Raw genomic sequence first — 57671 nt, 5'->3', positions numbered from 1 at the left:
GAGGATAAAATAAGGCAAATATTAATGGAGGTAGAAAAGTTGCAATTCCAGATATTGGATTGCGTATTTTTTTTGAAAGCTTTTTTGAAAAAACATCTTTGTAGTAATCATAGAGTCCTATGCTCACCCCCAAAAAAGAAGTACCTAAAGCAGCGGCAGCAAAAAAACTAAATAAGGTTTCTATTACGTTGGATTGTGACATCTCCCTGATGCTCATAATTAATCCCTGTAGGCCTAAGTCTTTTGTAAGAATTTGCATAAAATTGGTTTGATCCAAGCTACCTAAAACTACAGTCTGCCATATAAGATATACAATAAAGGGAAGTCCACTACCTAGGATAAATGCCTTACGCAACATTCTCTTATCTTTATTTAGGTAATTTACAATACTTGGAATACTTCCATGGAAACCAAATGAGGTAAATATAGCTGGAAGTGCTGTAATTATTAACCCTTTTGATAAAGGCAAGGCAAGTAGGTTTACTCCTTGAATCAAGGGTATCATTAAAAACACTAAAAACAGTAAAAAGATGATTTTAAAAACAAATAACCCTCTTGTTATTAAATCTACACTTCTTGTTCCAAGTATAACAATTATACTAAAGAGGATAGAGAAAATTAAGATAGCTATTCTACTGTCCAAGTTTGTATTTAAAAGTAAATCTATGTTGGCTTTTAAAATACTTCCACCACCGCTCATATAAGCAGCCGTTAAACCATAGATTAAGAACATTAAACTTAATCCGGCTATCCGATTGATAAGAAAGCCTGCATATTTTTTTGTAAGAGTATCAAATCCATCTTTTTGGTCATTATATTGATAAATCTCTACCATTAGCAACGCAGTATAACACATGGTAAACCAAATAAAAAACAATAATATACAAGTTACTAAAAAACCTACTCCAGCAGAGGTTATGGGCATGGCTAGCATCCCGCCACCAATGGAAGATCCCGCAATAATTAAAATACTTCCTAAGAGTCTACTATTCATTTTATTTACTTTTAAGCTTATGCAAAGGTATGAAAGCCTAGTCAATGTGATCCTATAGAATTCATTTTAACGTTTGTTTTGTTAAAGGGTGTGAAATCTTTTTTATATTTGCTGCATGTTGACCAGAGAGCGTATAGCGAAAATATTATTAACCACTGCATTGATGTTTACATTTGTGTTTCAGGGTGTCCATACCTTGGAGCATATGTTTTCTGTGCATGATTTTGAAGATCAGCATAGCTCTCATTACCATTTCACCCAAAGTAGAGAATCTGCCTCTACATTACAATTTATCGAAGACCATGGATCTTTAGAGCATTGTTATGTGTGTGACCATATGATTGCTCCATCTATATTGTGTGATATTACACAAATCGATTCGATAGAGTTTTTCAATGTTTTTAAAAAACAGGCCTATGTGGCTTTGGGTTTTAAAAAGTTTTCCCAAATTTATTTTAGTCTCCGAGCACCTCCTGCAATAGGTTAAAAATTTAAATCTAAGCCCAAATTTTAGTTGGGAAGTTTTTAATCTATTTTATATATTCATGAGAATTACTATGTTAGTAACTTCTCTAATGCTTTTTGGCGTATGTTTTGGTCAGAGCCCATCTATTTCGGGTGTGATTAAAGATTTAAACAACCAAGCATTAGAAGGAGCTACCATTACTATGGGTCACCAAACTACTTGGAGTGATCAAAATGGAAATTATCAATTAAAAAACTTAAATAAGCAAGCCGATTCTTTATATGTAAGTTATTTCGGCTATAAAAACCAGGTTATTTTTACGGATTTAACCAAGAGTTTAGTGTATGATTTTATTCTAGATTTAGAGGATTATGCTTTAGATCAAATCGTAATTTCAAAATCACCGACGGGGCATGGAGTAACTAACTCACAGGTTATTTCTGCAAATAAAATACAGCAAAACTACCAAGGTTCATTAGCCAAGAGTCTGTCTAATCAGGCTGGGGTTAATAGTATGGATATTGGTGCTGGGGGTTCAAAGCCTGTTATTAGAGGTTTAGGATTTAATCGTCTAGTTGTAGCACAAAATGGGACCAAGCAAGAGGGGCAACAATGGGGGGCTGATCATGCCTTAGAAATTGATGCATTTTCTAGTGAGAAGATTACTATTATCAAAGGTGTAGGAACCATCGAGTATGGGAGTGATGCAATCGCTGGGGTAATTAAAGTGGATAATGAGCAAATTCCACAAGAGAATTCGTTCTCTGGTGATTTGCGTGTATTAACACAAAGTGTAAACGATTCTTATGGAGCTGCCTTGGGATTAAAGGCAAGGAAAGATAAATTCTTTTATAAATTCAATAGCTCTTATATAGATTATGCCGATTACCGAGTTCCTACCAATTCAATTAATTACTTAAACACTAAGATTCCTATCTACAATAATAGAATGAAGAATACCGCTGGAAGGAATTGGACAGTTTCTGCACAAGTAGGTTATCTTAGTGATAAATGGACTAATATATTAACGGTTAGTAATTTTTATGATAAAAGTGGTTTTTTCCCTGGATCTCATGGTATGCCTGATATCACCGCGGTTGTTCCGGATAATAGTCCTAGAAACATAGATTTACCAAATCAAAGTGTAAATCACTTCAAAGCTGTAAATAACACTACTTATCAAATTAACAATTACAGTAAGATTAAGTTTTCTAACTCATTTCAAAACAACTTTAGACAAGAAAAAAGTAAATTTCATAGTCACTATCCTACTTCTATTACCCAGCTTAAAGACCCTAATTTAGAGTTAGAATTTAATTTAAGCACCTGGGATAGTTCTTTACTATGGGAGAATCTTTCGAAAGAGAATCATTTAAGTAAAGTTGGAGTGTCTTATAACTACCAAAACAATGCTATTGGAGGTTATGGTTTTTTATTACCAAAATACCATCGAAGTGGCTGGGGAGTTTTTATGAGTCATGAACATCAAGTAAATCAAAATTTTGTTGTAGAGCTTGGACTTCGAGTTGATATGGCTAATTTAGATATGGATGGTTATTTTGACCAAGATTTATATGGTTATTTATTAAAACAAGGGCACTCTGAATCTTTTGCCCTTGAGTATGCTAATAGAGCTAGTTCTTTAAATCGAAATTTTAAAAGTTTTAATTGGCTAGTTGGAGCTAAATATAATCTAAGTCAGACTATTAATTTTGGAGCAACCATTGGTAGTAATTTTCGCTTTCCAACTGCTATAGAATTAGGGTCAAATGGTATTCATCATGGTGCGTTCCGTTTTGAAAGAGGAACCCCGACGCTAGATCCCGAGAAAGGCATCTCCTTTGATTTTAGGGCTGAATTAAACACATCTAAATTTGTAGCTGTTTTTAGCCCTTATTTATATTATTTCTCAAACTATATTTTTTTAAAACCTACAGGTAAGTTCTCTGTTTTACCAGATAGTGGTCAAATTTACCAGTATGACCAAACAAGAGCCATTTTAAATGGTTTTGAACTTAGTTTAGATTGGAATATAATTAAGCAATTATCTTTTATGACTGTTTTAGAATATACCTATACCCAACAAGTTCATAAGGATAAGAGCGCGAATTATCCTCTTCCATTTTCTGCACCTTTGAATTTGTACTTGGAGTTAGAGTATGGTTTGAAAGATACTAAGTATTTTAAGAACTCTGCTATTCAGGTCAATACTAAATGGTTTGCTAAACAAAATAGAATAGCACAAGGCGAAGATGTTACGGCTGCCTCGTTAAGTTTTGGGGCCAGTTTAACTAGTGATATCTTTATCAGTAAGACCTTAGTGAAAGCCACTTTGCAGGCTACTAATATTTTTAATCGTAAAAATCTCAATCACATGAGTTTTTACAGAGCCTTAGAGATACCAGATCCTGGTAGAAATATTCAATTAAATATTCAAATACCTTTTTAAAATTAAAATTATCATGAAAAAATACATATTTATATTATTAGTTAGCATTTTTGGATTTACTTCTTGTTTAGATGCTTCGGACCATATTGATACCCAAATTCCAACTATTGAGATTTATTCGCCAACCGAATCAACCCAAGTAAAGGCAGGTGAACCTATTTTTGTTGAAATGGTATTGGAAGACAATCAAGCGCTTAGTAGTTATAATATTGATATCCATAGTGCTTCAGATGGCCATGATCATAGTGGTTCAGATGACCATAATCACGCATCAGTTAGTAATTCTATTACTAAGATATCTAATAGTTACACCTTAGAAACCCTTAGTGATCACGATCATGACCATGATCACGATCATGAAGATGCTTTTTCATTTAACCGCACATGGGATGATATATTTGGGAAAACTTCAGTACTTGTAAAGCATGCAGAAATAATTACTCCTTTACATTGTGAACCAGGAGAGTATCATTTTGTTGTAAAGGTACTAGATCAAGCAGGTAATCAAGCAATAGGAGTAACTAGTTTTATAATCGTAGAGCATGATTAATATGCTGGATTAGTAGATTTTTTTACTAAAAAAAGCAGTTAAAATAAAATTATGCTCTGTTTATTGCATACAAGTTGGCAATGTGCCTAAATATTTAGTTATATTTGTTTTTAAACTATTAATTACCCTAATACACATGAAAAAAACATTAATGTCACTTTTGGTAGCAACAATTGTAATGTCGTGTAATCAAAAAAGTGAAGATCAGCAAGGAGTTAAGTTGACTTACCCTGATACAAAAAAAGTAGATGTGGCTGATAATTATTTCGGAACAGAAATAAAAGATCCATATCGTTGGCTAGAGGACGATCGTTCTACGGAAACCGAAGCATGGGTTAAGGCTGAGAATGAAGTTACTTTTGATTATTTATCGCAAATTCCATTCCGCGATCAACTTAAACAGCAAATGGAAGAAGCGTGGAATTATGAGAAAATAGGTGCGCCTTTTAAAGAAGGAGACTATACTTATTTCTTTAAAAATGATGGACTTCAAAATCAATCTATTTTATATAGAAAGGATGGAGATGGTAAAGAGGAGGTTTTCTTAGATCCTAATAAGTTTTCAAAAGACGGTACTACTTCATTGGGAGGTTTAGATTTTTCAGAAGATGGAAGTAAATTGGCCTATGCTATTTCAGAGGGAGGAAGTGACTGGAGAAAAGTTATTGTGATTGATACCAATACAAAGCAAAGAATAGGGGATACTCTTGTTGATATTAAATTCAGTGGTGTTTCTTGGTTAAAAAATGATGGTTTTTACTATTCTAGTTATGACAAACCAGAAGGAAGTGAGTTATCTGCTAAAACAGATCAACATAAGCTTTATTACCACAAATTAGATACTGCTCAAAATCAAGATCAATTAATTTTTGGTAATGATAAAAAAAGACGTTATGTGGGTGGATCAGTAACTGGTGATAACAAGTACCTTGTTATTACTGCTGCTAATTCTACTTACGGAAATGAATTGTATATTAAAGATTTACAAAAAGCAAATAGTCCTATTGTTACTTTAGTGGATAACTTCGATAGTCAAAATGGTGTTTTAGACAGTAAAGATGGTAAACTATTTATTGTAACAGATTATAAAGCACCTAACTCAAGAGTAGTTACTGTAGATGCAAATAATCCAGCACAGGCTAACTGGAAGGATTTAATCGCACAAACAAATAACGTACTTAATGTATCAAAAGGAGGGGGTAGTATTTTTGCTTCGTATTTAGTAGATGCAGTTTCTTTGGTTAAGCAGTATGATTATAATGGAAAATTAGTTAGAGAAATTAAATTACCAGGATTAGGTACCGCAGGTGGCTTTTCAGGTAAAAAAGATCAAGAAACTCTTTACTACTCATTTACAAATTATATTACGCCTGGGACAATTTATGAATTTGATGTAAAGACAGGGGATTCTAATATTTATGAACAACCTAAAGTGAAGTTTGATCCTTCTTTATACGAATCGAAACAAGTATTCTATACCTCGAAGGATGGTACAAAGGTTCCAATGATTATCACCCATAAAAAAGGTATTGAATTAAATGGAAGTAATCCTACTTTATTATATGCTTATGGAGGTTTTAATATTAGTTTAACTCCATCATTTAATATTGCAAATGCAATTTGGTTAGAGAACGGTGGAGTATATGCTGTTCCTAATTTACGTGGAGGAGGAGAATATGGTAAAGAATGGCATATTGCAGGAACGCAATTACAGAAACAAAATGTTTTCGACGACTTTATAGCAGCTGCTGAGTATTTAATTAAAGAGAATTATACCTCATCTAAATATTTAGCAATTAAAGGTGGCTCAAACGGAGGATTATTAGTTGGGGCAACCATGACACAAAGACCAGATTTAATGCAAGTAGCATTACCTGCGGTAGGTGTTTTAGACATGCTTAGATATCATACTTTTACTGCTGGAGCTGGTTGGGCATATGACTATGGAACCGCAGAAGATAGCAAAGAGATGTTTGAATATTTATTGGGTTATTCACCATTACATAATGTAAAACAAGAAGCATATCCAGCAACTTTAGTTACCACTGGAGATCATGATGATCGTGTTGTGCCAGCTCATAGTTTTAAATTTGCTGCTGCACTTCAGGCTCATAATACAGGGAAAAACCCAGTATTAATTCGAATCGAGACAAATGCAGGGCATGGAGCTGGGAAGTCTGTTGCGCAAACAATTCAAGAAAATGTTGACCTACAAGCCTTTACATTGTATAATATGGGTATTACTGAATTAAAAAAGTAATTTAAGGCTGTAATCTCAAAACAATAGGTATCTATCTATTAAAAATATTTAATTACCTAATGTTATTAATAGCAATGAGCTCGGATTTCTCCGAGCTCATTTTTTTTGACTGTTATTTTTTTGATAATCATGCTATTTAATAAGTAGAGGAATTGTTGTTGTATTTAGAATATATTAAAAATATACCCCATAAAATCAAGAGCTTATGGGGTATTTACATGATATTGAAAATGGTTTTTATTTGAGTCTACTGGTAGCTATAATCTTTTACTCCTGCGTTTACCTCAAAGTTCAAGAAATTTTGTTGTGGTGGAACAGGACATGAATATTTCGGATTATATACACAGTAGGGATTATAGGCTGTATTGAAATTGATAATAATTTGATCTGTTTCAGGAATGGTTAGATTTAAGTACCTTCCACCACCATAGCTAGTTACCCCAGAGGTCAAATCTGTAAAAGGTAGAAACAAGTTATCTTTATATTCTGGCTCCTGTATTAGCGTTAAATCTTGGAATACATCTAATGTGTAAGTAACATTGTTATTTACAAATGTGATTTCTCCATATTTTTTGTAAAAAGGTCTCCTGTTTGTTGTTGTTAACATTTCAAACGGCTTTTCATCGGGTGTAAGTTTTAGTTTTCCAGAGAATATGTATTTTTCACTTATTGGAAAAAACTCTAATGAAGAAAATGTCTTTAATGCATCCTTAGGTAAAGGAGATGTTTTAGAATTAGAGAATTCCTTATTAAGATTCTTTTGAAAGTCTTGAGCAATATCCAATTGACTTTTACTTGAATCACAACTAATAGTCAATAAACAGATAGAGATAAAAAAGAGTAGTTTTTTCATGTCGTTAATATTGAATCGTAGGTAAAGTAACAAAAAAGGTTTGCCTTTTACAAGACAAACCATTTTTTAAAATATTTAATTGTTTTTAGACTAGGTGTGCATTTAGCATCCAGGCTTGTTTCTCATGTTGTTCAAGTAATGCAATTAGAAAATCAGCAGTACCTAAATCTTTTGATTCATCAATCTGTTCAATGTTATCTCGTAGATATTTAATAATTGTTTCGTGATCTTTTGCCAATGCTGTAATCCAAGTTTGGCTTTTTGAATCACTAAAATCAATTATCTCTTGTAACTGTGTCAACTCCAAATATTGTTTTAAAGAGGAAGGAGCATAAAAACCTAGTTGACGAATTCGCTCTGAAATAGCATCTATGTTCTCCTCAATTTCTGTGTATTGTGATTCAAAAAACTCATGCATTGAGCTAAAGTCTGGTCCAACCACATTATAGTGTGCAGAGCGTGTTTTGGTAAATAGTACAAACTCATCTGCTGCTAATTTAGATAAGACATCTACTGTTTTTTTTCGTGATTCTTGTGATAATCCAATATTGTTTTTCATAGTCATAAAGTTTTTGAATAATGTAAAAATAGTTTGAATAAGTCTGCAAAGCTTATTTACTGCATTGTTTTATCTTATAGGTAGATATACAAAAACGATAAGTAAACTTAGTACTTTATAAGAGGTTATAATTTACGAAAATAAGGCAAGTTTACCAAGTTATTCTTGTCTTAAAATAAAACAAGGAGTCTATATTAGACTCCTTGATATTTTTTAGTTATTTAAATTATTGTTAGCTTCTTTGGCTTCCGTTTTTAATTCATCTGCTACTTTATCAACTTTTTTCTTAGTTTCTTGCGCTTTCTTTTCAACGTCTTGTTGTACGTCTTTAGCTTTTTGTTTTAACTCCTCTGTTGTTTCGTCAGTCTTTTTTTTGGCTTGTTCGGCTTTGTCTTGTGCTTCTTTTTTTACATCCTCAGAAACTCGAGCCGTTTGGTCTTTTACCTCTTTAAAGGCTTCATCCCACGCTTTTTGAGCTTTATCTAAAGCCTTTTGTGCTGCCTCCTGTGCTTCCTTAGTTCCAGATTTAGCTGCCTCTACAGCTTTTTTTGCATCTTCTAAGTTTACTTTTGCTTGTTCTTGAACTTTTTGATCAGCTTTTAATTTGGCCTCATCCTTTTGTTCAATCTTTTCTTCTTTCGCAGGGTTGTCTTTACAGGAAATGGTAAAAGTTAATAAACCACAAACTGCAAGGGATAAAATTAGTTTTTTCATAGTGCATTTTTTTTAGTTACTTTACTCAAATTTAGTAAAAAATTATCATAAATTATTCTTTTTTACAAAAAAATAATGAAATATTACCAAAAAAGAGGTCTTGCCTAGAACCCCTATAGGACTTTTATAAGCAAACTTATTTATATAGAAGCTTTATGAAATAATAAAGGTGCACAGAAATTATCTGTACACCTTTATTGATATAATTTGAAACTTGAATTGTTAGACTGGATTTGTTGTCCATAAAGAAGCAGATTTTAACAAAGCTCTTCTAGGTAGTTTTAAAGCAGCAACAATAAGCTCAGCAAAATCCTCAGGTTGTACAATATGGTCTGGATTCCCATCTGTTAGGCCTAATTCAATAGACATATCCGAGGCTATTGTGCTAGGAGTTAGGGTACATACACGTATATTGTTTTTACGAACCTCTTTCATCAACGACTCCGATAAACCAATTAAGGCAAATTTCGATGCTGAGTATGCTGAGGTAGATGCATTTCCATTAAGTCCAGCTGTAGAGGCTACATTGAAAATATCCCCTTGATTTTGCTCAATTAAATAAGGTAAAACTGCTTTGGTTACATGGTATACTCCCATTACATTAGTCATTAGGATTTCCTGCCAACGTTCAGAGGACATTTCAGTGAATTTACCAAATTCAGCAATTCCGGCATTATTAATTAAGATATCTATGCTGCCTAGTTCTTGTACGATTTGCGCTACATTGCTATTTACTTGTTGTTTATCTTTAATATCGAAACTTGCATAGATTGCTTTTACACCAAAGCTTTGTAATTCATTTACTGTTTGCTCTAGATTTGCAATATTTCTTCCAGTTATTGCCACGTTAATTCCTTCTTTGGCAAAAGCCATAGCCATTGCTTTACCTAATCCTCTACCACCTCCGGTAATTAGTGCATTTTTTCCTTTCAAATTTGTCATAGATCTGTTTTTAATAAATTAGATAAGCAACAAAACTAATATATTTTAAAGCCAAACTATATTATATTATCGTTAATATTGATTTGCTCCAAAATGCTATCCCAAAGTGCAATTCGTTTTTGTAGTGCAAGTTTTGAGCACTGAATAATCTCTTGCCATTTTTGAGGGTCATTTCCTGCGAGCTCCTTAACCATTGTCATTGCCATAGGACCATGTTCGTCTCCATCTAATTCGATATGTCTATCAAAGTAATAAATAAACTGATCTAAGTTTTGGTTAGGAAAGTTATTTTGTAACTCCTTTAAAATACTTGTAAACATATCCGGAATTAGATCCTCTCTACCAAAGGTAAAGGCTGCGGCTATATTATGTAATTTACCTTGATTAATAGTGTCAAAAGTAAAGTTTAGAAACTCTTTTACTGCTGGCCCAATCTTAGCTTGTTGAATATTTTGGCTTATGGGTGTTCCTTTTTTTAGGTTTTCTATAAACTCCGTAATTTCACTTGTATCTGCTTGTGCATCTTGCATTGCCTCTAAGTACATTTCAAAGTGACTTAGTCTTCTTTGATCTAAACTTAAATCAGATTCTTCAGCTAAAACAATTTCGTTTATTAAGTATCTTGTATTTGGAAAATCACTTGCAAACCAAGGAACTTGTGTACATGTTAGTTTTATTTGTAATGCTTTTAGTAAAGACATAAAATCCCACACAGCATATACATGTGTTTGCATAAAAATACTTAAGTGTGTAGGGGTTTTTATCCTTTGGTATAAAGGATGATTCAATAAAGCCTGTCTTTCTTTTTCAATGGCAAGGTTAACTTGTTGGATATTTTGCATGATGATTAAGATAATTTATAGTGCAAAAATACTAAAAGCAATTAGGTAAAAATGCTTCCTGTACTTTTATTATTTAAAGGCAGAATGTCCCGTTATATCCATTCCAGTAATTAATAAATGAATATCGTGTGTTCCTTCATAGGTAATAACTGACTCTAAGTTCATCATGTGGCGCATAATACTATAATTGCCTGTAATTCCCATAGCTCCTAAAATTTGTCTGGACTCTCTTGCAATATTTAAGGCCATTTCTACATTATTTCTTTTTGCCATCGATATTTGTGCAGAAGTGGCTCTGTTCTCATTTTTTAATACACCTAAGCGCCATGTGAGAACTTGTGCTTTTGTTATCTCGGTAATCATTATTGCGAGCTTTCTTTGTTGCAGTTGGGTAGCAGCAATGGGTTTATCAAACTGGATTCGCTGTTTAGCATATCTTAAAGCTGTATCATAACAATCCATAGCAGCTCCGATAGCTCCCCAAGCAATCCCATATCTGGCAGAATCTAAACACTGTAGTGGTGCACCTAAACCATTTTTTCCAGGCAATAGATTTTCCTTAGGGACTTTTACATTGTCAAAAATAAGTTCTCCCGTAGCCGAGGCTCTTAAAGACCATTTATCATGAGTTTCTGGTGTGGTAAAACCTTGAAAACCTTTTTCAACGATTAATCCATGGATTCGTCCTGTTTGATCTTTAGCCCAAACAATGGCAATATCAGCAAACGGTGCATTAGATATCCACATTTTTGAACCATTTAATAAATAGTGGTCTCCTTTATCTACAAAATTGGTATGCAAGGCTGATGGATTTGATCCATGGTCAGGCTCGGTTAAGCCAAAAGCCCCTATTAACTCACCTTTTGCCAAACCTGGTAGGTATTTTTGCTTTTGTTGTGGAGTACCAAATGCTAGAATTGGATACATTACTAAAGAGGTTTGAACCGAGCAAGTAGATCTTATACCTGAATCACCTCTTTCTATTTCTTGCATAATTAAACCATATGATATTTGATCTAAACCACCACCTTGATATTGTGTTGGTATAAAAGAGCCAAAACCTCCAATTTCGGCTAATCCTGGAATTAATTGTTTTGGAAATTCTGCCTGTTGGGCATATTTATCAATAATAGGGGAAAGCTCTTTTTTAACCCACATACGAGCGGAGTCGCGAATTAATTTATGTTCGGTGGAGAGTAAGTCATCTAAATTGTAGTAATCAGGACTTTGAAATTGATCAGCACTCATAATAAATAATTTTTACAATGGTTTTAACAAAAGTAGACATTATTTTAATATCCGCAAATTGGTAAATAAAGCTCTTGTAATATGCTAGTTATAAAAAAATCGTGTCAAATTTTGTAAAAAAGATGACACGATTTAATTTGTAATTATAATGTTATTTTAGCTGGTTGCTTGATTTATTATGCTGGTAATATTTTCGGCGCGTCCCATAGAGTAGTAATGAAGAATTGGCACTCCTTTTTGGATTAATTCTTTACTTTGTTGCACGCACCACTGAATTCCAATTTGTTTAACTTGATCATTGTTTTTTGCCTTTAATACCTCAGCAACTAACTCATCAGGTAAATCTACCTTAAATCTTTGCGGGAGTAAATTTAATTGAGTTTTAGTAGCTAATGGTTTAAGTCCTGGTAGAATTGGTACTGTAATACCAATTTCACGACATCTGTTTACAAAGTCAAAGAATTTGGTGTTATCAAAGAACATTTGGGTGATAATGTACTGCGCTCCATTGTCAATTTTTTGTTTTAAATAAGTTAGGTCGGTTTCAAAGTTAGGGGCTTCCATATGTTTTTCAGGATAGCCAGCCACTCCAATACAAAAGTTAGTTTTACTAGTGTTTTCTAAATCAGAATCCAGGTAAATTCCGTTATTCAGGTCTTGTATTTGAGTTACTAAATCACTTGCGTATTTATTGCCATTTTTTTCTGCTTTAAAATAGGTTTCATTTTTTACTGCATCCCCTCTTAAGGCTACAACGTTATCAATACCTAAAAAATCTAAATCTATTAGGAAATTTTCTGTTTCTTCTTTTGTAAAGCCTCCACATAGAATATGTGGAATAGCATCTACTTTGAATTTGCTTTGAATTGCAGAACAAATGCCAACTGTTCCGGGTCTTTTTCTAACAACCCTTTTTTCCCATAAGCCATTAGCAGCCTCTTTATATTCATACTCTTCACGATGGTAGGTAACATCTATAAATGGTGGTTGAAATTCCATTAAGGGCTCTATCGTATCAAAAATGCTTTGAATGTTTTGCCCTTTTAATGGGGGTAATATCTCAAATGAAAATTGTGTTTTCCCTTTTGCTTTTTCTATATGTTCTGTAACTTTCATCTTATTAGTCTGTTGTTATTTTTGTACTATTAAGAGCTAAATTTGGAGACAACCAGCGTTGCGCTTGATCTATGGTAATGTTTCTTCTTTTAGCGTAATCTTTTAATTGATCGTGATCTATTTTACCTAAACCGAAATATCTACTATTAGCATTTGCAAAATAGTATCCTGATACTGCTGCCGTTGGATACATAGCGTAACTTTCTGTTAAACGAAGACCAATTTCTTGTTCCACATTTAAGACATCCCAAATGGTGCCTTTCTCTAGGTGATCCGGACAAGCAGGATATCCTGGGGCAGGACGTATACCTATATATTTTTCTTTTATTAATTCTTCATTACTTAGACTTTCCTCTTTTTGATAACCCCAAATTTGGGTACGAACTTGCCAATGTAAGTATTCTGCAAATGCTTCAACTAAACGATCAGCTAATGCTTTAACCATAATGGCATTGTAATCATCTAACTGATCTTCATATATTTTGGCTTTTTCCTGGACTCCAAAACCAGTTGTTACGGCAAATAGGCCAATATAATCTTGAATATTTGTATGTTTTGGCGCTATAAAATCTGCCAATGCAATATTAGGTGCTTTCACATTTTTTAGAGATTGTTGACGTAGGGTTAAAAGCGTGTTTATAACTTTTCCTGAAGAGTCATATATCTCTATATCATCAGAATTAACTGTATTGGCTGGGAAAATTCCTAATATGCCTTTTGCTGTAAACCATTTTTGAGCTATAATTTTATCTAACATAATTAAAGCATCGTCATAAACTTGTGTCGCAGTTTGTCCAACAACTGGATCTTGCAAGATTTCTGGGAATTTTCCATATAATTGCCAAGATCTAAAAAATGGAGCCCAATCAATATAAGGTAACAACTCATACAACTCACAGCTAACAGTTTTGGTTCCTATAAAATTAGGTTTAACAATATCTTGGTTATCCCAGTCAATTTTAAATTTATTAGCTCGGGCTTGTTCCAAGGTTATGTAACTTTTTTCGCGGGCTCTGCCTAAATACTCACTTCGTAATTTGTCGTATTCTTGCTTGATTTCTTGTTTATATTGGTGTTGGATTTCTTCCTGTAACAATTTATTAGCAATAGTAACAGACCTAGATGCGTCATGTACGTGAACCACCGTATTAGCATATTCTGGAGCTATTTTAACGGCCGTATGTACGCGAGAGGTTGTTGCTCCTCCAATCATTACTGGTATCTTGCAATTTATCTTATTTAATTCCTTGGCCAGGTGTACCATTTCATCTAAAGAAGGTGTAATTAAACCACTTAATCCAATTATATCAACCTTTTCTTTTAAAGCAGTTTCTATAATTTTTTCTGGAGGGACCATCACCCCTAAGTCAATGATTTCAAAATTATTACACGCCAAAACTACTGCTACAATATTTTTTCCAATATCATGTACATCTCCACGCACGGTAGCCATTAAAATTTTACCCGCATTTTCAGTGGCTTGTTCATTATTTTGTTTTTTGCTTTCTTCGATAAAAGGCAATAGATATGCAACCGCTTTTTTCATTACTCGAGCTGATTTTACTACCTGGGGCAAGAACATTTTACCAGAACCAAATAAATCTCCCACTACATTCATCCCATTCATCAAATATCCCTCAATTACTTGAATTGGTTTATCAACGCTTAATCGAGCCTGTTCTACATCTTCATAGATGTGTGATTCTACTCCTTTAACTAAAGCATGGGTCAATTTGTCTTGAATGGATCCACTTCTCCATTGCTCGGTTATTTGTTGATTATTTGTATCTTCAGAGTCTTCTTTAATGTTTTGTGCATACTCTAGTAGTCTTTCTGTGGCATCAGGCCTTTTATTTAAAAGCACGTCCTCCACGTAGGTTAATAATTCACGATCCACTTGATCATAGACCTCTAGTAACTCAGGGTTTACAATTCCCATATTCATTCCATGGGCTATTGCATGGTATAAAAAGGCAGAGTGCATAGCCTCTCTTACTTTATTATTACCTCTAAATGAAAAAGAAACATTACTTACCCCTCCGCTAACATTGGCGTAAGGTAAATTTTCTCTAATCCATTTGGTGGCTAAAAAGAAATCTAGGGCATTATTATTATGCTCTTGCATTCCTGTGGCAACTGGAAATATATTAGGGTCAAAAATTATATCCTGGGGAGCAAACCCTACTTTATCTACAAGAATATCGTAAGAACGTTTACAAATTTCAATTCGGCGCTCCAAAGAATCGGCTTGTCCTTTTTCATCAAAAGCCATAACTACAGTTGCCGCTCCATAGCGTTTAATTAACTTAGCGTGTTCAATAAAGAGTTGCTCACCTTCTTTTAAGCTTATAGAATTCACCACACCCTTACCTTGAATTACTTGTAGGCCTGCCTCAATTATTTCCCATTTAGAACTATCAATCATTATTGGAACTTTACATATGTCTGGTTCTGAAGCTACTAAGTTTAAGAATTTCACCATACATTGTACGCCATCTAAAAGACCTTCATCCATATTAATATCGATGATTTGCGCACCATTTTCAACTTGATCTAAAGCTACTTTTAAGGCCTCGTCAAATTTCTGTTCTTTAATCAAGCGTAAAAATTTGCGACTCCCTGTAACGTTTGTTCGCTCTCCAATATTCACAAAATTTGTAAATTGGTTTACATACAAAGGCTCTAAACCACAAAGGGCTAGTACAGGTTCAATTTTTGGTTTAGGGTACAGTTCTTTAGATTTTTCATGTTTCTTTACTGCCTGAGATAATTCTTTGATATGTTCTGGGGTAGTACCGCAACATCCTCCTATTATTTGGACTAAGTTTTGCTCTAAAAAACTATCTATTAACTCTCTCATTTCAGTAGCACTTTGGTCATATTCTCCAAAGGCATTAGGTAGACCAGCATTGGGATGTGCAGAGATGTTCACACTAGTATACTTAGAGAGTTGTTTAATATAAGGTTCTAGTTGTTCTGCTCCCAAGGCGCAGTTAAACCCGATGCTTAAAACCGGTATGTGTGAAATAGATATTAAAAACGCCTCAACGGTTTGCCCCGATAGAGTTCTACCTGAAGCATCCGTTATGGTACCCGAGATCATAATGGGAATCTCTATTTTTCTTTCGTGTTGTATTTGATCAATTGCAAAAAGAGCAGCCTTAGCATTTAAGGTATCAAAAATAGTCTCAACTAATAATATATCACATCCTCCATCCAATAAAGCTTCAGCTTGTTGTTTATATGCAACACGTAGTTCTTCAAATGTAATAGCTCTAAACCCTGGGTTGTTAACATCAGGAGATAAGCTAGCTGTCTTATTTGTAGGACCAATTGCTCCGGCAACAAATCTTGGCTTATCCGGGGTGATTTGTTGTATGTTTTGCACCGCTTTTCTTGCCAATTGGGCTGATTGGAAGTTTAGCTCATATACATAATCTTGTAAATGATAATCGGCCATTGCAATGGTAGTGCTACAAAAAGTATTAGTACATATTATATCGGCACCAGCTAAAAGATATTCTTCATGGACTTTTAAAACGGCTTGTGGTTGGGTAAGTGATAGCAAGTCGTTATTTCCTTTTAATGGATAAGGGAAGTCTGCGAACCTTTGGCCTTTGAAATCTTCTTCTGAAAATTTGTAGGCCTGTAACATCGTACCCATAGCACCATCAAGAACAAGGGTTTTGTGTTCCAATAAACTTTTGATATCCGTTTTATTAGTTAATGTTGACATGGCGTTATTTTAAATATTTTATTATAGGTGTCTATATGAAAATTACTTTATTATTTTGTAGTATCTAAGGCTTGTTGCAAATCAGCAATAATATCTGCTGGATTTTCAAGACCTATGGAAATGCGTATTAAATTATCGGTAATTCCAGCTTTTAAACGGTCCTTTACAGGAATTTTAGAATGTGTAGTGGAGGCTGGATGAGTTACTATGGTTCTAGTATCTCCTAAATTGGCACTTCTACTACAAATCTGTAGTTTATCTAGAAAATCTCTACCTGCTTGTAAGCCTCCTTTAATCCCGAATGCAATAATATTACCTCCTTGTTTCATTTGTTTTTTAGCAATCTGATATTGTGGGTGGCTTGGTAAAAAAGGATATTTAACAAAGTCTATGGATGGGTGTTGCTCCAAGAAGTTAGCGATTTGAACTGCATTTTGACAATGCCTATCCACTCTAACAGCTAAGGTTTCTAAACTTTTAGATAATATCCATGCATTAAAAGGAGAAAGAGCTGTACCGATAGTTCTTGCAAATAAATATATTTTATCAATAAGAGGTTTATCTCCAACAACAACTCCTCCGCAAACGCGTCCTTGGCCATCGATTAGCTTAGTGGTAGAATGGATTACTAAATTCGCACCAAAGTCTATCGGATTTTGTAAATAGGGTGTAGCAAACGTATTGTCGATAATAAAAATCAAGTTGTGTTTTTTTGCTATTTCTCCTAATAGCTCTAAATCCAAAATATCTACTCCTGGATTGGTAGGGCTCTCGGCAAATAAAATTTTAGTATTAGGTTTAATAAGACTTTCAATTCGTGTTTGACTATCATTTACGTCAAAGTAATTAGTGTTTACTCCCCATTGCGGAAATAGGTTAGTAAACAAAGATGTAGTAGAACCAAATATATTAGAACAAGACACAATATGATCACCAGGGACCAATAAGGGGAACAAACTACAGTAAACTCCAGCCATCCCGGTAGAGAAAGCAAAGCCTGCTTCCGCTTTTTCCATTTGTGCTATCTTGTTAACTAGTTCGTCTTGATTAGGATTAGTATATCGTGAGTAGGAATGTTTTTGTACTTCCTCAGCAAAAACTGCTCGCATATCCTCGGCAGTGTCAAATACAAAACTAGAAGTTAAGTATATAGGAGCAGAGTGTTCGTTGTTTTGAGATTTTGGTGTTTGTGTGCGTATTGCTTTAGTTTCAAAGCAGAAATCATCTTGATTTAAATCAGCATTCATTTTATAGTTTTTTGGTTGTTTGTAATTATTTGTCAGCTAATCTTAGAATATCTCCAAATACACCTCGAGCAGTAACGGAAGCTCCTGCACCAGCTCCTTGGATGATAATTGGGTTTTCCCCATAGCTTTGGGTATAAATTTCAAAAATACTATCCGATCCTTTTAATTGACCTAAGGCCGAGTTGGTAGGGACTTGAATTAGTTTTGTCTGTAAAACTCCTTTTTCAGTTTGTAAATCTCCAGATAGCTCTCCCACGTAACGTAAAACGGTGTTTGGTTTTAAGTTGTTTTTGATATCTTGAAAATAGGAATCTAATTTGTTTAGGTTGTTTAAGAATTCAGTAGTTTCAATATTTTGTAGATTTTCTGGGATTAAATTTTGTATAATAATTTCATCAAATTCATTTTCCAGATCTAGTTCACGTGCTAGAATTAATAGTTTTCGTCCTACATCATTTCCGCAAAGATCTTCCCTTGGATCAGGTTCCGTAAAGCCTTTGTCAATCGCTTGTTTTAATACTTGAGAGAAGCAAAGGTCTTTAATGGAGTATTCATTGAAAATATAGCTTAAGCTTCCAGAGAAAACGCCTTTTATTTTTGTGATGTTTTCTCCTGATAAATGCAATAATTTAATGGTGTCTATTAAAGGAAGTCCTGCACCAACGTTTGTCTCATAGAGATATTCTTTGTGATTTCTTTTTAAAGTATCTCTTAACTGTTTATAGAAATCGTAAGATATAGTATTTCCTATTTTATTGGATGATATAAGATCAAAACCTTGGTTTACAAGGGGGATATAATTTTCAATGAATTTACTAGAGGCTGTATTATCAATAGCAATTAAATTCTCTAAATGATTAGCATTTGCATAATCTATAATATCCTGAATTTTATATTCTTTACTATTTTCCACAATCTCTTGTCTCCACGAGTTTGTGATTCCTGTATCTTTTAATATGACTTTTTTAGAGTTTCCAATGGCAAAAATATTTAACTGGATATTTTTCTTTTGTGCGATAGATTCTGTTGATTGTAAAATTTGATCTATTAAAGTACCCCCAACAAGTCCGTGTCCGAAGATGGCTAAGTTTACTTTTTTTGCGATTCCGAAAATTTGTCCATGAATTACGTTTAAAGCTTTTTTTGCTTCTTCTTTTTTAACAACAAGCGAGATGTTTTTTCCCGTTACAGTATTGTTGAATAAAATAGGGGTGATTTTATTTTTAACTAAAGCAGCATAAGGTTTATCAAATGTATTTAAATCCTGACCAACAATAGAGATTACTGCTATATCGCTTATGATTTTGATACGGTCTACATCTTTTGTATAAAAATCGTTTTTAAATTCTTGTTTTAAAGCCTTAACAGCCTTATCGGCATCTTTGGACTCAACAATAAAGCCTAGACCTCTTTCTGAGGAACCTTGAGATATTACTCCTACACTGATATTTTGTCTGGCTAGTGTTGTAAAAACTCTTGCATCAATACCAACAATGCCCAAAAGTCCACGACCTTCAAACTGAATAAGTGCATTGTCGGACTGAACAGAAAGTGATTTAATACCTTGTGCACTTGGTTTTGCTGAAATTAGCGTACCTGTGTTATCGGGATTTAATGTATTTAAAATTCGAAGAGGAATATTGTTTTCCAATAAAGGGACAATCGTTTTAGCATGTAAAATAGAAGCACCAAAATTGGCTAGTTCGTTAGCCTCGTCAAAATGAAGTTCTTCAATTTTTTGCGCATTCTTTACCCATTCTGGATTAGCAGTATATATGCCATCCACATGGGTATAATTTTGTAATTCATCTGCCTGGATAAAATTAGCCAATAAAGCAGCAGAGTAATTACTGCCATTTCTGCCCAAAGTCACGGTTTCACCTTTATTTGTAGAACCAATAAAACCAGTAACAACAGCAATACACTGTGGATCTAATTCGTGGAAGAATTTTTGAGTCTTGGATTTTGATATTTCTTGGTTTGCTTGAGCACTTCCAAAATTATTATCTGTTATAAATATTTCTCGACTATCTACTGCTATTGCTTTTATACCTTGTTCAATAAGTTTCTGTGTTAATATTTTACTAGAAATTATTTCACCTTGAGCAAGAATTTGATCTTTAATCTTTAGGTTGTAATCTTCAATTAAAGACACACCCTCATATAGTTTTTCTAAAACTTCTATCTCTTTACCAATATCTGCTCCAATGTGGTAATTTCGATTTTTAAACTCCAAGAAGGCTGTAAGGTAATCTTGTTGATTTTTAGCTAAATCAAGTATATGTTCTAAAGTATCGGTAGTGTTTCCTATGGCTGAAACCACCACAGCTATTTTGTCATGTTTAGCTTTATTTTTAATGATTTGAATTACTTTATCGAAACTTTGTCCTGATGCAAGTGATTTCCCTCCGAATTTTAATACTTTCATGGTACTGATTTATTTAAAAATATTTATTAATAGGTTATTTAGTTGGTCATATTCAATTAAAAATGCATCATGACCGTGTATAGATTCAATTTGTTTAAACGTATAATTAGCTTTGAGATCTTTAATGTCTAGAAATGCTTTTTCTTGTTCTTGGGCTGTAAACATATAATCTGAATCCACGGCAATACTTAATATATTTGTGGACGAATTTGCAATTATTTGACTAATTGTTTGGTTAGGATAATTCTGTCCAATTGTTTTTAAAAGATGATTCATTAATTTATAAGCCTTTAATTCAAAGCGTTGTTCTAAAGCTTTTCCATGATAGTTTAACCAATCCTCTACTAGATATTTATTTTGATTTTCTAATTTTTGATTATCAAACTTCTCTTTAAATGATAATGGAGTTCTGTATAAAAGCATAGCATGTTGGCGTGCATCATTAATAGGTGTTTTAGAGTTATTTAATATCTGATCTTGTACATAAGAATTTGCAATTAACCAATCGGATGCTTTATAAGAGCTTGCTATTGGAATTAAATGCTTAATGGTATCTGGTTTTTGAAAGAACATTTCCCAAGCGATGCCGCCCCCTAGGCTGCCGCCCACTATAGCAAAAAGCTTATTAATTTTCAAAACTTGTAGAGCTTGCCAAAAATAGTTTGCAATGATTTGAGTATTAACTTGTTTGTAATTTTCTATAAGATCTTCTTGCTTTGCATTGTATCCATTACCCGGGATGTCAAAACAGATAACGGTGTATTTATTTAAATCAATCACTTTATTATAATCCACTAATGTCTTCCACCAACCACTAGGTCCACTTACTTGACTATTACCTGTTAAGGCATGATTTATCAGGACCACGGGAGCGCTATGAAGAGGTTTACCAAAAACTTGATAAGTTAAATGAGTTTGGTTATTGGCATGTAGATTTAAAATAGGATCTTTTATCGTTACTCTTTGCAAGGTATTCATTGGGGAGTGATGGATTAAATTTTTTCTAGTGCTTGTTGTAAATCGTTAATTAATTGTTCGGGCTCTTCCAGGCCTACCGATAGTCTAATTAAACTATCTGTTATTCCAGCTTGAATTTTTACGTGTTCTGGAACCGATTGGTGAGACATCTGACTAGGTAGATTTGATAAACTTTTAATACCACCTAGGCTATCTCCAAGATGAAATAACTCTAAAGATTTAATAAGCTTTAAAGCATCTTCTTTCGTGTTTTGTTTTAGATCAAAACTTATAACACCTCCAGGATATTTTTGTTGTTTTTTAGCCAATTCATATTGTGGATGGCTCGCTAAACCTGGATAGTAAATATTATTTACCTTGGGATGATTCTCTAGATACTGGGCAACTATCTGTGCGTTTTGACTATGTATCTTATAACGATATGCCAAGGTCTCTATGCCTCTGATGGTCAAAAAGCTATCAAAAGGGCTTAGAATTGCCCCTGTTGCATTTTGATGAAACTTGAGTAAATCACCTACTTGTTCAGTTTTAGTTACCACTAATCCTGCCATAACATCGCAATGACCATTGATGTACTTTGTAGCACTGTGAATAACTACATCTGCGCCTAAATCCAATGGTTTTTGACTTATAGGACTAGCAAAGGTGTTATCCACGCATAATAGAATTTCATTGGCCTTTGTATATTGTGCAATAGCAGATATATCAGCAATTTTTAAATTTGGATTACTTGGGGATTCTAGCCAAACAAGCTTAGTGTTTTTTTGGATTGCATTTTTTACGTTCTCTGGTATACTTGTGTCCACATAGGTAATCTGTATATCAAATTTTTTGTACACATTTTCAAATAACCGATAAGCTCCACCATATATGTCCTTTACAGCTACTATGTGATCATTGGCACTTAAGGTTTTTAAAACAACATCGATTGCTGCTAATCCACTTGAAAAAGCAAGTCCCCTTACTCCATTTTCTAAAGAAGCTATTAGATTTTCTAACACTTGTCTAGTAGGATTATTTGATCTGGAATAATCAAAACCTTGATTAACCCCAGGTGCCTGTTGTTTAAATGTAGAAGCTTGATATATAGGAACTGCAATGGCTCCTGTATAAGGATCTATTGGTATATTTTTTAAAATTTCGGTTTGTGTGCTCATAATCTAAGTTATCTGATTGGTTTAGTAAAAAAAGCTCTGTTTTTATAGCGTTTGAAAAACTTGTTCTAAGTCATTTTTTAAGTCCTGGATATCTTCAATCCCCACAGAAAGTCTTATTAAATCATCGGATACTCCTGTGGACTTTTGTTCATTTACAGTAAGTTGCTGGTGCGTGGTTGACGCGGGGTGAATAATTAGCGACTTTGTATCACCTATATTTGCTAGAAGGGAGAATAATTTGGTGTTATTGGCTACAGTTTTTGCTGCTTCAAAGCCTTTTTTTAATCCAAAAGTTACTACACCACTTTGTCCTTTAGGTAAGTATTGTTGAGCAAGTTTATAATATGGACTTGATTTTAAGCCTGGATAGTTTACCCAAGCTACTTGTGGTTGTTGCTCTAACCATTGTGCTAACTCTAGAGCATTTTGGCTATGTTTTTCAATTCGGATTGGCAGAGTTTCTAAACCTTGGATTATTTGAAAGGCATTAAAAGGGCTTAAAGCAGCTCCTAAATCACGCAATCCTTCGATTCTAGCCTTTGCAATAAAAGCAGCATTTCCCAAAGCTTGATGATATATTAGGCCATGATAGCCAGCTGCCGGTTCAGTGAATTCTGGGAATTTCCCGCTACTCCAATCAAATGTTCCTGCATCAATGATTGCTCCGCCTAAAGAGGTTCCATTTCCCGAAATATATTTTGTTAAGGAGTGTACCACGATATTGGCTCCGTGATCAATAGGACGTAATAAATAAGGTGAGGCTACAGTATTGTCAACAATTAAAGGAATTTTAAATTCTTTTGCTATTTTGGAGATTGCTTGAATATCAACAATATCTAATTTTGGGTTTCCTAAACTTTCAATAAATATAGCTTTTGTATTTTCAAGAATATTTTCTTTAAAGCTTTCTATGTCTAAAGGATCTACAAATGTTGTATTTATTCCAAATCGTGGTAAGGTAACATTCAAAAGGTTATAGGTTCCCCCATAAAGACTTGAGGAGGATACGATGTGATCACCTGCTTTAAGTAATGTTAATAATGTTGTTGAAATGGCAGCTGCTCCAGATGAGGTAACAACTGCTCCAATTCCATTTTCTAAAGCAGCAAGTCTTTTTTCCAAGATATCGTTTGTAGGGTTGTTTAATCTAGTGTAGATATAAGCAGGAATGCTTAGATTAAAGGCTCCAGCGGCATGGTCCGCATTGTCAAAAACATAAGAGGATGTTTGATAAATTGGCACAGCTCTAGTTGAAGAGGTTTGGTTTGTATCATGTCCTGCATGTAGGGCTTGTGTTGAAAAATTTAATGTACTCATAACTAAGGTTTTTTTAAGATAAATTATTAAAAGGCAAAAAAAAAAGGTTCTCTCGAATTGCCGAGAGAACCTTTGGTTTGTAAATGTGTTTTTACAATACTAACTGTTTGCTTCAGGCAATAGAGGAGGTGGGGACATCATCATGTCCATCATCATCATCATCATTGCCATCATTTTGTTAGTAGAGAAAATCATTTTTGTATTTTATTATAGTTGAATTTGTTTTTAAAAAAAAGAGCCCTTGCTTTATATGCAAGGGCTCTAGTTATTATATGTATATTAAGATTATGCATGTAACAGCCCTTGCGCAGTTTTGCGCATCATCATAGCCATCATCATATTAGTTAATCTTAAGTTCATTTTCTTTAAATTGTTTTTAGTCCCATTGGACAGTGCAAATATGGTAAATAATATTTATATAAAACAAATAATTTTGAATAAATTTTATTTATCTAGATAAAAGTCTTTTGTAAGTTCTTTGTAATCAGCAGTATATGTGTGTCTTTCTATTTCTATTACTAACTCATTAACAGGGATTTTTTCAATTCGACTTCTTGAAAAAGCAATCAAGGATCGTTTAACAGGAGCATCTTTATGACCTTTCACTCTTGTAACTTTGAAGGGGAATATATGAAATTCGGCTGCAAGGTACATGATTTTCTGCTCTTCTTTAAAAGGAACGATAACGCTAAATATTCCATTTTCTGAGAGAAAGTACTCAACAGCTTCAATTAATAAGTCAAATGGTAGAGAGTCTTGAAACCTAGCTTGATCTCTAGTCTTTTGTAGAGAATAATAATTTTCACTAAAAAAAGGAGGATTAGATATGATTAAGTCATAAGAATGATCAATCTGATTGGCAAAGTCTTCTAAGTTAGCGTGATAGCAAAAAAGGCGGTCACCCCAAGGACTGTTTTCAAAATTTTCCACCGCCTGTTCATGGGCTAAAGGATCGATTTCTACAGCATCGATTTGTTGGGCATGTGTTCTTTGTGCCATCATTAGTGATAGCAAGCCGGTACCTGCACCTATATCTAGGATGCTTTGTGGAGAATTGTTAACTGGAGTCCAAGCTCCAAGTAACACCCCATCGGTACCTACTTTCATAGCACACTTATCTTGATCAATACGAAATTGTTTGAATTCAAACATATTTAATTATCTAAATAAATATCTAATAGACCTGCTGGTGTTTTTAAAATAAGTTTTTTATTGTCTCTGTCCACTTTTTCAATAAATGGATCAATCATTGGCACTAGAATTTCTGTTCCATTTCTGTCAATTACAAACAGTGCTTGACTCACACTATCATTAATATGATCTAGGACACCTATATGACCATAGTTAACATCCTCTACATCAAAACCTATGATTTCATGGAAGTAGAATTTGTTACCCTCTAATTTTGGTAGTGTGCTAAGAGGAAGGTATAGTTGACAACCGATTAAGTCTTCAGCTTCTTCTTCTGATTCACAATCTTCAAACTTTATCCTTAGGAAATCATTTTTATGCAAAAAAGCGCTTTCTATAAAAAAAGGAATCAGTTGTCCGTCTTGATCGACAAACACTGATTCCAGATTTTCATATAACTCAGGTTCATCGGTATCCAAATAGGCCAATACTTCCCCTTTAAAGCTGAATTTTTTTGCGATTTTGCCTAAATAGAAACAATCTTTTTTATGCATATCGCTGTAAAATTATGCTTGAGTTTCTTCGTTAGATTCTTCAGCAACTTCTTCTGTTGCAGTTTCAGCAGCAGCAGCAGTTTCAGCAGCAGCTTTTGCCTCAGCAGCAGCAGCAGCACGTTTTGCATTAACTTCCTTCTCAGCAGCTAATCTCTTAGCTTTCTCAGCAGCTTTAGAAGAAGATAATCCTTCTTTAGCAGCGTTAATTCTGTTTGCTTTTTCTTCTAACCAAGCTGCAAATTTAGCATCAGCTTGTTCTTGCGTAAGAGCTCCTTTTCTAACTCCACCTTGTAAGTGGTGTTTTAATAAAGCACCTTGGCTTGAAAGAACTGTTTTAGCAGTATCTGTTGGTTGTGCACCGTTGAATAACCATTTAACAGCTGAATCAACATTGATATCAATTGTTGCAGGGTTTGTATTAGGATTGTAAGTTCCAATTTTTTCTAAGAATTTACCATCTCTTTTTGCACGTGCATCAGCAGCTACTACCCAGTAAAAAGGTTTTCCTTTTTTACCGTGTCTTTGTAATCTAATTTTTACAGACATAATATTAATTTATTTAGAGGTACCCGACCTCAGGTTAAAAATTTTTGCAAAGTTACATGTTTTTTTCTTACAATTAAAAAATATAACGTAAAAATAAATAGGAAGTAAGTGGTTGTATTGCAGATAAATAAAAACAGAACAATGTCAGGGTAATTTAAATAGTTTTTGTATCTTGTTTATAAGTTAAAGTTTTATTAAAATTCTTCTTTTTTCATTAGTTTAAATACTATACTTTTGCTTTTAAGGTTATTTATGTAATAATAGGGAAATATGAAAAAAATAATAGGGCTTCTTGCGTGCCTTTTTTTATTGTTAGCATGCGAGAATGATGTAGAGACTAGTGATCCGGGTATGCAGGCTCTAACCAATAATGAGGATTCACAACAGGCTTTTGTTTTTCAAAAGTGGCGACCAGAGTTTATTTATGCTACTTTGGCAAATGAAAGTGTTTTGCAACTTAAAGGAGAGACCGATACGACAAGGTTTACCATTCGTATTCCTTATGTTATTCATCCAACCGAAGATACTGTTATTATTTTAGGTGAAAGAATACACGAGGGAAGCGCAAGTGAAAATGATGCGATTTCCAAGGATATTAAAGCAAGTCAGGTAGATGCAGCCTATGCTATTTACACGCTAAGAGATAAGTTTGATCGTCAAATAGTAGGGCAGTATCAAACTAACCAGACCGATGAGAGTAACTCTTATGGGAAGGTAATATTGTATGGTTTAAACAAGCAAATGCCTGGAACAATTAGTGGGGAATTTTATATCAACCTTGATTTAGATACGAAAAACTCCATACCTAGTAACCCAAAGCATAAAGAGCGTTTTGAAAAATTAGCAAAAAAGAAAGAATTTACCCAAGGATATTTTTATAGAATTCCTTTGGAGGCTGCCAATTAACATATTGTAAAGAGACGATTCTAAAAGAATCGTCTTTTTTTTATACCTTTGTTTTACTTATTTTATAGTCTATTTCGACTTAAACATCTAAAAATCAGGTATGTATTTAATTTTTGATACGGAAACCACAGGTCTTCCTAAAAGCTGGTCAGCACCCATTAGTGATACAGATAATTGGCCACGATGTGTCCAAATAGCATGGCAATTGCATGATGCAATGGGTAATGTAATAGAACATCAAGATTATTTAATTAGACCTGAGGGATTTGATATCCCTTACGATTCTGAGCGTATTCATGGAATTTCAACGGAGTTAGCCCAAGAACAAGGTGAAGACTTAAAAATTGTATTACAAAAATTTAATGAGGCTTTAGGTAAAGCTAAATTTATTGTAGGGCAAAATTTAGGTTTTGACATTAATATCATGGGTTGTGAGTTTTATCGCTTTGGTATAAGTACGGTGATGCAGAGTATCTCGGTATTGGATACTTGTACAGAGGTAACGGCTGAATTGCTACAGCTCCCTGGTGGACGCGGTGGTAGATATAAGCTTCCGACTTTAACGGAATTGCATTCCTATTTGTTTGGGGTTGCTTTTGGCGAGGCTCATAATGCCACGGCAGACGTGGAGGCTACGGCAAGATGTTTTTTTGAGTTACTACGAAAAGGTGTGTATACCAGTGAACAGCTCCAAAGTAATGCTAATTATTTACATGAATTTAAGGTTTATAACCCAAAGCCGTTTGAGTTAATTGGATTAAGACATATTAATTTAAAGAAAGCCTCAGATCAAATTCGAGCCAGATTAGCTAAGCAACAAAGTCCGGTTCAAACCATTATAACCCAGCAAGATAGGGAGCTTTTTGAGAAGTCTAAATTTACTCATTTGCATACTCATACTCAATTTTCCATATTGCAAAGTACAATTGCTATTGGAAAGTTGGTGCAAAAAACAGCTGAACTTCAGCTTCCTGCCGTAGCTATGACAGATCATGGTAATATGATGGGAGCTTTTTTATTTGTAAAAGCCGTGAGTGATTACAACAAATCTTTAACGGCTATAAACCAACAAAAAATCCAACAAGGTGATAAACCTTTAGAGGAATTAAAACCAATTGTTGGTTGTGAGTTCTTTGTTTGTGAGGATCATACAGATAAGAAGAAAAAAGATAATGGTTATCAAATAGTTCTTCTTGCAAAAAATAAAAATGGTTATCATAATTTGGCCAAAATGGCCTCTATAGCTTATACAGATGGTTTTTACTATGTACCTAGGATAGACAAGAATATTATCTCTCAGTACAAGCAAGACATTATGGTTTTAAGTGGGAGTTTGTATGGAGAGGTATCTAGTAAGATTTTAAACATTGGAGAACGTCAAGCCGAGGAAGCTCTTTTGTGGTGGAAAAATGAATTTGGGACAGATTTTTATGTTGAAGTGATGCGTCACAATCAAGAGGATGAGAATCGTGTTAATCAAGTACTGATTCCTATGGCTCGTAAACATGATGTGAAATTAGTAGCTACCAATAATGCATACTATTTAGATAAAAAAGATGCAAATGCACATGATATTTTACTTTGCGTAAAGGACGGGGAGAAGCAATCCACACCAATTGGAAGAGGTAGGGGGTATAGATATGGATTACCTAACCAAGAATATTATTATAAATCTGAATCTGAGATGAAAGCTCTTTTTCAAGATGTGCCTGATGCAATATATAATATCCAAGAAGTTGTAGATAAGGTGGAACCTTTTGTATTACATCGAGATGTGCTTTTACCTAAGTTTGATATTCCTGCGGAATTTCAAGACCCTAGTGATTTGCTAGGGGATGGAACCGGGAAAAAAGGAGAGAATAATTTTTTACGACATTTAACTTACCAGGGAGCAAAAAAACGATATAAACAAATTACGGCAGAAATAACCGAGCGTTTGGATTTTGAGTTGGAAACTATTGAACGCACAGGTTATCCCGGATACTTTTTAATTGTTCAAGATTTTATTGCCGCAGCTCGAGAAATGGGAGTTTCAGTAGGTCCAGGTCGTGGTTCTGCTGCGGGTTCAGCTGTTGCATATTGTTTGGGAATTACCAATTTAGATCCTATTGAATACGATTTGCTTTTTGAGCGTTTCTTAAATCCAGATCGTGTTTCTATGCCTGATATTGATATTGATTTTGATGATGAGGGAAGAAGTAAGGTTATGGATTATGTAATAGATAAGTACGGAGCCAATCAAGTGGCTCAAATTATCACTTATGGTAAAATGGCTACGAAATCTGCAATTAGAGATACTGCTAGGGTTTTAGATTTACCTTTGTTTGAAGCAGATCGGATTGCTAAATTAATCCCGGCAATGATGCCTTCAAAATGGAATTTAAATAGATTCTTAAGTGAGGATGAACAGGCAATAAAAGCAGTTTTAAGACAGGAAGATTTTGATAAGATAAAGGAATTAATAGCCTTGGCTAAAGATGATACTTTGGCTAGTGAAACCATTCAGCAAGCAAAAATTTTAGAAGGTTCCATGCGTAACACAGGAATACATGCTTGTGGGGTAATCATTACCCCTGATGATATTACTAAGTTTGTTCCTGTAACTCTTGCAAAAGACTCTGATTTATACGTAACTCAGTTTGATAACTCAGTTGCCGAGAGTGCTGGTTTATTGAAAATGGATTTCTTGGGTCTGAAGACTTTAACCTTAATTAAAGATACAGTTAAGCTTGTTAAGTTTAGAAGTGGAATTGAAATTGACCCAGATCAGATTCCAATTGACGATAAAAAAACATATGAGCTGTTTCAAAGAGGAGAAACAGTAGGGGTGTTTCAATATGAATCTCCCGGCATGCAAAAACACATGCGAGATTTAAAACCTACGGTTTTTGGGGATTTAATTGCAATGAATGCTTTATATAGACCAGGCCCCATTGAATATATTCCTTCTTTTATTAATAGAAAAAACGGAACAGAACCTATTGTCTATGATCTAGATGCATGTGCGGAATATTTACAAGAAACCTATGGTATTACTGTCTACCAGGAGCAAGTGATGCTTTTATCACAAAAATTGGCAGACTTTACAAAAGGGGAAGCGGATGTTTTGCGTAAGGCTATGGGAAAAAAGCAAAAGGATGTTTTGGATAAAATGAAGCCTAAGTTCTTAGCTCAAGCCAGTGCAAAAGGTCATGATGAAATTATTTTAGAAAAAATTTGGAAGGATTGGGAAGCTTTCGCATCTTATGCATTTAATAAATCACACTCGACTTGTTATGCGTGGATTGCTTATCAGACTGCTTATTTAAAGGCGCATTATCCGGCGGAATACATGGCTGCGGTGTTGTCTAATAATATGAATGATATTAAACAAGTCACCTTTTTTATGGAGGAGTGTAAGCGAATGGGATTACATGTTTTGGGTCCCGATGTTAATGAGTCATATTATAAGTTTACGGTAAACGAGGATTATGCCATTCGCTTTGGAATGGGTGCTATTAAGGGAGTTGGGCAAGGCGCTGTAAATACGATCGTGGAGAATCGAAAGGATGGGAAATATACATCTATTTTTGATTTAGCTAAGCGAGTAGATTTAAGAGCAGCTAATAAAAAGGCTTTTGAAAATTTGGCTTTAGCAGGAGGGTTTGATTGTTTTTTAGGTACTCATAGGGCACAATATTTTTACAGTGATACACCAGATAGTCCTGCTTTTTTTGAAAAAGCTATCCGTTTTGGATCCAAGAGTCAAGAGAATGATAATTCTTCTCAATTTAGTTTATTTGGAAGCAGTGAAGAGGTTGCAATTCCAGAACCTGTTTTTCCAATTTGCCCAGAATGGACTACTATGGAAAAGCTAGCAAAAGAAAAAGAGGTAGTGGGAATTTATATATCTGGACATCCTTTAGATGACTTTAGGCATGAAATAAAATATTTTTGCAATGCTTCTGTTGAGCAAATGGGTAATTTAATACCATTCACTGGACGTGTGGTTAGCTTTGCAGGCATGATAAGCGATGTTCAATTTCGTACATCCGCCAAGGGTAAAGATTGGGCAGCGTTTACTTTAGAGGGTTATGATGAGGGTTTTGAGTTTAGGCTGTTTAATGAAGATTTTTTAAAGTTTAGGCATTTTTTATTACAAAATACCTTTGTCTTTGTTAAGGCACAGGTTAAAGAGGGGTGGATAAGGAAAGATACCGGAGAGAGATCTGAACCTCGTTTACAATTTTTAGAAATGCGTTTACTTCATGAGGTAATACCAAGTCTTGCAAAAAATCTTTCAATTAGAATGAATATTCATGAAATAAAAGGGGATTTAATTAACGAGTTAAGACTAGTTTTTGATAGACATCATGGGGATAAAAACGTCTTATTCGAGGTAGTGGAATTAGAGAAGATAAAGGCGGCGATTTCAAAGAGCGAAATGCCAAATTATTTAGAATTTGACTCAGAAGATCCAATACAGGATAATGGGTTTGAGTCACCTGAGTTTGTAATGCCTTTAGAGCCTTTAAACAGGGAAGAGTTTCGTGTAATAAACAAAGTTGAGTTTTCCAGTAGATCGGCAAGAATTGATATTAGTTCAGAACTATTAGAAGAGTTAGAGTTATTGCAAGTTGACTTTAAAGTAAATTAGTGTTATTGATAGTTGTATAGATAAAATTGTTTTAAAGTAAACAGGAAAGTTTAAATTATTTACTAGATTTGTCAGTATAACAAAAAAACTTATTAAAGATGGCATTAGAAATAACAGATGCTACTTTTGAGGAAGTAGTATTAAAATCAGAGAAGCCCGTAGTGGTTGACTTCTGGGCAGTATGGTGTGGACCATGTAAAATGTTAGGTCCAGTAATTGAAGAATTAAGTACAGAATATCAAGGAAAAGCAGTAGTTGGTAAAGTAGATGTTGATGCAAATCAAGAATTTGCTGCTAAATTCGGTATTCGTAATATTCCTACAGTGTTAATTTTCCAAAATGGAGAAGTAGTTGGGCGTCAAGTTGGAGTTGCTCCAAAGCAAACTTATGCAGATGCTATTGATGCTTTATTATAATATCATAGGGATATCTGTAATAAAAATATAAGAGAAATCTTACGTGAAAAAATCTTCGGTAAACGAAGATTTTTTTCGTTTAAGATGTAGTAGAAGCTAGAGTAGATAAGGTGTGGGTAAAAATATTTAAATTTTATCATTTTATAGATTATTGATTTTCAGGCAGGTTAAAAAAAACTTTAAAAAAATAGTATTTTTTTTCGCCCTAGGATTTGCAAGTGATTAAAATGGTTGTATATTTGCACCGCATTACAGCAATAACGACGAAGGTTTGGTAGTTCAGTTGGTTAGAATACATGCCTGTCACGCATGGGGTCGCGGGTTCGAGTCCCGTCCAGACCGCAAAAGAGAGTTAAGCATCTCTGAAAAATTGGAGATGCTTATACAATCTACTCTTAAGAAAGAAAGAAGTTTTAAAACTTTGATTTTTTAAAAAAAGAGTTATCTTTGTCAAGAGTAATGATTTTTTTGGTTAATACTGGTTTGGTAGTTCAGTTGGTTAGAATACATGCCTGTCACGCATGGGGTCGCGGGTTCGAGTCCCGTCCAGACCGCCAGTATAAAAGAAGCCTCTCACAAGTTGGGGGGCTTTTTTTGCCCTGTAAAAATGTCGCTATTTTTACGAGGTTCTAAAAATTAGTTGTGTTGTTAAGTGCCTAAAAGCACTAAGGTTTAGTAGTTAGACCAATGAAAAGCTTTCCTAGTGCAGGAGAGCTTTTTTAAAACACAAAGACATACAATCTGGTTTGGTAGTTCAGTTGGTTAGAATACATGCCTGTCACGCATGGGGTCGCGGGTTCGAGTCCCGTCCAGACCGCCAGTAAAAATACCTCTCAAGAGTTGGGAGGTTTTTTTTGCCCTGTATAAAAGCTAGGGTTAAAAATTAGTTGTGTTGTTAAGTGCTTAAAAGCACTAAGGTTTAGTAGTTAGACCAATGAAAAGCTTTCCTAATGCAGGAGAGCTTTTTTAAAGCACAAAAAGACATATAAATCTGGTTTGGTAGTTCAGTTGGTTAGAATACATGCCTGTCACGCATGGGGTCGCGGGTTCGAGTCCCGTCCAGACCGCCAGAGCTGAATCTAAGGGGTTTAGCAATCATACTCTTTACTAGGTATGATATAAAAACTAGTTGTGTTGTTAAGTGCCTAAAAGCACTAAGGTTTAGTAGTTAAACCAATGAAAAGCTTTCCTAGTGCGGGAGAGCTTTTATTTTATTTGGTTTGGTAGTTCAGTTGGTTAGAATACATGCCTGTCACGCATGGGGTCGCGGGTTCGAGTCCCGTCCAGACCGCTAAAGAGCACATGGAAAGCTATTTCATTAATTTTAATGGAATAGCTTTTTTTTTGGTGTTATTTAATGTACAAATTAGGACTTATCTTTTTTTGGTATGTAGTTGTTTTAAGTTTTTTCCTTGAAATTACCTTTATTTTTATCAACTGATTTAGGGCTTTGAGGTAAAGCAAAAAATATATTAATAAGCAATATTTTTCGAATGCAAAATTTATGTTATGTTTGCACTAGATTTTGGTGTTGCTATTATATAACATATAAAAGCGATGAAAAGAGAATCAGGTGTGAATCCTGAACAGACCCGCTGCTGTAAGCTCTAGTAAAAGTCCTTGAACATAACTTATATCCACTGTTTTTTATTAAAATGGGAAGGTAGTTCAAAGATGGAGTAAGTCAGAAGACCTGCCAAATTCTTTAGTTTTAAGGCTTTCGGGGTACGAAGATAGAAACGCAAAAGATTCCGTTATTTTTCACTTTATAAACAATGTAAGTGATTGGTTTAACTTTTGTTTTTTGAAAAAACATCATACTACCTTTTTTAAGCTATCAAATAATTAACCAACTTGTTTAAATGCAGATAATTTTATTGAAGCTTCTATTGATTATTGTTTATCGTTTGAAGGTGTTTGCTGTTTTTAAAATTAGTGTGATCTTTTTTAAAGAGATGCTTCTTTGGTTATTATTTCCTTTTTTTATTGTTAGTCCACGGTATTTTCATAATCAAACTATAGATGTGGTTTTAGGCTCAAAAGTTTTATGAAAATCTGTAAAATACAAAGGGATTACGATGCATTAAGGTATTCATTATTATAACCTATTCACTAATATATAAATCATAAAAAATGAAAAAAATTACATTTCTATTAATCTCGTCTTTGTTATATCTAACTAGTTGTTCTAGTGATGATGTAACACGTGAATTAAGTATACCCCGAGTATCCATTGAAAACTTGTCCGAATCTACTTCCACGGCTCAAGGAGATACAATTTTTTTAAAGGCAAATATTAAAAGCACAAGGGAGAGTTCTGTTATTTGGTCTTTAGATGGTGAAAAGTTTAAGGGTACCGATGATTTAATTTTTAAATTCGTTTCTGATCAAATCGGATCTCATGAAATTGAGCTTTTTTCTTCAAATTCTGACGGGCAAGCAAGTAGTAGTATAACCATTGATGTGTATGGAAAGTATAAATATGGTACTTTTGTTTTAAATGAGGGAAATATGACCACAGGTAGTGGTTCTTTGTTATTTATTTCTCCTCAAGGGGTTGCTACCGATAGTGCTTATTATAAAGCAAACGGTTCGTTTTTAGGAAATGTTAGCCAGGACTTATTTATAAGCGAAGGAAGAATATTTATTATTTCTCAAAACGGATCTAATGATGGTACTTTGGTTGTAGCAAATGCCGAGACTTTAAAAAAGGAAATGTCATTCAATGGAGAATTATCTTCTTTAAGTTGGCCAAGTCATGTAGCGGTTTTAAAAGATTATGTATTTATTCGCGATAATAATGGAGTTCATCGTTTTAATATCCGTACAAAAGAGCTTGAGTTAATACCAAATACAAGAGGTGCTTTAAAGAATCGTATGGCTGTTGTAAATAACAAAGTGTTTGTTCCTGGAAATAAATCTGTTTTAGTAATACAAGGTGATAATCTAGAGGTTTCACATGTGATTGATATGCCAGGTGCAGTATCCGGGGTTATTAAAACATCAGATGGAAATTTATATGTTTCTACAACAGGGAGTCCTAATAAAATTACCAAAATAAGTGCAACGGATTATTCTGTTATTCAAGAAAATGAAATTACACAAGGTAAAGTTGGTGCAGGTTGGGGGGCTACTCCTGGTATTAGCGCAAAAGGGGATACAATTTATTTTAGTAATGCAAGTACTACTATTTATAGACATGTTTTCTCTTTACAACAAACAGAACTGGTAGCCAATGTAAAGGACTATGTTGAAGATGCTAATATTGTATATAATAACCTAGCTGTTCACCCTATTACTGGTCAGGTATATTTCAATACAATTAAAGGATATGGTTGGGATTACTTAATTAATAGTCTTAGCGTTTTTAATTTCTCTAAAAACCCTATTTTAGTTGAAAATTATAAGGATCTTACTGATTTTCCTGCTGGAATCTTTTTTACTTATGATTTCTAAGAAATTTATATAAGACAAGGATATGTTTTTTTTTAAAACCTAGCTTCTTTGTTTGTAAATAATAAAGTCCGAATACTTCTTTATAGAGGTTTTCGGGCTTTTTTTAATTAGCTAAATTGTACAATAGGCTATTTTATCATACCTTTAACACCTTAACCATAGGCTTATTTTATTTGGAGATTATACGACTTTTTACAAGAAGATTCAAAAAAGGTATAGCAAGAAAGTAAGTTAATTTATCTAGTATTTGTTTGCTAACATAGTCATGACTATTAGGCATACTATTTGCTAAGAGTAGAGCAGTAAAATTAGATGCATATTTTTTAAAATACCTCAACAATGAAGAGATTCTTATTCTATTTTAACTTTTTAGTGCTTTTATCAATCACTGGAATTATTTCTAGTTGTTCAAGTGATAAACCCATTGCTATTGAAACTCCAGTGGTAGAATTAGTTGAAATCACTACTGTAACTAGAGATTCCGCTTTAGTGACTTATAATGTAACAGGATTAGAGCTTTTATCCCATGGGGTTCGCTACGCAACTAACCTGCAAGATTTAAAAAATCAGAAATTAATAAGTGCTAGTGATGGGAAGGTAAGTATAGGTGATTTGAATTACAATACTCTTTATTATATTCAAGCTTTCGCTACCAACGTACTGGGTAGTAGTCAAAGTGAAGTAATGAGCTTTATTACCTCGGGGCCAAGTAGTTTTATGGAATTTGAAAACATGCAAGCTCTAAGGGACTATATAGAAAAATATCCGCTTGCTGAACCAGAGCTTCAAAGCCTTGCTATAGGTGGAGAGTTATCAGAATCGGATTATATGGAAATAGGTGATTTGGGCGGGCAAGGTGGTAGATTTCCTAATCTAAGTCATTTAGAACTTTCGCAAGTGCAAAGTATTGCACCTTATTCTTTTGCAAAAACCTTTAGTAATGCTTATAGATGGTTAACAGGTATCAGTGCTCCAATGTGTTTAGTGGTAGAACGTTTCGCTTTTATGGATTGTCAAGCATTAGTAGATATTGAATTGCCTATGGTAAATACCCTAGAGAGTTTTTCACTGTATAATATTGGATTAAAATCTTTTAGCTCGAAAAATTTTCCTAGTCTTGTTACCTTGGAAGATTTTGCTTTAGCTAGCGCTGATATTTCTAGCATTCAACTCCCTACGGTAAAGAATATTGGTTCTGTTTTACAAGGAGCAACTAACTTACAAGTTGTTGAATTAGGGCTTGAAATTATTCCTGAGAAAATGATGGCCTTTAGCGATGGAATTACAGAGTTAGGAGAAGGGTCGTTTCCCGTAGCCACTAGCATTGGAAGAAATGCTTTTGAAGGCTGTACAAGTTTAAAAAGAGCACATTTTCCTTCTGTAAATACAATTGGTAGTTCGAGTTTTTCACAATGTGATAATTTGACTCAATTGCGATTTGACGCTGATATTTTGGAGGTAGATCCTCAGGCATTTCAAGGTTTTGATACCCAGGAATGTATCTTGTTTATAAATTCAAAAATGGCTGAGTCGGTAGAAGGTTCTCTTTGGTTAGGTAAAAATTGGAAAGCTATTTTTATATTGTAAAGTTTCGCAGATTAGTTAAGGCTTGTTGGTAAATAGTTACTAAGATATTTGTAAAGTGACAGTGTTTTGTTCAAGGGGGCTTTTGTCATGTAAATAAGTTAATAGGGATTGGTTTAACTTAACAACTAATTTTCTAGTCACTTTTTTTTAAAAAATTTCTAATCAAAGCTAATGTTTGAATTAAAATGGTTTAAATTACACTAAGTAAGTGATAGGTTTTAAAGTAGTAATTTGAAAAACAGCAGATAGGTAGGCTTATTTATAAAACTTGTGGTGTTTTATATACTAAATATTAGAATAAGTTAAAGCAAGGAGTGATGGTTATTTTTCAAAATAAACTTAGACATATATTTAGTCTTTCTAAGTAGATAATCCAATTATTGAAATCTAATAGGTGGCAAGATTTAATAAGGTCTATCAAAATAAAATAAGAAAACTCATTTTAATAACATTAAAATGAGTTTTCTTATTTTGTAGGTGATCTATTTATTTACAACTTCAATTTCTAAATCTCTCAATGTAAAGTAAGCAGGTGTATTCATTCCAAACTGTCCTACATCACTTGACTCAAGATAAAATACCAGGTATTTGATTTGACCTAATTGTTTTAGATCTACTTTTGTCCATTGGTCATTGATTTGTAGTTTGTCGGAAAAAAAATCAGCCAAATAATACTCAACACCTTGGGAGTTAATCACTTTTTTATCTTGGTCTAAACCATAGATTACTATTTTGAAGTAATCTCCTTTTTCAAATTTTTTTGCAAATGCATCTCCATTTACCATGGAGTAATAAGCATAAGGTGAATTTGCAACTTCAATCCATTGGGCAGCAGTTGGTCGATCTTGTTTTAGTTCTATGTAAGCATATGTCTGATCTAAGTCAATGTATGTTCCTTTTTGAATTTTTTCTGGTTTTTCTTGGGCATTAGCCACTAGAAAGCTTGTATCTGATTTGGCCATGGTTCCATACATTTTTCCATCATAGAATTCTGATTTATGGTCGGATTTATCTTGACTATTGGAAACAGTAAAACCTCTCCAATAGTTTCCATATTCACTTACGGTTACAAAGTGACTTATTTGGAAATTCTTGGAATCTAGGAAAACTTTTTCATTTGAAGAGGTCGATGGTGTTAGGGTATTTTCCCATATAAAGCCTTGCTCCACCGGTAGAGTTAGCTTAAAGGGGGAGAGGTCTAAATTTATTTTTTGTGATTGTGTAGTATCTGAAATTGAGTTATCGTCACTAGAGCAGCTAGCCAAAAAAATGGTTGTTAATAGCAATACAATAAAGCTATGTAACGAATTTTTAGTAAGAATCATTTTTGTTTTTTTATTTCGTTGAAATTATTTTTTGTTCCAAGTGTAAGTCTATTGCTCCTGCAACCTCGGTAGAGGTCTCGCCAAGAATTCCGGCCTGTTGATTTAAAGCACTATAAACACGAATAAAGTCTATGTATTTTAAATGGACTTTATTTCCATCTTTATCCACAGCCCAGTCAATGTCAATAGCACTGCGATTATCTGAATTAGGATGGTTATCTGCATATCCGTATTCAAAGGCGTCAAAAGCCCAATTACCATTGTTTTTGACATTATTAGGTAATAAAGTGCCCTTAAAGGTAATGGATTGCGCTTCAATCCATAAAGGGAAATAACTTTGAGAGTGGGAGGCGTTTTTGGACTTATATCCCTGATTGTTTTGATTATCCTGCCATCTAATATACTTATCTACTTGACCTTTGGCTGCATCTAAATCTGGATCGGGTTTAAAATATGTTATAGAGTAGTTTTTTATTGTTTTAGGATTATTATGTTCACTACCCATAATCTCAAACCACTCATCCGGGTCCGGTTTACCATTTTTGTTAAAGTCAACACCAACCATTATAATACCAGGTTCTGAACTAGCACTAGTGATTATTTGTCCATCAGAAACTTGGAAGGCATTTCCTAAAACTCTAAAGTCGGCTACTCCGGGTAGATTAATAATACTATGATCAAATGCAAATTCGATATAACCACCAAACCCTCCTAAGGAAACAAGCTCAGGCTTGTCTTTGGCTAATAAATCTTGAGCTTTTTGAATCATAGTTTGCTTTGTATCGCCTTTTTGGTATTTAGGGTATTTATTTACAAACTGACCATATGCTGGCTGGAAGTCATATACTTTTGTTAAGTGAGATTTAAAAGCAATTGGTTCTTTCTTTACGTGGATTTCGAATTCTTGGATTGTACTTTGTTGCTTGTCTGTAACCTCTACTTTGAAGCTATATATACCTAGATCTAAGGTTATAAATTCAAAATTTGGATTTGCTCCAAAGTCAATATTTGTAATTTTTTGGTTGTATTTTGTTTGTGTCCACGTAATTTCAGGATTATTAAAGCTCGATAAATCTGGTATGATTTTCAAAGGGGTACTTCTTGTTACATCGTAGGTTGAGTAAATATTTAAAGGTCCCTGAGGTATTTGTGGATTTTGTATATGATCTGTAGCGTTATCTGAGGAGCAAGCACTAAATATTATTGTGCCTACCCCCAGTATCGCATAGAAAGCGTAATGTAAAAGTTGTCTTTTCATTTGTTATTTTAAAGATGTAAATCTATTGCACCTGCTACTTCGGTAGATACTTCACCTAACCAACCGGCTTGTTGGTTTATTCCGGTATAAACGCGAATAAAGTCAATGCCTTTTAAATTAGCTGGATTACCATCTTTATCTACCGCCCAATCTATATTAATTTTACTTGCCTGATCGCTATTAGGAGCGTTATCTGCATAACCATACTCGTAGGCATATTGAACCCAATAAGTTCCATCTCCACTCTCATCGATTGAATTATCAGGTAATCTAGTACCTTTAAAGGTTATCGATTCTTCTTGTATCCATTGAGGAAAATAGCTTTGGTTGTGAAATACATTTTTAGGTTTATAACCTTGGTTACCTTGATTATCTTTATAAAAAACATATTGCTCTATCTCTCCGGCTTGTTGATCTAGCTCGGTACTGGGTTTAAAAAATGTGATTTCATAGTTATGAATCGTTTTAGGATTATTGTATTCGCTACCAGCGATTTCATACCATTCATCCGGATCTGGTTTACCATTACCGTTTTTATCAACACCAACAAGGATGATTCCAGGTTCGGAGCTACCTCCTCTTTGTCCCTGTGCGTTGTTACCCCAAAACGCATTTCCTAGAATTTGGAAATCTGGTTTTCCTGGGACATTTTCAATTGTATGATCAAAACCAAATTCTACATACCCACCAAATCCACCAAGTGAAATCATACTTGGTTTGTCAGTAGCTATAGCATCTGCAACTTTTTTTAACATGGTTTCTTTGGTATCTCCTGGCTCATATTGTGGTAGTTTATTAGTAAATTGACCATAGGCTGGTAGAAAATCAAATATTTTAGTAATATGTTTTCTATATTGAAACTCTAAATTGACTTGTTGATTGATTGAATCTATTTGTTGATTATTCAGTTCTGATTTATAATATAAAGTTCCTTGTATTACATAGGTATTTGACTTATTATCAACTAGAGAGATTTCTTTTGTAGTGCCAATAATGGAGTCTAGTTCTTGGTTATTTTTTTTGATTACTTTCCATTGATATGTGAAGGCATTACTTTGGATAACCTTTGGAGAAAGTTCTATGGCGTTATTAGTTAGTTCTTCATAGGAATTTTTGAGTTCGAATGGATTAGTAGAGTTCTTTAATTGCTCGAAGTAAGCATCTAATGAGGCATTCTCTGTAGATTGGTCATCGCTTGAACAACTGCTTGTTGTTATCGCAAATTGGAGAAAAAAGCAAAATAGTATTGCTTTTGTAATGAGATTTGATTTCATAATTTTTTAAAGTTTTATCGTTTTTTTATTGGTATAAAAGCTACATGTGCAGGTATATTTCCAGCTGTGGTACGCCATTTTAATTTTCCTTGAGCGTTATAACAAAGCACGTAACCAGTTCCTACATAGTCTTGGGCATCAGTGATAATGATATCTTTATTTTCGGGATTTATAGCTAGTCCATATGGAATTAAAATATTTTTTTCACTACCATCTGTGATAATACTGGTTTGTAAAACTTGTTTTGTATTGGTATCTAATATTCCATAGGTTGGTTTGCCTTGGCCTGTTTGATAGTTAAAAGGTGTTGCATAATAGTATAGTTTGTTCTCAAAGTAAACCATATTGCTAACTGGAATATTCAAGGTTTGTTTTAATTTATCTTCTTTTGTATCTACCACGTGTAAATTTGGTTGTAGATTATAATAATCGCCTCTTGAATTCACATAAATATCACCGTTATTATCTATTTGCATTCGATGCAAGTTAGGTGCAACTTCAATTTTTTTAATTTCAGTGAAACTATCTAAATCTATTACCGATATAGTAGTATCATAATTAGGTACACGATACCCCCCTGAATTGGCTACATATAATTTGTTTTTGTGTACAACCATTTGTTCGGGTTGATAACCAACTTCTACTCTTCTGGTAATGGTTAAAAAAAGCGTATCTATCTCTGCTACAAAACCTTTTTCAGCGTTAGGGTTAATCTCTACCTTACCAGAATAAGAACTTACATAAGCTTTTCCGTTATTAAAACTTAAATACCTACAATTCGGTACGTGTATTTGAGCAATATGTTTACCTGTTGGGACATCGAAAACCTCTATGAAATTCGAAACATTGATCGTTGCATAGGCCTTGCTACCATATATTTGGATATCGTTTCCAACATCACCCAATTCATTGGTTATAGATGGATTTCGTTCAGAGAAAATATCAGTTGTGTATTTTCCACTATGGTATTCAAACATATCTATTGAGGCTCTATTCATACCCATATTACCTTCATTTAAAAGATAAAATCCACTATAGAGTTCTGTTTCTTCAGGAGGGGTGACTCCTTGAGAATCAGAAAGAAAAATGGTCTGTTCTTCACGACAGGAATTTACAGTAACACTTAGTATTACTAAAAGTGCAAGTATTAATTTTTTCATAGATCAAATTTTATTGTAAAACGAAAGTTTCTACCTGGCATTGGAAAATTAGAAACTACCTCATAATATTGATTAGCTAAGTTATTAGCCTCTATAGAAACTCTAAAATTATATCCTTGATAAGTAAAGCTTCTTTGCAAAGAGACATCATGTGTGTACCAAGGTTGTACCAGGTTTTTCGAAATATTATTTTTATTGGCGTTATAACGATCGCCAACATAGATAAAGCTGTAGTTAATAAAATATTGTTTATAGTTTAAGCTAGCGGTTAATGAGCCAGAATTCCAAGGGGTATATGGTATTTGATCTCCATAGGAAGAGGTTTTTCCGGCCAAGGTAATACTCTTATCTTTAGCTACTGTATATTGGTAGTTTAGATGTAAATCCAATTGTAGATCTTTAGCTAACTCCAAGGTAGTTTCAAAGGAAGTTTCTAAGCCATAACTTTCAACTTTTCCCAAGTTAGTCATCATCCATCGCATCATGCTAGAGGTCGGGGTAGCAATAATTTTATCTGTAATATCTGCATAATAACTTTGTAGAGAAACACGAAAGTTTTTGAATAACATATTTTTCAGATCTTTTTCATAGGAGACCCCTAGGTTAATTTGTCTGGAGAATTCAGGTTTTAAATCTGCAGTACCAATTTGCGTATAATAAAGGTCATTAAAAGTAGGTAAGCGAAATATATATTTATAAAAAGCGTAGATATTTAACTTTTGACTTTGCAAAGGGGTATAATTTAAGAAGATTGAAGGAGCCCAAATATTTCGATTAGGAGCTCTGTAATTATACTTTACTTTTTCATGTGTGAAGGTTCCCAGTACATTGGCTTGCGCTTTAAGTTTGCCAAGATCTAAGGAAGTCGCAAAGGATGTTAAAAATGTTAGTCTTTCGGGATAGGTAAATAAACCTCCTTGACCTTTTCGTGTTGCATTTAATTTATTGTATTGCACGTCAGTGGCTACGGAGAATTCCCAAATAGGAGATAGCTTTATCAAATGTGCAGCCGAAAGGTAGTAATCTTGTTGGTAAAAAGTATTGTCAAATTGTGGATTATAAGTAACCTCATCTCCTTCAAAGTCAACTGTTTTTCTAGATCTGTAATTAGTTAAATCGTAAGCATATTTTCCTTTAATTTTAAAAGAATACATATCATTTACAAAATGAGTCCATTGTCCTTGGACCATAACATTTTGGTCTTTTTGATTCTCATCTATGTTCTCCGTTGCAATGGTATGATCACTTTTTTTAATTACTGCTCCTGGAAGGCCTCGTTGAGATTGGTAATAGTAAAGATTGGCTTGCCAGGAATTATTCTGTGTGTTTCCATACCAGCCATTTTCAATACGATATGCTGTTATGGCACTATTTAAGCGCGTCCCTGTTGTATCATAAGCTACGCTTCCATCTACATTTAATCTTTTTTGTCTAAATTTATACCTCCCATTGGAATGGATGTATTCGGCATTAACGGTGGTGGTTATATGTTCGTTAATTTTATAGTCAGCAGCTATAGATGGATTTACAAGTTGTATACTTCCCGCCTTGTAGGAAGCTCTTAAATTAAATTTTTTATCAGATTTAAAAACAGGTTTTTTTGTTTGTAGATAAACCACCGAAGCAGATGCATATTCTTTGGCAGATTGGAAAATAGCACTTCTTTGACCATTATAGAGTTGAACTTGTTCAATATTGTCCAAGGAAAATTTGCCTAAGTCTACTATACCATTTTGAGCGTTTCCAACTTGTAAACCGTTGTAAAAAACCCCTACATGGTGTGTACCCATGTTGCGAACATCGATTGTTTTTAAACCTCCCATCCCTCCATAGTCTTTGATTTGAGCCCCCGAGAAGTAACGTAATGCATCGGCAAGATTTAGACTATTTAATTTATCTAACTCCTCGGCTTTTAAAGTCTGTACGGGAATCAAATCCTTAAATGGATCTTTTGATATAACTATCTCATTTAAAGTAGTAATAGAATCTTGTGCTGTTTGTGCAATTGTGATATTTAAATAAAATATCGCAATAACAATGTAGAGAAATTTTGTACTTGTAGTTTTCATTTTTTTGGCTGTGCTATTCAAATGAAATTCGGAGATATACGCAACAAGCCATCTACATTTTTTTGTAGCAAGTAGAGCGCTTTTTGTTTTATACCCGAAAACATCAAACGAATTTATTTATGGCCGGTATTCTGACTTGCTTCTCAAAAACACATCCTTCCCATTTTTTAATCAAACAGTGGATAATTTGCGTGTTTTTGATATAAAAGCTTACAGCAGCGGGTCTGTCAAGGATTCTCACCTTGTTCCAAAGCCATTCATATTTTATTTAAAATCAAGCACTTATATAAGTGTGTTTATTTGTTTGTACTGTAATTGTACGAATGTTTTTATCTTTAATTATAATCAAAGATATGTAAATAATAATAAATACTTAAGTGTTATTTCTTTTTTATTTCGAAATCACAACGTAATGCTTTCATGAAGATTTCTAAAGTATCAAGAGATAGAGATCTTTTACCATTCTCATATAGGCTTATTTGCCCCTTTTTAGCTGGATCATTGTATATTAAAATGTATGTCTTCAAACTAATTTGGACACTTTCTTGTAGAAAATAAGACAGTGTTTGATTTATAAAATTAGTATTTTTTCTTGATTATACAATTGCCTTCTTTTGGCAATTGTTGTTTGCTTAATAATAGCTGTTTGTTTGAGTATTTTATCGGATCTTCCAAAATACACATCAGCTGGTGTTAGGTTGTTTAAAGCTTCGTGATATCTGTTATTATTGTAATTTTCAACAAATTCATTTAAAGCTTGAATTAATTCTTCTGGATGATAAAAATGATTTAGTTTAACCACGTTTTTCATTGTTCTGTGATAGCGTTCAATTTTACCTTGAGTCTGTGGATGCATTGGTTTACCATATACTTGCTTCATTTTTAGATGATCTTTTAAATACGTTTTTAGTTCTTTTAAAAACATAACAAGGACCATTATCCGATAGTAATTTTGGCTTCTTTTTTGTTTTTATTCGAGCCTTTTTAATAGCTAAATCAATCGTTCTTTTTACATCTTCAGTCTTGATCGAACTACATAATTCCCAGTGAATGATGTACCTTGCTGTAATCATCTAGAACCGTGCTTAAATAATACCAACCCCATCCAATAATTTTGAAATAAGTAAAATCAGTTTACCACATTTGATGTACAAATTGTGTTTTGTCTTTAAACTCGTTGGATGCAGCAAGTAAGATGTGATTTGGGGCAGCAATCAATCCGCGTTGCTTTAAGATGCGATAAACACTAGATTCTGATAAATAAATTCCTTGTTCATCAGTGATTTTAAAAGCCAATTCTCTAGAGGATAACTCAGGATATTTTTAAAGCTAATTCAACCACAAGATCTTTTTGAGAATCTGGAATACTGTTTCATTGTCGGTTAGAGATTCGCTGTTTAGGCTTTAATCCTTCTAATCCATTTTCAAGATAACTTTGATACCATTTGTAAAACGTACTACGAGCAATTCCATACTCTTGCAAGGTTCGTTTTACACCTAACTCACTGCGTGTAACTTGCCGAATTATCTCGTATTTCTCACTTGCAGTTAATCTCATATAGCGTTTGAATTGATCTTTTAATCTAACATATCCAAACTTTTTTTTACAATGTCGTAGCGTAAAACCAAATCAACAAACCTCTCTTTTAATCGAGCATTTTCCTTCTTTAGTTCCGTTACCTCACCACTGATAGCTTCACCGTGTTACATCGCCAGATAATCGCTTTTTAGCTGCTTCTAGAAACTCTTTATTCCACTTGTAAAATTGAGATTGGTTAATGCTGTATTTTCTACACAACTTAGCAATGGAAATCTCTGCTCGTAAGGCTTCCATAACCATTAAAATCTTTTGTTCTGCAGTGAAAATCCGACGTGTATTATTGCGAATGTCTTTTACAAATGATTCTGCGGTTTTTTCTTAGATGTTCCCATAATTTAAAGTTACATTTTTTTAGGAAACACTATCTTAATTTTTAGTCCTTAAATGTCCACTTTTTGCTGAAGATTTACACTTGATAATTATAATAACTATTTTTATTATACAAAGTATTTATAGTTTTATAAAAAATAGGGATAGACTTTATTAGTGTCTATTCCTATTTTTTCAGCTTGAATAATTTTTAAAAAATGGTCATAAGATTTTACTTAACTAATTAAAGTCTTTCGATGGTATTTCTTGCGTCTCCTTGTTTTATATTAAAAATAACTCTCTCTTGCTCTCCTAGCGTATGTCCTTTTTCCTCTAGTGCTTGAATGTAAGTTTTATTGTCACTGATTCTTATAGCTTTCATAATATCTTTTTTATCAGTTTCAACATACTCATTTTCTGCTATTACACTTAAGTCGATTTCTGCTTTTTTACTAGATAAAAGCTCAAATATAAAATGGTCCTCCGAGTCCCAAGCTTTCACTACTAATCCTGGTAGGTTGTTAAACTTATAAGGACCTGATTTTACAGGAATATCCTGAGTAAATAGTACTGTCCAATCTCTTCCAGCGTAAGTAGTAGTAGCTTTTTGTACGGTATAGTTATGCCAAAGAGATATTTCAGAGTCAATATCCCATTTAATCTCATCTAATGGCTCAACGGTCATATACTTAAAATCATTGTCTAGGATATCTAAATGTTTATTAGTGTTGTTCCTGGAAATAATCATCCACTTAAACACGGGTCTAATTGACATCATTAAACCGACGTTTTGTTCTTTTGTGAGTTCTGGTTTTGGATATAGAAGTATTTTATTTCTGGCGTATTTATTTTGATCATAACATATACTTGTATCACCAATGATATCAAGAATGCATGTTGTTTGACGAATCGTTTTAGGATTATTTTTAGATGTTCTGGCAGTTAATTCGTATTCGTATCTAATAGTTTGCTTTATGTCTTCAGGGTTTTGTGCAAAGGACCAAAAAGAAATAAAAAATACGTATATAAATATAAATTTTTTCATTCTAGTTAAATTTTAACTCTCGATCTCAATATTGAGATCGAGAGTTCTTTAAATAAAGTTTTTAGATTAAATTCTTTTTCACCTTAATGGTATAAATACCTCATAACATATTTATTTTTAAGTTACTTCATTTACCTGTAGCACCATTTTACAGTAAAAAGATAGCTCATTTAGAATACGATGAGTCAGTACATAATGCCTCCAGGTCTGCTTTATCTTCGGCTATTTGATCAGTATCATCGGTATCTGGACAGTATTGAGTTCCATAGCAAGATAGCTGTATTTGAAAACAACCATCCATGTCATCTTCTTCAAGAATTACTGCTTCATTAATTAATAATTTGTTAATTTCTAACGACCTGTCTTCTTCATTATTCGCGTTTACGAATGTAAATGAAAAAATTGCTAATAATAATAAATTTTTATAAAAAATATGGTTTAAAATGTCAAATAAAGCTAGTTAATTAATATCAAATTAACAATACTATAGTTGGTAATTAACACTTTTAAATAATGTTAATTATATAAAACAGGTTATTTATATAGATATAAACTTACATTTGTGTAAAGGTGTTTTATATATGATTTCTTACTATGACTTTATAGTATTTACAGATGTAGTCTTTAATGATACTATCGAAAATGATACTATCGAATTACAAGGTGGAGCAAAGTTATTTCTCGATGCAAGGTTTTCTGAGAAGAGATTAGCTCAAAGAGAAGTAATTATTAGGTCAGTTCCTTTAAACTACGAAGGTGAAGATATTTCTTCTTACCAAGCCATTATTGACCCAACTATTTATTTTAGGAATATGTACCATCATGGGAAGGGTGATAATAATGAAGTACCAGGAATGAAAGGATGTTTTAAAGTTCCTGCAAGTATGATTGTTGCTATTAGAAAAGATGAAAGTGAACCATGGATTGGATTTGTTGACAATTTCATAGGTGAGAAAGTAATGGATTCTAATGAAGAAGTTAAGCAAGGATTGATCATCACAGAAATAGCAAAGCCAAAAGAGTTGAAAGTGTATTAGCTTGAAGAATAATGTAAGTAAGAAAACTATTTCTCTTTTGATTCTGGATTACGGACATAACTAAGGAAAGAGCTCATTTGAGCTCTTTTTTACTTTTTGTCAAGTTCTTCTAATTTCTTTAGAATTTTTATTTGTGTCTTGGATATGATATCTAGTCTTGCGGATATTTGCTGTAAGGTAATATCTCCTTCAATATCTAACATGTTTTGTTGAAGCTGTTGTATACTTGGACCATTGAGTACTGGGAGTTTTCCATCAACTAAAAAAAGATAGTTAATAGCTGGCTGATGTTCTATTGCGTTTTTAGCAAAAGCAGCTGTAATTGACTTAGTTTTTCCATACATTATAGAACTAAGTACACTATTGTTATTTGTTATTGTAACCTAAAAGGGGTCATAATCCATTAATAGTAACGCCAAGAGCATCAGCTATCATTTGTATTCTATCCTTAGGGCTTTCTACTATATTTTGTTCCATATTTTAATTGTTATTCTCAAGGTTTGACATTTCTCTTTCCCAGTATTCAGCTAAGATATTAGCGCTCTCAATATTTGTTTGTTTATTATATTCTAGCACTTGTTTTTCAGTAGCCCAACCGCATACATCCATTATAACTTTGTTAGGTACTTTTCCAAAATGGTTGGTAGCAAATGATCTTCTGCATATATGCGAAGATACAAGTTCGTATTTCTTATATTCTTTATTCTCTTTTCTACGTGTCGTGTTTCCTTGTTCGTCTTTTGTGAGCTTTACTTTTCCGCCTACTATTTTATTGTCCATGCCTGCAAGCTGGCATATAGTTTTAATACCATCATTAAATGTTTCGTTTTTAACTTTTTTAGGAAGCCCATTTCTTTTTGAAATTATTTTTTTCACCATAGGGTGTAACGGAATTGCTACATCTGTTTTAGTCTTTTTCGTAGTAGTCCTAATATATAAACAAATTGCTTGATGAGTAAGAATATAGCCAATTAACATTAATAAATGCTTTGTTTTATTCTTCAAAGAAGAATTGACTATGATCCAATTGTGTTTTTTTGGCTTGATTATTTAAATTTATACACCAACTAGGATATAATCTGATGCCCATTTTACCCTTATTAGATTTATTTTGAATTATACATAAGTTTGATAAGTCTTGTTTTGTAAAAACAAAATATCCCAAATTATTATCTTGATGACATCTAATTACAAGTAAATCAAAATTATCTTGTTCATGAAAAGGGGTGTTCTTTAATGAAGAATCTTTTTTCCATATAGCTACAAATAAACCAGCTTTGGTTGGGGTTAGTTTTGCGTTTCTAAATATTACCCTTAGATTTTGTAATTCAAAACAACAAGCATTATAATCATTTTTATAAATGCTATTTTTTAAATTAGTTATTATTGTATCTTTATTTAAGCCTCGATTTTTAATCAAGAAATCGGTGGTAGAATTAATCATTTTCTCTTTTTTTTTTTGACAAAGGAATTGTTTCTTTGCTGCGAATTTTCAAAAGTAGTATCTCATGTGGAATAAACCAAGAATTGCCCTTTTTATAGGGATATTATGTATTTCTATTTTTCCTGTTTTAGTAAAGTTAAATCTTACCTCAAGTTTGATAAGTGCTTTTTATAGAATGTTTATTGCGACCCTTGTAGTTATTCCTGTGGCACTGTTGACCAGATCATTGCGTTTATATGATATTAAAACAATGGGGTTAATTGTTTTAAGTGGGATTTTCTTTGGTTCAGATTTAGCAGTTTGGAATTATGCTATAGTTGGTTCCACTGCAACCCAAGCTACTTTGCTTACTAATCTAGCACCTGTTTGGGTAGGAATAGGAAGTTATTTTTTCTTAGAAAATAAACCCACTGTGAATTTTTGGATTGGTACTGTGTTTGCCCTAATAGGCATGGTGATTTTAGTTGGAGTACAGGTTTTTTTGGACTTATCTTTTGACCTTCCTTTTTTATTGGGAATCTTATCGGGAATCCTTTATGCTTGTTATATTTTAATTAGTAAAAAGGTGTTAAATAAAGTGGGAGTACTGCCATTTATGAGTTATAGTTTATTGGCTGCGTCTGTTTATTTAGGCTTTCTAAATATAGTTAATGGTTCTGCCTTTACAGGATTTTCAAAAATGGGATGGATTACTTTACTTATACAAGGGTTAGTTTGTCAGTTACTTGCCTGGTTTTGCATTAGTTATGCCACCAAACACATGCGAGCAACAAGAGTATCTCTTTCTTTATTAAGTCAAGCATTAATTGCAGGGGTGCTTGCCTGGTTGTTTATCGATGAACAGGTCAATATCAATATGTTAGTCGGAGGGGTGGTTATTTTATTTGGTATAGGTATTACCTTTAGAAACAAGCCCTTGTTTGATGGAAAGAATTAAAACCAAATATTGCTGTTTTTAATTATATAGAACATGCCAACACCTAAAAAAATTAAGCTAGCAACAACTTTAATAAAAGTAGATGCTAGAAATCCTAAAAATGACCCAATAGCGGCTTTTAATGCGCGGTTTGGTTTACTCGAATCATAGATAATCTCTCCAATAAAAGCTCCAATAAAAGGACCTAAGATAAAACCAATAGGAGGAATAAAAAGACCAAGTACCAATCCAATATTTGTGCCCCATATTCCGTATTTACTACCTCCAAAATGTTTAGTTCCTTGCGCAGGTATAACATAATCAAGTATTGTTATTGCTATAGTAATTATTAGGGTAATCCATAGGATAGTTGGGCTGATTTGCATATCTTTTACAAAATAAAGACTTACAATGCCAAACCAGCTTAAAGGTAGACCTGGAAGGGCTGGTAAAATACTACCTATTATTCCTAAAAGTAGAAGAAAAATGCTAAGTAGTAATAGAAAATATTCCATCGATTATTTTTTGTATTTTTGAAGTCTAAATGTACAAATTTCTACTTTATTAATTAGTATGGATAAGTTAATACTGTTTATTTTTCTTTCTTTAACAATTGTTTCTTGTACTTCAGCACCAGATATGCTTAAGAAGCAAGAGAACTTGTTAAAAAAAGAACTGGAAAAGATAGATTGGAGCAAAGTAGATATTTATCCTAGTGTTGGTTTATGTGATAGTATTGAGAGTCAATCAGAAAAAAATCATTGTTTTTATGATTTTATACATAAAGAGTTGCAAGTTAGATTAGATCAAGATACACTTTATGGAACTTTTTTAGATCTTGATACGATTCAAATTTTAGTTAGAATAAAACCTGATGCACACATCGAGTTTAATGTATATAATATGGCGGATAGCTTAAAAATACAAAGGCAATCCATAGATAGTTTATTAAAATTAAAGCAAAGCGGATTTCCGGATGTTTATCCCGCTTTTAAGCAGGGGATTCCAGTTACCACAGAGTTTGTTATGCCAATTGTTTTAACTCGTAAATAGTTAGTTGTTATTTGGTTTTTTAAATCGGAAGGTTAAAACAAAATAAGCTCCTATACTTACTGGTAAAACAATGTTTAATAGCCAGATTAAAGTTGCAACTAAAGCAACAATCCATTGATTAACACCTAAATTACTAAAGATAAACATAGCAATACTACCTTTAACGGCAAACTCTAAAAATTGAAAATTTGGTAGAGAAGAAGATAATAAATAAATAGCTGCCACAGCCGAAAGAAGTTCAACATAGGGAAGTTCCACCCCAAGGATGTAATACAACAAAACATACTGATGAGTAAAACAAAGGTATCGCAAAAAAGCAAGAGACATGTTTTTTTGGTGTCTTTTTTTTGGAATCTTGTTTAACAGGGCAATAACCGTTTGTATAGAGTAACCTTTTACAGTGAAGTTTCTAAGACTAAAAAACACGGTAATTCCAATAAATATAATGCCAAATACAAACCATAAATATTTATTGGGTACAATAGGATGAATTTGATTTAAGAACGATAATCCGAGTAATCCAAAAAAAATGGCGTAGATAACTTGAATTCCATTACAAACCATATTTAGGAAAATCACTCTTTTGGTATCTTTCTTTGGGAAGTATAATGCCTTTCCAGCATATTCACCAATGCCATTGGGTGTGAAAATACCTAATGTAAGAGCGCTGAGAACTTGTTTTGTAGCCATAGCGATACTTACTGGACAAACAATGGAGCTTAAGTTTTGCCACTTGAGTATTTCTATAAAGCGATTGGAAAAAGTCAGTAGTAATATGGCTAGAATAGGTATGTGATTTTGTTTGCTTTTAACCAGATCTAATAGGATTGGAAAGTTTAGAGTTTTATCGTTCGATAATTGGTTATATATATAGTAAACAGCTGCACTTACTACTAATAATTTAATTAGAAGTACTAAGAATTGTTTAGTTTTGTCAGATAGTATTTTCATCTGTGCAAAGAAATGGAATATTTTAGAGCTTAAAGATATAATGAAGAAAATTTTAAGAGATTGGCAACAGAAAGAATTATTTTAGGAATTGATCCAGGGACTAATATTATGGGATTTGGTGTTATACGTGTTATTAATAATAAAATGGAGTTTATTCAACTCAACGAGTTGACTTTGCAGAAAATTTCAGATCCTTTTACTAAGTTACAGAAGATCTTTCAGCGCACCATTGAACTTATAGATACCCATAAGCCGGATGAAATAGCCATTGAAGAACCTTTTTATGGAGTGAATGTACAATCTATGTTGAAGTTGGGTCGAGCTCAAGGAGTAGCCATAGCAGCTGGATTGTCACGCAGCATACCAATAGCTACTTACGAACCCAAGAAAATAAAGATGGCCGTTACTGGTAATGGTAACGCAAGTAAGGAACAGGTTGCAAAAATGTTGCAGTATCTATTAGGAATAAAACAACTACCTAAGAATTTAGACAGCACAGATGGTTTGGCAGCTGCAGTTTGTCATTTTTTAAATAGTGATAAACCTCAGGGAAAAAAAAGTTATTCAAACTGGGATTCTTTTGTTAAACAAAATCAAGATAGGGTTAAAAAATAATGGCAGGAATTTATATACATATACCATTTTGTAAACAAGCTTGTCATTATTGTGACTTTCACTTTTCAACATCTGTTAAAAACGCGAAAGGCATGTTGCAAGCCTTGAAAAAAGAGATCACCATGCGATCTAATGAGTTAGGTAATGATAAGTTGGAAACTATTTACTTTGGAGGAGGTACCCCTAGTATCTTAGAGGTGGGTCAAATTAATGATCTAATCCAGCACGTTTATCAAACCTTTAGTGTTGGTGATCAAGTAGAAATAACCCTAGAGGCTAATCCAGATGATTTAGATTTACAAACTATAGAAAAATTAGCTAAAAGTAAGGTTAATCGCTTAAGTATTGGAATACAAAGTTTTGATCAAGCAGATTTAAAAATGATGAATCGTGCCCATAATGCGCAAGAGGCTCTATCTTGTTTAAAAAACGCGGTTCAGTATTTTGACAATATTTCAATTGATTTAATTTACGGTATTCCTAATATGAGTAACCAAAGATGGTTGGAAAACATATTAACGGTAATTAATTTGGGTATTAAGCATATATCCTGTTATGCTTTGACGGTTGAGCAGCGTACTGCTTTACATAAATTAATAGAAAAGGGAGAGATTCCTAATGTTCGGGAAGAAGAGGCCCATGAGCATTTTCAAATTTTAGTGCAAACTTTAAAACAAAATGGGTATATTCATTATGAGCTTTCTAATTTTAGTAAACCTGGTTTTTATTCAAAGAATAATTCCGGGTATTGGTTAGGTCGTAAATATATTGGAATAGGTCCTTCTGCCCATAGTTTTAATGGTGTACAAAGGAGTTGGAATATTTCCAATAACAATTTGTATATTAAGTCTATAGAAAACAATGAGTTGCCATCTGAAAAAGAATTGTTAAGTATTTCAAACCGTTACAATGAATATATAATGACTGGATTGCGAACTATTTGGGGGGTGGATTTGCTGTATATTGAAGAGAATTTTGGTGAATTATACAAAGATTATTTTTTAAAGAGTTCTGATAAATACCTTAAAAATGATATGATTGCCAATGAACAAAACAGGTTTGTTATTACCCATAAAGGTAAGTTTTTAAGCGATGGAATTGCTTCGGATTTATTCTGGATTGATTAATACTATAAATTATGAAAACAACTATAAGTTACCAAGGTGAAAATTATTGTATTGATTTAAGTAAACCATTAGATTTAAGTATTGAGTTAAAAAGCTCGCAAGATAATCCAATAGCTTGGTATTTAGATATTCCTTTAATAGAGCCTGTTAAGGTGGGTGATTGGGTAGCAAAAGTTAGTTTAGGAGGCTCTTCGACCAATTTTAATAATATTACTTTTAATCCTCATGCTCATACAACTCATACAGAATGTGTAGGGCACATAAGCAGCGAGTTTTATAGTGTTAATAAAGCTTTAACTGAATTTTTTTTTCTAGCACAGCTTATTAGCGTGACCCCTGAACTTTTATCCAATGGTGATCGAATTATTACTTTAGATCAAATCAAAAGAGAATTTCAAAACAAAGGGCAAAAAGCATTTGTTATAAGAACATTACCCAATGATAATAGAAAAAAAAGCTTTAACTATTCTCATACTAATCCCCCTTATTTAGATCCTTTGGCTGCGGATTTTTTAAAACAGCAAGGGATTGAACATCTTTTAATCGACTTACCAAGTGTTGATAAGGAAAAGGATCAAGGTAAATTAGCAGCTCACAAGGCTTTTTGGAATGTTGAGGATATTAATAACTTAGATGATAGAGTTAGGTATCACTGTACCATCACGGAATTTATTTTTGTAGAGAACACTATTTTAGACGGTTTGTACTTTTTAAATTTACAGCTAGGTGCTATTTGTAATGATGCAAGTATTAGTCGTCCGGTTTTTTTTAAAATTCAAGAGTAATGGAACTATCTTTTTTATTAGATTATTGTCAAAACAAACCAGGGGTGACCCTAGAATCTCCTTTTGATAAAAATACATTGGTATTAAAAGTTGGAGGTAAGATTTTTATGCTATTAAATCTTCTTCAGTGGGAGAATCAAATTAAGCAAGTTTCGTTAAAATGTGACCCAGATAGAGCTCAAAAGTTAAGAGATCAATACATAGGTATATATGGTGCCTATCACATGAATAAGAGACATTGGAACACTGTGGATTTATCTACAGGGCAGATTACAAGTAAATTGATTGTTGAGTTAATCGATCATTCCTATGAATTGGTTTATAAAAATCTAACAAAAAAAGTGAAGGATGTGATTACTAATGAAAAATAGCAAAGCTTATAGAAAACTTTGCTATTTGACTTATTATCTTTTCTATAAGATCTTATCCATGGATGTGTTCTTTTGTTCCATAGCTTTGAATTAATTTACCTTCAAAATCTAACCATTCTTTCCACCTTTTATCCACGTCTACTTTTTCGGTATATTTTTTGGCAAACTTTAAGAAGGTAGTGTAATGATTTGCCTCTGAAACCATTAGGTCATAATAGAACTTAGAAAGTTCTTGATCTTTAATGTTTTGCGATAATACACGAAATCTTTCACAACTCCTGGCCTCAATCATGGCTGCAAAAAGCAAGCGATCAATAAAGGCATCGTTTCTACTACCGTCTTTTTTACAGAATTTATACAATTGATTTACGTAATCATCTTTACGCTCTCTTCCAAGGGTATATCCTCTTTGCTTAATAATCTCATGAACCATTCTAAAGTGTTCCATTTCTTCAATAGCAATGTTGGTCATCTCGGTTACTAAATCAGGAAACTCTGAGTTATATGTAATTATTGTAATTGCATTGGTTGCTGCTTTTTGTTCACACCAACAATGATCTGTTAGAATTTCTTCTAAGTTAGATTCCGCAATATTTGCCCATCTTGGGTCTGTTAAAAGTTTTAATCCTAGCATATTCCTTTTCTTTGTGCAAAAATAGCAAATATTATTCTAGATAAGAAATCCCTGTTTTTTAGATGTATATAAAGCTTATTTTTGCATTATGAATACGGATTTTTTAAACAAGCGAATTGTAATTATAGCACAAGTTTGGCCTGAGAGTGCTTCTTCTGCTGCTGGAAGAAGAATGCTCCAATTATTAGAAGTGTTTCAAATGTTGAATATGCAGATATTTATTGGAAGTACTGCTAATAAGACGGCTTTTAGTGATGATTTGTCCACTTATGGCGTGGTTGAATTTAAGTTATGGTTAAATGATTTGCGAAGTGATCAAATTTTAAAAGATTTAGATCCTGATATTGTCTTGTTTGACCGATTTATGATAGAGGAGCAGTTCTCTTGGCGAGTTTTCCAACAATGTCCAAATGCAATGACAATTTTAGATACAGAAGATTTGCATTTTTTGAGATCTGCAAGGCAAAAAATGTATAGTCAAGCAGAAAAGGATTTAAATAAATTTATTTACAGTGATAAGGCAAAAAGAGAATTAGCCAGTATAATGCGCTGTGATTTAACTTTGTTGATAAGCGATTTTGAGTTTGAATTATTGACCAATGTATTTCAAGTTGCTTCGGATTTACTTTTAGTATTGCCTTTCTTAGAGCAAGTACCTAGTAAAGAGATTCAAAGTAAATGGCCAAGCTTTCAACAAAGAGAAGGATTTGTTTTTATAGGTAACTTTATTCACGAGCCTAATTGGCAGACTGTATTGTATTTAAAGAAGGTTATATGGCCCAAATTAAGTAAACAATTACCAGGAGTTAATTTACATATTTATGGTGCTTATGCCACACAAAAAGTCTTAGATCTTCATAATAAGAAGCAACGGTTTTTAGTTCATGGTAGAGCAGATAACGCACAAGCAGTAATTTCTCAGACCAGGGTTATGTTAGCACCAATAGTTTTTGGAGCTGGTATTAAGGGTAAATTTATAGATAGTATCCATGCAGGGACGCCCAATATTAGCTCTGAGCTTGGAGCAGAAGCAATGCATATAGATAATATTTGGCCCGGATTTATTTGTAGGGATGAAGATCAAATAATACAAAATGCCGTTTTGCTATATAATGATGAGAAGCTTTGGAAGGAAAAACAAACTTTAGGGGAAAAATTAATAAAGTTAAAGTTTAATAAACAGTTGTATTACCAGATTTTTACTAAAAAATTAGATGCCATTTTTAATGGCTTAGCAGCTCATAGGAACAGACATTTTTTACAACAAGTATTTAAACATCATAGCGCCCAAAGCACAAAATACATGGCACTTTGGATAGAGCAAAAAAATAAAACTCTTTAGTTTTTTAAAGTAATAAAAGTCGAAAGTTTTAACTTTCGACTTTTATTTTTTAAACTATTTTAGTAGTCTATTTATTAGACATTTCCGTATAATATTTGTAAAAAAGAGGAATAGTTTCGATACCTTTTAAGTAGTTAAATACGCCGAAATGCTCATTTGGAGAATGTATTGCATCGGTATCTAGACCAAAGCCCATCATAATTGATTTAGAACCAAGTACCTCTTCAAATAAAGCTACAATTGGAATACTTCCTCCTGAACGAACCGG

The 57671-nt window shown here is 33.3% G+C and carries 49 protein-coding genes, 5 tRNA genes, 1 pseudogene and 2 riboswitches (2 of these 57 cut by a window edge); of the genes and pseudogenes, 22 read left to right on the top strand and 33 right to left on the bottom strand.

Going from position 1 to position 57671, the window contains the following annotated elements; translation table 11 throughout:
• A protein-coding gene (locus tag ACYSNV_RS01545) for an aromatic amino acid transporter (RefSeq protein ID WP_461760798.1) crosses the window boundary here: on the bottom strand, nt 1–994 show its 5' portion. 197 nt of this gene lie to the left of the window's left edge; only the first 994 of its 1191 coding nucleotides appear in the window; it begins with the start codon at nt 992–994; its stop codon lies off the left edge, out of view.
• Between the two features lie 163 nt (nt 995–1157).
• Here ACYSNV_RS01545 and ACYSNV_RS01540 point away from each other — a divergent pair, with 163 nt between their 5' ends.
• The 4 genes from ACYSNV_RS01540 to ACYSNV_RS01525 all read left to right on the top strand — a co-directional run bounded on the left by ACYSNV_RS01540 (nt 1158) and on the right by ACYSNV_RS01525 (nt 6719).
• Complete coding sequence (locus tag ACYSNV_RS01540; RefSeq protein ID WP_461760797.1) at nt 1158–1481, top strand: hypothetical protein; 324 nt, start codon at nt 1158–1160, stop codon at nt 1479–1481.
• Between the two features lie 70 nt (nt 1482–1551).
• Nucleotides 1552–3909 carry a TonB-dependent receptor gene (locus ACYSNV_RS01535; RefSeq protein WP_461760796.1) on the top strand — a complete coding sequence of 786 codons (2358 nt, stop codon included), beginning with the start codon at nt 1552–1554 and terminating at the stop codon, nt 3907–3909.
• 13 nt (nt 3910–3922) lie between these two features.
• Nucleotides 3923–4459, top strand: coding sequence for a DUF4625 domain-containing protein (locus tag ACYSNV_RS01530; RefSeq protein ID WP_461760795.1), 537 nt, complete (start codon nt 3923–3925; stop codon nt 4457–4459).
• A gap of 136 nt (nt 4460–4595) precedes the next feature.
• Nucleotides 4596–6719, top strand: coding sequence for a prolyl oligopeptidase family serine peptidase (locus tag ACYSNV_RS01525; RefSeq protein WP_461760794.1), 2124 nt, complete (start codon nt 4596–4598; stop codon nt 6717–6719).
• 247 nt (nt 6720–6966) lie between these two features.
• Here ACYSNV_RS01525 and ACYSNV_RS01520 read toward each other — a convergent pair whose 3' ends face one another.
• From ACYSNV_RS01520 to ACYSNV_RS01445, 16 genes are all read right to left on the bottom strand, one after another.
• Nucleotides 6967–7572 carry a DUF1684 domain-containing protein gene (locus ACYSNV_RS01520; RefSeq protein WP_461760793.1) on the bottom strand — a complete coding sequence of 202 codons (606 nt, stop codon included), beginning with the start codon at nt 7570–7572 and terminating at the stop codon, nt 6967–6969.
• 85 nt (nt 7573–7657) lie between these two features.
• Nucleotides 7658–8131, bottom strand: coding sequence for a Dps family protein (locus tag ACYSNV_RS01515; protein ID WP_461760792.1), 474 nt, complete (start codon nt 8129–8131; stop codon nt 7658–7660).
• A gap of 213 nt (nt 8132–8344) precedes the next feature.
• On the bottom strand, nt 8345–8845 hold the full coding sequence (locus tag ACYSNV_RS01510) for a hypothetical protein (RefSeq protein WP_461760791.1): 501 nt from the start codon (nt 8843–8845) through the stop codon (nt 8345–8347).
• Nucleotides 8846–9067: 222 nt separating this feature from the next.
• Nucleotides 9068–9787: a 3-ketoacyl-ACP reductase gene (locus ACYSNV_RS01505; RefSeq protein ID WP_461760790.1), complete on the bottom strand. Its 720-nt coding sequence runs from the start codon at nt 9785–9787 to the stop codon at nt 9068–9070.
• Between the two features lie 56 nt (nt 9788–9843).
• Complete coding sequence (locus ACYSNV_RS01500) at nt 9844–10629, bottom strand: DUF3050 domain-containing protein (RefSeq protein ID WP_461760789.1); 786 nt, start codon at nt 10627–10629, stop codon at nt 9844–9846.
• Nucleotides 10630–10698: 69 nt separating this feature from the next.
• On the bottom strand, nt 10699–11877 hold the full coding sequence (locus ACYSNV_RS01495) for an acyl-CoA dehydrogenase family protein (RefSeq protein WP_461760788.1): 1179 nt from the start codon (nt 11875–11877) through the stop codon (nt 10699–10701).
• A gap of 156 nt (nt 11878–12033) precedes the next feature.
• The gene (gene metF / locus ACYSNV_RS01490) at nt 12034–12993 is read right to left on the bottom strand and encodes a methylenetetrahydrofolate reductase [NAD(P)H] (RefSeq protein ID WP_461760787.1); all 960 of its coding nucleotides are present in this window, start codon (nt 12991–12993) and stop codon (nt 12034–12036) included.
• Nucleotides 12994–12997: 4 nt separating this feature from the next.
• Nucleotides 12998–16729, bottom strand: coding sequence for a methionine synthase (metH, locus tag ACYSNV_RS01485; RefSeq protein WP_461760786.1), 3732 nt, complete (start codon nt 16727–16729; stop codon nt 12998–13000).
• A 50-nt stretch (nt 16730–16779) separates the two neighbouring features.
• The gene (locus tag ACYSNV_RS01480) at nt 16780–17976 is read right to left on the bottom strand and encodes a trans-sulfuration enzyme family protein (protein ID WP_461760785.1); all 1197 of its coding nucleotides are present in this window, start codon (nt 17974–17976) and stop codon (nt 16780–16782) included.
• Nucleotides 17977–18001: 25 nt separating this feature from the next.
• The gene (gene thrA / locus ACYSNV_RS01475) at nt 18002–20404 is read right to left on the bottom strand and encodes a bifunctional aspartate kinase/homoserine dehydrogenase I (RefSeq protein WP_461760784.1); all 2403 of its coding nucleotides are present in this window, start codon (nt 20402–20404) and stop codon (nt 18002–18004) included.
• Nucleotides 20405–20413: 9 nt separating this feature from the next.
• Nucleotides 20414–21382, bottom strand: a complete 969-nt coding sequence (locus ACYSNV_RS01470) for an alpha/beta fold hydrolase (protein WP_461760783.1) — start codon at nt 21380–21382, stop codon at nt 20414–20416.
• Between the two features lie 14 nt (nt 21383–21396).
• Nucleotides 21397–22539 carry a trans-sulfuration enzyme family protein gene (locus ACYSNV_RS01465; RefSeq protein WP_461760782.1) on the bottom strand — a complete coding sequence of 381 codons (1143 nt, stop codon included), beginning with the start codon at nt 22537–22539 and terminating at the stop codon, nt 21397–21399.
• A gap of 42 nt (nt 22540–22581) precedes the next feature.
• Complete coding sequence (locus ACYSNV_RS01460; protein ID WP_461760781.1) at nt 22582–23856, bottom strand: O-acetylhomoserine aminocarboxypropyltransferase/cysteine synthase family protein; 1275 nt, start codon at nt 23854–23856, stop codon at nt 22582–22584.
• Nucleotides 23857–24300: 444 nt separating this feature from the next.
• The gene (locus ACYSNV_RS01455; protein WP_461760780.1) at nt 24301–25008 is read right to left on the bottom strand and encodes a tRNA1(Val) (adenine(37)-N6)-methyltransferase; all 708 of its coding nucleotides are present in this window, start codon (nt 25006–25008) and stop codon (nt 24301–24303) included.
• Nucleotides 25009–25010: 2 nt separating this feature from the next.
• On the bottom strand, nt 25011–25541 hold the full coding sequence (gene rimM / locus ACYSNV_RS01450) for a ribosome maturation factor RimM (protein ID WP_461760779.1): 531 nt from the start codon (nt 25539–25541) through the stop codon (nt 25011–25013).
• A 12-nt stretch (nt 25542–25553) separates the two neighbouring features.
• A complete protein-coding gene (locus tag ACYSNV_RS01445) occupies nt 25554–26087 on the bottom strand; it encodes a 30S ribosomal protein S16 (RefSeq protein WP_461760778.1) in 534 nt (177 codons plus the stop codon).
• Between the two features lie 270 nt (nt 26088–26357).
• On the opposite strand from ACYSNV_RS01445, the gene ACYSNV_RS01440 reads away from it, so the two are divergent.
• The 10 genes from ACYSNV_RS01440 (at nt 26358) to ACYSNV_RS01395 (ending at nt 37088) form a co-directional block, all read left to right on the top strand.
• Complete coding sequence (locus tag ACYSNV_RS01440; protein WP_461760777.1) at nt 26358–26993, top strand: hypothetical protein; 636 nt, start codon at nt 26358–26360, stop codon at nt 26991–26993.
• Between the two features lie 100 nt (nt 26994–27093).
• Entirely contained in the window at nt 27094–31629 is a 4536-nt protein-coding gene (dnaE, locus tag ACYSNV_RS01435; RefSeq protein WP_461760776.1) for a DNA polymerase III subunit alpha, read from the top strand.
• 98 nt (nt 31630–31727) lie between these two features.
• Nucleotides 31728–32045 carry a thioredoxin gene (gene trxA, locus ACYSNV_RS01430; protein WP_461760775.1) on the top strand — a complete coding sequence of 106 codons (318 nt, stop codon included), beginning with the start codon at nt 31728–31730 and terminating at the stop codon, nt 32043–32045.
• A gap of 268 nt (nt 32046–32313) precedes the next feature.
• Nucleotides 32314–32387, top strand: a tRNA-Asp gene (locus ACYSNV_RS01425).
• Between the two features lie 138 nt (nt 32388–32525).
• Nucleotides 32526–32602: transfer RNA gene (locus ACYSNV_RS01420), tRNA-Asp, on the top strand.
• A gap of 186 nt (nt 32603–32788) precedes the next feature.
• Nucleotides 32789–32865 (top strand) — tRNA-Asp (locus tag ACYSNV_RS01415).
• A 173-nt stretch (nt 32866–33038) separates the two neighbouring features.
• A tRNA-Asp gene (locus ACYSNV_RS01410) sits at nt 33039–33115 on the top strand.
• Nucleotides 33116–33262: 147 nt separating this feature from the next.
• Nucleotides 33263–33336 (top strand) — tRNA-Asp (locus tag ACYSNV_RS01405).
• 218 nt (nt 33337–33554) lie between these two features.
• Nucleotides 33555–33760: riboswitch (cobalamin riboswitch) on the top strand.
• A gap of 418 nt (nt 33761–34178) precedes the next feature.
• The gene (locus tag ACYSNV_RS01400) at nt 34179–35501 is read left to right on the top strand and encodes a DUF5074 domain-containing protein (RefSeq protein WP_461760774.1); all 1323 of its coding nucleotides are present in this window, start codon (nt 34179–34181) and stop codon (nt 35499–35501) included.
• A gap of 339 nt (nt 35502–35840) precedes the next feature.
• A complete protein-coding gene (locus ACYSNV_RS01395; RefSeq protein WP_461760773.1) occupies nt 35841–37088 on the top strand; it encodes a leucine-rich repeat protein in 1248 nt (415 codons plus the stop codon).
• A 482-nt stretch (nt 37089–37570) separates the two neighbouring features.
• On the opposite strand, the gene ACYSNV_RS01390 is transcribed toward ACYSNV_RS01395, so the two are convergent.
• The 9 genes and pseudogenes from ACYSNV_RS01390 to ACYSNV_RS01350 form a co-directional block, all read right to left on the bottom strand.
• A complete protein-coding gene (locus tag ACYSNV_RS01390; RefSeq protein ID WP_461760772.1) occupies nt 37571–38413 on the bottom strand; it encodes a DUF4465 domain-containing protein in 843 nt (280 codons plus the stop codon).
• A gap of 10 nt (nt 38414–38423) precedes the next feature.
• On the bottom strand, nt 38424–39671 hold the full coding sequence (locus ACYSNV_RS01385; RefSeq protein WP_461760771.1) for a cell surface protein: 1248 nt from the start codon (nt 39669–39671) through the stop codon (nt 38424–38426).
• An 8-nt stretch (nt 39672–39679) separates the two neighbouring features.
• Complete coding sequence (locus tag ACYSNV_RS01380) at nt 39680–40945, bottom strand: cell surface protein (protein ID WP_461760770.1); 1266 nt, start codon at nt 40943–40945, stop codon at nt 39680–39682.
• A 14-nt stretch (nt 40946–40959) separates the two neighbouring features.
• Nucleotides 40960–42105, bottom strand: coding sequence for a YncE family protein (locus ACYSNV_RS01375; protein WP_461760769.1), 1146 nt, complete (start codon nt 42103–42105; stop codon nt 40960–40962).
• Complete coding sequence (locus ACYSNV_RS01370) at nt 42102–44174, bottom strand: TonB-dependent receptor (RefSeq protein WP_461760768.1); 2073 nt, start codon at nt 44172–44174, stop codon at nt 42102–42104. Before ACYSNV_RS01370 ends, ACYSNV_RS01375 begins: the two co-directional genes overlap by 4 nt.
• A 104-nt stretch (nt 44175–44278) precedes the next feature.
• Nucleotides 44279–44447, bottom strand: a riboswitch (cobalamin riboswitch).
• Nucleotides 44448–44554: 107 nt separating this feature from the next.
• The gene (locus tag ACYSNV_RS01365) at nt 44555–44701 is read right to left on the bottom strand and encodes a helix-turn-helix domain-containing protein (RefSeq protein WP_461760767.1); all 147 of its coding nucleotides are present in this window, start codon (nt 44699–44701) and stop codon (nt 44555–44557) included.
• Nucleotides 44702–44745: 44 nt separating this feature from the next.
• A pseudogene (locus ACYSNV_RS01360) lies at nt 44746–46062 on the bottom strand (IS3 family transposase).
• A gap of 265 nt (nt 46063–46327) precedes the next feature.
• Nucleotides 46328–47128 (bottom strand): GLPGLI family protein, encoded by an 801-nt coding sequence (locus tag ACYSNV_RS01355; protein WP_461760766.1) that lies wholly within the window; start codon nt 47126–47128, stop codon nt 46328–46330.
• 166 nt (nt 47129–47294) lie between these two features.
• Nucleotides 47295–47429, bottom strand: coding sequence for a hypothetical protein (locus ACYSNV_RS01350; protein ID WP_461760765.1), 135 nt, complete (start codon nt 47427–47429; stop codon nt 47295–47297).
• Nucleotides 47430–47688: 259 nt separating this feature from the next.
• Between ACYSNV_RS01350 and ACYSNV_RS01345 the strand changes: the two genes are divergently transcribed.
• Nucleotides 47689–48165, top strand: a complete 477-nt coding sequence (locus ACYSNV_RS01345; protein WP_461760764.1) for a co-chaperone GroES — start codon at nt 47689–47691, stop codon at nt 48163–48165.
• Between the two features lie 89 nt (nt 48166–48254).
• On the opposite strand, the gene ACYSNV_RS01340 is transcribed toward ACYSNV_RS01345, so the two are convergent.
• The 3 genes from ACYSNV_RS01340 to ACYSNV_RS01330 all read right to left on the bottom strand — a co-directional run bounded on the left by ACYSNV_RS01340 (nt 48255) and on the right by ACYSNV_RS01330 (nt 49609).
• Nucleotides 48255–48509, bottom strand: a complete 255-nt coding sequence (locus ACYSNV_RS01340; protein WP_461760763.1) for a hypothetical protein — start codon at nt 48507–48509, stop codon at nt 48255–48257.
• Between the two features lie 136 nt (nt 48510–48645).
• A complete protein-coding gene (locus ACYSNV_RS01335; RefSeq protein WP_461760762.1) occupies nt 48646–49170 on the bottom strand; it encodes a site-specific integrase in 525 nt (174 codons plus the stop codon).
• Nucleotides 49160–49609 carry a MepB family protein gene (locus ACYSNV_RS01330; protein ID WP_461760761.1) on the bottom strand — a complete coding sequence of 150 codons (450 nt, stop codon included), beginning with the start codon at nt 49607–49609 and terminating at the stop codon, nt 49160–49162. The genes ACYSNV_RS01335 and ACYSNV_RS01330 overlap by 11 nt, the downstream gene beginning before the upstream one ends.
• 64 nt (nt 49610–49673) lie before the next feature.
• Between ACYSNV_RS01330 and ACYSNV_RS01325 the strand changes: the two genes are divergently transcribed.
• On the top strand, nt 49674–50546 hold the full coding sequence (locus ACYSNV_RS01325) for a DMT family transporter (protein WP_461760760.1): 873 nt from the start codon (nt 49674–49676) through the stop codon (nt 50544–50546).
• On the opposite strand, the gene ACYSNV_RS01320 is transcribed toward ACYSNV_RS01325, so the two are convergent.
• Nucleotides 50543–51040 carry a DUF456 domain-containing protein gene (locus tag ACYSNV_RS01320; protein WP_461760759.1) on the bottom strand — a complete coding sequence of 166 codons (498 nt, stop codon included), beginning with the start codon at nt 51038–51040 and terminating at the stop codon, nt 50543–50545. The two genes, ACYSNV_RS01325 and ACYSNV_RS01320, sit on opposite strands and share 4 nt — an antisense overlap.
• A gap of 58 nt (nt 51041–51098) precedes the next feature.
• On the opposite strand from ACYSNV_RS01320, the gene ACYSNV_RS01315 reads away from it, so the two are divergent.
• Nucleotides 51099–51578: a hypothetical protein gene (locus ACYSNV_RS01315; RefSeq protein WP_461760758.1), complete on the top strand. Its 480-nt coding sequence runs from the start codon at nt 51099–51101 to the stop codon at nt 51576–51578.
• Here ACYSNV_RS01315 and ACYSNV_RS01310 read toward each other — a convergent pair whose 3' ends face one another.
• Complete coding sequence (locus ACYSNV_RS01310) at nt 51579–52529, bottom strand: hypothetical protein (protein ID WP_461760757.1); 951 nt, start codon at nt 52527–52529, stop codon at nt 51579–51581.
• Between the two features lie 60 nt (nt 52530–52589).
• On the opposite strand from ACYSNV_RS01310, the gene ruvC reads away from it, so the two are divergent.
• Genes ruvC through ACYSNV_RS01290 form a run of 4 tightly spaced genes read left to right on the top strand, consistent with a single transcriptional unit; the run spans nt 52590 to nt 55427 of the window.
• Nucleotides 52590–53144: a crossover junction endodeoxyribonuclease RuvC gene (ruvC, locus tag ACYSNV_RS01305; protein ID WP_461760756.1), complete on the top strand. Its 555-nt coding sequence runs from the start codon at nt 52590–52592 to the stop codon at nt 53142–53144.
• A complete protein-coding gene (gene hemW / locus ACYSNV_RS01300; RefSeq protein WP_461760755.1) occupies nt 53144–54271 on the top strand; it encodes a radical SAM family heme chaperone HemW in 1128 nt (375 codons plus the stop codon). Before ruvC ends, hemW begins: the two co-directional genes overlap by 1 nt.
• An 11-nt stretch (nt 54272–54282) precedes the next feature.
• Nucleotides 54283–55056, top strand: a complete 774-nt coding sequence (locus ACYSNV_RS01295; protein ID WP_461760754.1) for a cyclase family protein — start codon at nt 54283–54285, stop codon at nt 55054–55056.
• Nucleotides 55056–55427 carry an MmcQ/YjbR family DNA-binding protein gene (locus ACYSNV_RS01290; RefSeq protein WP_461760753.1) on the top strand — a complete coding sequence of 124 codons (372 nt, stop codon included), beginning with the start codon at nt 55056–55058 and terminating at the stop codon, nt 55425–55427. Before ACYSNV_RS01295 ends, ACYSNV_RS01290 begins: the two co-directional genes overlap by 1 nt.
• Before the next feature lie 52 nt (nt 55428–55479).
• On the opposite strand, the gene ACYSNV_RS01285 is transcribed toward ACYSNV_RS01290, so the two are convergent.
• The gene (locus ACYSNV_RS01285; protein ID WP_461760752.1) at nt 55480–56061 is read right to left on the bottom strand and encodes a MiaE family protein; all 582 of its coding nucleotides are present in this window, start codon (nt 56059–56061) and stop codon (nt 55480–55482) included.
• Nucleotides 56062–56149: 88 nt separating this feature from the next.
• Between ACYSNV_RS01285 and ACYSNV_RS01280 the strand changes: the two genes are divergently transcribed.
• Nucleotides 56150–57403 carry a glycosyltransferase gene (locus ACYSNV_RS01280; protein WP_461760751.1) on the top strand — a complete coding sequence of 418 codons (1254 nt, stop codon included), beginning with the start codon at nt 56150–56152 and terminating at the stop codon, nt 57401–57403.
• 67 nt (nt 57404–57470) lie between these two features.
• Here the strand turns inward: ACYSNV_RS01280 and ACYSNV_RS01275 are convergent, their stop codons facing one another.
• Nucleotides 57471–57671, bottom strand: the end of a protein-coding gene (locus ACYSNV_RS01275; RefSeq protein WP_461760750.1) for a dipeptidase. The gene runs 1191 nt beyond the window's last position; the window shows 201 of its 1392 coding nt (coding positions 1192–1392); its start codon lies off the right edge, out of view; it ends in the stop codon at nt 57471–57473.

It is taken from the genome of Myroides sp. LJL119, assembly GCF_054871605.1.
Note: the sequence above shows the minus strand (reverse complement) of the source record. Positions and strands in the feature narration are given on the sequence as shown.

Excerpts from the sequence above, each read along its gene's own strand:
- ACYSNV_RS01540 (WP_461760797.1), top strand. The coding sequence starts at position 1,158 with ATGTTTACATTTGTGTTTCAGGGTGTCCATACCTTGGAGCATATGTTT.
- ACYSNV_RS01535 (WP_461760796.1), top strand. The coding sequence starts at position 1,552 with ATGTTAGTAACTTCTCTAATGCTTTTTGGCGTATGTTTTGGTCAGAGC.
- ACYSNV_RS01530 (WP_461760795.1), top strand. The coding sequence starts at position 3,923 with ATGAAAAAATACATATTTATATTATTAGTTAGCATTTTTGGATTTACT.
- ACYSNV_RS01525 (WP_461760794.1), top strand. The coding sequence starts at position 4,596 with ATGAAAAAAACATTAATGTCACTTTTGGTAGCAACAATTGTAATGTCG.
- ACYSNV_RS01520 (WP_461760793.1), bottom strand. The coding sequence starts at position 7,572 with ATGAAAAAACTACTCTTTTTTATCTCTATCTGTTTATTGACTATTAGT.
- ACYSNV_RS01515 (WP_461760792.1), bottom strand. The coding sequence starts at position 8,131 with ATGAAAAACAATATTGGATTATCACAAGAATCACGAAAAAAAACAGTA.
- ACYSNV_RS01510 (WP_461760791.1), bottom strand. The coding sequence starts at position 8,845 with ATGAAAAAACTAATTTTATCCCTTGCAGTTTGTGGTTTATTAACTTTT.
- ACYSNV_RS01505 (WP_461760790.1), bottom strand. The coding sequence starts at position 9,787 with ATGACAAATTTGAAAGGAAAAAATGCACTAATTACCGGAGGTGGTAGA.
- ACYSNV_RS01500 (WP_461760789.1), bottom strand. The coding sequence starts at position 10,629 with ATGCAAAATATCCAACAAGTTAACCTTGCCATTGAAAAAGAAAGACAG.
- ACYSNV_RS01495 (WP_461760788.1), bottom strand. The coding sequence starts at position 11,877 with ATGAGTGCTGATCAATTTCAAAGTCCTGATTACTACAATTTAGATGAC.
- metF (WP_461760787.1), bottom strand. The coding sequence starts at position 12,993 with ATGAAAGTTACAGAACATATAGAAAAAGCAAAAGGGAAAACACAATTT.
- metH (WP_461760786.1), bottom strand. The coding sequence starts at position 16,729 with ATGTCAACATTAACTAATAAAACGGATATCAAAAGTTTATTGGAACAC.
- ACYSNV_RS01480 (WP_461760785.1), bottom strand. The coding sequence starts at position 17,976 with ATGAATGCTGATTTAAATCAAGATGATTTCTGCTTTGAAACTAAAGCA.
- thrA (WP_461760784.1), bottom strand. The coding sequence starts at position 20,404 with ATGAAAGTATTAAAATTCGGAGGGAAATCACTTGCATCAGGACAAAGT.
- ACYSNV_RS01470 (WP_461760783.1), bottom strand. The coding sequence starts at position 21,382 with ATGAATACCTTGCAAAGAGTAACGATAAAAGATCCTATTTTAAATCTA.
- ACYSNV_RS01465 (WP_461760782.1), bottom strand. The coding sequence starts at position 22,539 with ATGAGCACACAAACCGAAATTTTAAAAAATATACCAATAGATCCTTAT.
- ACYSNV_RS01460 (WP_461760781.1), bottom strand. The coding sequence starts at position 23,856 with ATGAGTACATTAAATTTTTCAACACAAGCCCTACATGCAGGACATGAT.
- ACYSNV_RS01455 (WP_461760780.1), bottom strand. The coding sequence starts at position 25,008 with ATGTTTGAATTCAAACAATTTCGTATTGATCAAGATAAGTGTGCTATG.
- rimM (WP_461760779.1), bottom strand. The coding sequence starts at position 25,541 with ATGCATAAAAAAGATTGTTTCTATTTAGGCAAAATCGCAAAAAAATTC.
- ACYSNV_RS01445 (WP_461760778.1), bottom strand. The coding sequence starts at position 26,087 with ATGTCTGTAAAAATTAGATTACAAAGACACGGTAAAAAAGGAAAACCT.
- ACYSNV_RS01440 (WP_461760777.1), top strand. The coding sequence starts at position 26,358 with ATGAAAAAAATAATAGGGCTTCTTGCGTGCCTTTTTTTATTGTTAGCA.
- dnaE (WP_461760776.1), top strand. The coding sequence starts at position 27,094 with ATGTATTTAATTTTTGATACGGAAACCACAGGTCTTCCTAAAAGCTGG.
- trxA (WP_461760775.1), top strand. The coding sequence starts at position 31,728 with ATGGCATTAGAAATAACAGATGCTACTTTTGAGGAAGTAGTATTAAAA.
- ACYSNV_RS01400 (WP_461760774.1), top strand. The coding sequence starts at position 34,179 with ATGAAAAAAATTACATTTCTATTAATCTCGTCTTTGTTATATCTAACT.
- ACYSNV_RS01395 (WP_461760773.1), top strand. The coding sequence starts at position 35,841 with ATGAAGAGATTCTTATTCTATTTTAACTTTTTAGTGCTTTTATCAATC.
- ACYSNV_RS01390 (WP_461760772.1), bottom strand. The coding sequence starts at position 38,413 with ATGATTCTTACTAAAAATTCGTTACATAGCTTTATTGTATTGCTATTA.
- ACYSNV_RS01385 (WP_461760771.1), bottom strand. The coding sequence starts at position 39,671 with ATGAAAAGACAACTTTTACATTACGCTTTCTATGCGATACTGGGGGTA.
- ACYSNV_RS01380 (WP_461760770.1), bottom strand. The coding sequence starts at position 40,945 with ATGAAATCAAATCTCATTACAAAAGCAATACTATTTTGCTTTTTTCTC.
- ACYSNV_RS01375 (WP_461760769.1), bottom strand. The coding sequence starts at position 42,105 with ATGAAAAAATTAATACTTGCACTTTTAGTAATACTAAGTGTTACTGTA.
- ACYSNV_RS01370 (WP_461760768.1), bottom strand. The coding sequence starts at position 44,174 with ATGAAAACTACAAGTACAAAATTTCTCTACATTGTTATTGCGATATTT.
- ACYSNV_RS01355 (WP_461760766.1), bottom strand. The coding sequence starts at position 47,128 with ATGAAAAAATTTATATTTATATACGTATTTTTTATTTCTTTTTGGTCC.
- ACYSNV_RS01350 (WP_461760765.1), bottom strand. The coding sequence starts at position 47,429 with ATGGATGGTTGTTTTCAAATACAGCTATCTTGCTATGGAACTCAATAC.
- ACYSNV_RS01340 (WP_461760763.1), bottom strand. The coding sequence starts at position 48,509 with ATGTATGGAAAAACTAAGTCAATTACAGCTGCTTTTGCTAAAAACGCA.
- ACYSNV_RS01330 (WP_461760761.1), bottom strand. The coding sequence starts at position 49,609 with ATGATTAATTCTACCACCGATTTCTTGATTAAAAATCGAGGCTTAAAT.
- ACYSNV_RS01325 (WP_461760760.1), top strand. The coding sequence starts at position 49,674 with ATGTGGAATAAACCAAGAATTGCCCTTTTTATAGGGATATTATGTATT.
- ACYSNV_RS01320 (WP_461760759.1), bottom strand. The coding sequence starts at position 51,040 with ATGGAATATTTTCTATTACTACTTAGCATTTTTCTTCTACTTTTAGGA.
- ACYSNV_RS01315 (WP_461760758.1), top strand. The coding sequence starts at position 51,099 with ATGGATAAGTTAATACTGTTTATTTTTCTTTCTTTAACAATTGTTTCT.
- ACYSNV_RS01310 (WP_461760757.1), bottom strand. The coding sequence starts at position 52,529 with ATGAAAATACTATCTGACAAAACTAAACAATTCTTAGTACTTCTAATT.
- hemW (WP_461760755.1), top strand. The coding sequence starts at position 53,144 with ATGGCAGGAATTTATATACATATACCATTTTGTAAACAAGCTTGTCAT.
- ACYSNV_RS01295 (WP_461760754.1), top strand. The coding sequence starts at position 54,283 with ATGAAAACAACTATAAGTTACCAAGGTGAAAATTATTGTATTGATTTA.
- ACYSNV_RS01290 (WP_461760753.1), top strand. The coding sequence starts at position 55,056 with ATGGAACTATCTTTTTTATTAGATTATTGTCAAAACAAACCAGGGGTG.
- ACYSNV_RS01285 (WP_461760752.1), bottom strand. The coding sequence starts at position 56,061 with ATGCTAGGATTAAAACTTTTAACAGACCCAAGATGGGCAAATATTGCG.
- ACYSNV_RS01280 (WP_461760751.1), top strand. The coding sequence starts at position 56,150 with ATGAATACGGATTTTTTAAACAAGCGAATTGTAATTATAGCACAAGTT.